General features: G+C 65.3%; 52 protein-coding genes (2 of these 52 only partly in view). 26 read left to right on the top strand and 26 right to left on the bottom strand.

Annotation, left to right across the window (positions count from 1 at the left end; translation table 11 throughout):
- Positions 1-483: the end of a substrate-binding domain-containing protein gene (locus tag AB0O58_RS03620; protein WP_032400466.1), read on the top strand. 594 nt of this gene lie to the left of the window's left edge; only the last 483 of its 1,077 coding nucleotides appear in the window; the start codon falls outside the window, past its left edge; its stop codon occupies positions 481-483.
- Here the strand turns inward: AB0O58_RS03620 and AB0O58_RS03625 are convergent.
- Positions 464-1,678, bottom strand: a complete 1,215-nt coding sequence (locus tag AB0O58_RS03625; protein ID WP_206498676.1) for a polysaccharide biosynthesis protein — start codon at positions 1,676-1,678, stop codon at positions 464-466. The genes AB0O58_RS03620 and AB0O58_RS03625 overlap by 20 nt on opposite strands.
- Positions 1,679-1,703: 25 nt before the next feature.
- On the opposite strand from AB0O58_RS03625, the gene AB0O58_RS03630 reads away from it, so the two are divergent.
- Positions 1,704-3,431, top strand: coding sequence for a hypothetical protein (locus AB0O58_RS03630; RefSeq protein WP_155288705.1), 1,728 nt, complete (start codon positions 1,704-1,706; stop codon positions 3,429-3,431).
- Here AB0O58_RS03630 and AB0O58_RS03635 read toward each other — a convergent pair.
- Complete coding sequence (locus AB0O58_RS03635) at positions 3,366-4,598, bottom strand: glycosyltransferase family 4 protein (protein ID WP_032375065.1); 1,233 nt, start codon at positions 4,596-4,598, stop codon at positions 3,366-3,368. The genes AB0O58_RS03630 and AB0O58_RS03635 overlap by 66 nt on opposite strands.
- 95 nt (positions 4,599-4,693) lie before the next feature.
- On the opposite strand from AB0O58_RS03635, the gene AB0O58_RS03640 reads away from it, so the two are divergent.
- Together AB0O58_RS03640 and AB0O58_RS03645 are read left to right on the top strand one after the other, a co-directional pair.
- Positions 4,694-5,488, top strand: a complete 795-nt coding sequence (locus AB0O58_RS03640) for a class I SAM-dependent methyltransferase (RefSeq protein ID WP_094716276.1) — start codon at positions 4,694-4,696, stop codon at positions 5,486-5,488.
- Positions 5,489-5,497: 9 nt separating this feature from the next.
- Positions 5,498-6,376 carry an ROK family protein gene (locus AB0O58_RS03645; RefSeq protein ID WP_366237904.1) on the top strand — a complete coding sequence of 293 codons (879 nt, stop codon included), beginning with the start codon at positions 5,498-5,500 and terminating at the stop codon, positions 6,374-6,376.
- A 65-nt stretch (positions 6,377-6,441) separates the two neighbouring features.
- Here AB0O58_RS03645 and AB0O58_RS03650 read toward each other — a convergent pair whose 3' ends face one another.
- The 4 genes from AB0O58_RS03650 to AB0O58_RS03665 all read right to left on the bottom strand — a co-directional run bounded on the left by AB0O58_RS03650 (position 6,442) and on the right by AB0O58_RS03665 (position 11,573).
- A complete protein-coding gene (locus AB0O58_RS03650) occupies positions 6,442-8,271 on the bottom strand; it encodes a phosphoenolpyruvate carboxykinase (GTP) (RefSeq protein WP_032392102.1) in 1,830 nt (609 codons plus the stop codon).
- Between the two features lie 308 nt (positions 8,272-8,579).
- Positions 8,580-8,882 (bottom strand): DUF6802 family protein, encoded by a 303-nt coding sequence (locus AB0O58_RS03655; RefSeq protein ID WP_052057394.1) that lies wholly within the window; start codon positions 8,880-8,882, stop codon positions 8,580-8,582.
- 58 nt (positions 8,883-8,940) lie between these two features.
- Positions 8,941-10,491: a hypothetical protein gene (locus AB0O58_RS03660; protein ID WP_366237906.1), complete on the bottom strand. Its 1,551-nt coding sequence runs from the start codon at positions 10,489-10,491 to the stop codon at positions 8,941-8,943.
- Positions 10,488-11,573 (bottom strand): hypothetical protein, encoded by a 1,086-nt coding sequence (locus tag AB0O58_RS03665; protein ID WP_366237907.1) that lies wholly within the window; start codon positions 11,571-11,573, stop codon positions 10,488-10,490. The genes AB0O58_RS03660 and AB0O58_RS03665 overlap by 4 nt, the downstream gene beginning before the upstream one ends.
- A 244-nt stretch (positions 11,574-11,817) precedes the next feature.
- Between AB0O58_RS03665 and trmB the strand changes: the two genes are divergently transcribed.
- The 3 genes from trmB to AB0O58_RS03680 are packed head-to-tail and all read left to right on the top strand — an operon-like array spanning position 11,818 to position 16,664.
- Complete coding sequence (gene trmB / locus AB0O58_RS03670; RefSeq protein WP_027495368.1) at positions 11,818-12,576, top strand: tRNA (guanosine(46)-N7)-methyltransferase TrmB; 759 nt, start codon at positions 11,818-11,820, stop codon at positions 12,574-12,576.
- 14 nt (positions 12,577-12,590) lie between these two features.
- Positions 12,591-13,277, top strand: a complete 687-nt coding sequence (locus AB0O58_RS03675) for an NYN domain-containing protein (RefSeq protein WP_228139387.1) — start codon at positions 12,591-12,593, stop codon at positions 13,275-13,277.
- The gene (locus AB0O58_RS03680) at positions 13,278-16,664 is read left to right on the top strand and encodes an MMPL family transporter (protein WP_366237908.1); all 3,387 of its coding nucleotides are present in this window, start codon (positions 13,278-13,280) and stop codon (positions 16,662-16,664) included.
- 116 nt (positions 16,665-16,780) lie between these two features.
- On the opposite strand, the gene AB0O58_RS03685 is transcribed toward AB0O58_RS03680, so the two are convergent.
- From AB0O58_RS03685 to AB0O58_RS03695, 3 genes are all read right to left on the bottom strand, one after another.
- Complete coding sequence (locus tag AB0O58_RS03685) at positions 16,781-18,694, bottom strand: DUF2339 domain-containing protein (RefSeq protein WP_366237909.1); 1,914 nt, start codon at positions 18,692-18,694, stop codon at positions 16,781-16,783.
- 75 nt (positions 18,695-18,769) lie between these two features.
- Positions 18,770-19,420: a DUF1707 domain-containing protein gene (locus tag AB0O58_RS03690; protein WP_032367103.1), complete on the bottom strand. Its 651-nt coding sequence runs from the start codon at positions 19,418-19,420 to the stop codon at positions 18,770-18,772.
- 21 nt (positions 19,421-19,441) lie between these two features.
- Complete coding sequence (locus AB0O58_RS03695) at positions 19,442-20,554, bottom strand: glycosyltransferase (RefSeq protein WP_045841188.1); 1,113 nt, start codon at positions 20,552-20,554, stop codon at positions 19,442-19,444.
- Positions 20,555-20,664: 110 nt separating this feature from the next.
- On the opposite strand from AB0O58_RS03695, the gene AB0O58_RS03700 reads away from it, so the two are divergent.
- Positions 20,665-21,054, top strand: a complete 390-nt coding sequence (locus AB0O58_RS03700; RefSeq protein ID WP_027495362.1) for a hypothetical protein — start codon at positions 20,665-20,667, stop codon at positions 21,052-21,054.
- A 3-nt stretch (positions 21,055-21,057) separates the two neighbouring features.
- Here the strand turns inward: AB0O58_RS03700 and AB0O58_RS03705 are convergent, their stop codons facing one another.
- Genes AB0O58_RS03705 through AB0O58_RS03720 form a run of 4 tightly spaced genes read right to left on the bottom strand, consistent with a single transcriptional unit; the run spans position 21,058 to position 24,364 of the window.
- A complete protein-coding gene (locus AB0O58_RS03705; protein WP_032367104.1) occupies positions 21,058-21,276 on the bottom strand; it encodes a hypothetical protein in 219 nt (72 codons plus the stop codon).
- Positions 21,277-21,313: 37 nt separating this feature from the next.
- Complete coding sequence (locus tag AB0O58_RS03710) at positions 21,314-21,940, bottom strand: response regulator transcription factor (protein ID WP_366237931.1); 627 nt, start codon at positions 21,938-21,940, stop codon at positions 21,314-21,316.
- Between the two features lie 35 nt (positions 21,941-21,975).
- Positions 21,976-23,145 carry a DUF5931 domain-containing protein gene (locus AB0O58_RS03715; protein ID WP_032367106.1) on the bottom strand — a complete coding sequence of 390 codons (1,170 nt, stop codon included), beginning with the start codon at positions 23,143-23,145 and terminating at the stop codon, positions 21,976-21,978.
- Positions 23,132-24,364 carry an AI-2E family transporter gene (locus tag AB0O58_RS03720; protein WP_045841186.1) on the bottom strand — a complete coding sequence of 411 codons (1,233 nt, stop codon included), beginning with the start codon at positions 24,362-24,364 and terminating at the stop codon, positions 23,132-23,134. The genes AB0O58_RS03715 and AB0O58_RS03720 overlap by 14 nt, the downstream gene beginning before the upstream one ends.
- Before the next feature lie 88 nt (positions 24,365-24,452).
- Here AB0O58_RS03720 and AB0O58_RS03725 point away from each other — a divergent pair, with 88 nt between their 5' ends.
- The 12 genes from AB0O58_RS03725 (at position 24,453) to AB0O58_RS03780 (ending at position 35,777) form a co-directional block, all read left to right on the top strand.
- Entirely contained in the window at positions 24,453-25,928 is a 1,476-nt protein-coding gene (locus tag AB0O58_RS03725; protein WP_032367437.1) for an adenylate/guanylate cyclase domain-containing protein, read from the top strand.
- Between the two features lie 9 nt (positions 25,929-25,937).
- Entirely contained in the window at positions 25,938-27,071 is a 1,134-nt protein-coding gene (locus AB0O58_RS03730; protein WP_222073016.1) for a YbhN family protein, read from the top strand.
- 112 nt (positions 27,072-27,183) lie between these two features.
- Positions 27,184-27,735 carry a YceI family protein gene (locus tag AB0O58_RS03735; protein ID WP_032400476.1) on the top strand — a complete coding sequence of 184 codons (552 nt, stop codon included), beginning with the start codon at positions 27,184-27,186 and terminating at the stop codon, positions 27,733-27,735.
- Positions 27,736-27,927: 192 nt separating this feature from the next.
- Complete coding sequence (locus AB0O58_RS03740) at positions 27,928-28,302, top strand: DUF3054 domain-containing protein (RefSeq protein ID WP_032374801.1); 375 nt, start codon at positions 27,928-27,930, stop codon at positions 28,300-28,302.
- 74 nt (positions 28,303-28,376) lie between these two features.
- Positions 28,377-29,753 carry a Na+/H+ antiporter NhaA gene (gene nhaA, locus AB0O58_RS03745; protein ID WP_052061533.1) on the top strand — a complete coding sequence of 459 codons (1,377 nt, stop codon included), beginning with the start codon at positions 28,377-28,379 and terminating at the stop codon, positions 29,751-29,753.
- 79 nt (positions 29,754-29,832) lie between these two features.
- Positions 29,833-31,086 carry an APC family permease gene (locus AB0O58_RS03750; RefSeq protein ID WP_032374800.1) on the top strand — a complete coding sequence of 418 codons (1,254 nt, stop codon included), beginning with the start codon at positions 29,833-29,835 and terminating at the stop codon, positions 31,084-31,086.
- A 31-nt stretch (positions 31,087-31,117) separates the two neighbouring features.
- Positions 31,118-31,483: a metalloregulator ArsR/SmtB family transcription factor gene (locus AB0O58_RS03755; RefSeq protein ID WP_032374799.1), complete on the top strand. Its 366-nt coding sequence runs from the start codon at positions 31,118-31,120 to the stop codon at positions 31,481-31,483.
- Positions 31,480-32,568 carry an ACR3 family arsenite efflux transporter gene (gene arsB, locus AB0O58_RS03760; RefSeq protein ID WP_032374798.1) on the top strand — a complete coding sequence of 363 codons (1,089 nt, stop codon included), beginning with the start codon at positions 31,480-31,482 and terminating at the stop codon, positions 32,566-32,568. The genes AB0O58_RS03755 and arsB overlap by 4 nt, the downstream gene beginning before the upstream one ends.
- On the top strand, positions 32,568-32,990 hold the full coding sequence (locus AB0O58_RS03765) for an arsenate reductase ArsC (RefSeq protein ID WP_366237910.1): 423 nt from the start codon (positions 32,568-32,570) through the stop codon (positions 32,988-32,990). Before arsB ends, AB0O58_RS03765 begins: the two co-directional genes overlap by 1 nt.
- A complete protein-coding gene (locus AB0O58_RS03770; protein ID WP_032374796.1) occupies positions 32,987-33,403 on the top strand; it encodes a low molecular weight phosphatase family protein in 417 nt (138 codons plus the stop codon). The genes AB0O58_RS03765 and AB0O58_RS03770 overlap by 4 nt, the downstream gene beginning before the upstream one ends.
- 5 nt (positions 33,404-33,408) lie before the next feature.
- Positions 33,409-34,464 (top strand): ArsO family NAD(P)H-dependent flavin-containing monooxygenase, encoded by a 1,056-nt coding sequence (locus AB0O58_RS03775; RefSeq protein ID WP_283550059.1) that lies wholly within the window; start codon positions 33,409-33,411, stop codon positions 34,462-34,464.
- Positions 34,461-35,777 (top strand): FAD-dependent oxidoreductase, encoded by a 1,317-nt coding sequence (locus tag AB0O58_RS03780; RefSeq protein WP_032400477.1) that lies wholly within the window; start codon positions 34,461-34,463, stop codon positions 35,775-35,777. Before AB0O58_RS03775 ends, AB0O58_RS03780 begins: the two co-directional genes overlap by 4 nt.
- Before the next feature lie 75 nt (positions 35,778-35,852).
- Here AB0O58_RS03780 and AB0O58_RS03785 read toward each other — a convergent pair whose 3' ends face one another.
- The 3 genes from AB0O58_RS03785 to AB0O58_RS03795 all read right to left on the bottom strand — a co-directional run bounded on the left by AB0O58_RS03785 (position 35,853) and on the right by AB0O58_RS03795 (position 40,231).
- Positions 35,853-36,599: a sulfite exporter TauE/SafE family protein gene (locus AB0O58_RS03785; RefSeq protein WP_027495346.1), complete on the bottom strand. Its 747-nt coding sequence runs from the start codon at positions 36,597-36,599 to the stop codon at positions 35,853-35,855.
- A 33-nt stretch (positions 36,600-36,632) separates the two neighbouring features.
- Entirely contained in the window at positions 36,633-38,294 is a 1,662-nt protein-coding gene (locus AB0O58_RS03790) for an NTF2-like N-terminal transpeptidase domain-containing protein (protein WP_027495345.1), read from the bottom strand.
- A gap of 107 nt (positions 38,295-38,401) precedes the next feature.
- Positions 38,402-40,231 (bottom strand): penicillin-binding transpeptidase domain-containing protein, encoded by a 1,830-nt coding sequence (locus tag AB0O58_RS03795; protein WP_366237911.1) that lies wholly within the window; start codon positions 40,229-40,231, stop codon positions 38,402-38,404.
- 90 nt (positions 40,232-40,321) lie between these two features.
- Here AB0O58_RS03795 and AB0O58_RS03800 point away from each other — a divergent pair, with 90 nt between their 5' ends.
- From AB0O58_RS03800 to AB0O58_RS03810, 3 genes are all read left to right on the top strand, one after another.
- Positions 40,322-40,867 carry a hypothetical protein gene (locus tag AB0O58_RS03800; RefSeq protein ID WP_032374791.1) on the top strand — a complete coding sequence of 182 codons (546 nt, stop codon included), beginning with the start codon at positions 40,322-40,324 and terminating at the stop codon, positions 40,865-40,867.
- A 133-nt stretch (positions 40,868-41,000) separates the two neighbouring features.
- Entirely contained in the window at positions 41,001-42,620 is a 1,620-nt protein-coding gene (locus AB0O58_RS03805) for an ATP-binding cassette domain-containing protein (RefSeq protein ID WP_366237912.1), read from the top strand.
- 64 nt (positions 42,621-42,684) lie between these two features.
- Complete coding sequence (locus tag AB0O58_RS03810; protein WP_366237913.1) at positions 42,685-43,470, top strand: alpha/beta hydrolase; 786 nt, start codon at positions 42,685-42,687, stop codon at positions 43,468-43,470.
- Between the two features lie 288 nt (positions 43,471-43,758).
- Here AB0O58_RS03810 and AB0O58_RS03815 read toward each other — a convergent pair whose 3' ends face one another.
- Positions 43,759-45,447 (bottom strand): AMP-binding protein, encoded by a 1,689-nt coding sequence (locus tag AB0O58_RS03815; protein WP_167326986.1) that lies wholly within the window; start codon positions 45,445-45,447, stop codon positions 43,759-43,761.
- Between the two features lie 104 nt (positions 45,448-45,551).
- On the opposite strand from AB0O58_RS03815, the gene AB0O58_RS03820 reads away from it, so the two are divergent.
- Entirely contained in the window at positions 45,552-46,025 is a 474-nt protein-coding gene (locus tag AB0O58_RS03820; RefSeq protein WP_219520481.1) for a DUF3995 domain-containing protein, read from the top strand.
- Here the strand turns inward: AB0O58_RS03820 and AB0O58_RS03825 are convergent.
- From AB0O58_RS03825 to AB0O58_RS03845, 5 genes are read right to left on the bottom strand one after another with little or no spacing between them, the layout of a single operon-like run.
- Positions 46,022-47,128: an ATP-binding cassette domain-containing protein gene (locus AB0O58_RS03825; protein ID WP_219520482.1), complete on the bottom strand. Its 1,107-nt coding sequence runs from the start codon at positions 47,126-47,128 to the stop codon at positions 46,022-46,024. The genes AB0O58_RS03820 and AB0O58_RS03825 overlap by 4 nt on opposite strands.
- An 11-nt stretch (positions 47,129-47,139) precedes the next feature.
- Positions 47,140-48,006, bottom strand: coding sequence for a carbohydrate ABC transporter permease (locus AB0O58_RS03830; protein WP_048317884.1), 867 nt, complete (start codon positions 48,004-48,006; stop codon positions 47,140-47,142).
- The gene (locus AB0O58_RS03835; RefSeq protein ID WP_032374787.1) at positions 48,006-48,956 is read right to left on the bottom strand and encodes a sugar ABC transporter permease; all 951 of its coding nucleotides are present in this window, start codon (positions 48,954-48,956) and stop codon (positions 48,006-48,008) included. The genes AB0O58_RS03830 and AB0O58_RS03835 overlap by 1 nt, the downstream gene beginning before the upstream one ends.
- Positions 48,953-50,287, bottom strand: a complete 1,335-nt coding sequence (locus AB0O58_RS03840; protein ID WP_032374786.1) for a sugar ABC transporter substrate-binding protein — start codon at positions 50,285-50,287, stop codon at positions 48,953-48,955. The genes AB0O58_RS03835 and AB0O58_RS03840 overlap by 4 nt, the downstream gene beginning before the upstream one ends.
- Positions 50,288-50,301: 14 nt before the next feature.
- Positions 50,302-51,327, bottom strand: coding sequence for a sugar-binding domain-containing protein (locus tag AB0O58_RS03845; RefSeq protein WP_032367122.1), 1,026 nt, complete (start codon positions 51,325-51,327; stop codon positions 50,302-50,304).
- 116 nt (positions 51,328-51,443) lie between these two features.
- On the opposite strand from AB0O58_RS03845, the gene AB0O58_RS03850 reads away from it, so the two are divergent.
- Positions 51,444-52,478, top strand: a complete 1,035-nt coding sequence (locus AB0O58_RS03850) for an NAD(P)-dependent alcohol dehydrogenase (protein ID WP_027495334.1) — start codon at positions 51,444-51,446, stop codon at positions 52,476-52,478.
- The gene (locus tag AB0O58_RS03855; protein WP_032374785.1) at positions 52,475-53,950 is read left to right on the top strand and encodes a mannitol dehydrogenase family protein; all 1,476 of its coding nucleotides are present in this window, start codon (positions 52,475-52,477) and stop codon (positions 53,948-53,950) included. Before AB0O58_RS03850 ends, AB0O58_RS03855 begins: the two co-directional genes overlap by 4 nt.
- Here AB0O58_RS03855 and AB0O58_RS03860 read toward each other — a convergent pair.
- The 4 genes from AB0O58_RS03860 to AB0O58_RS03875 form a co-directional block, all read right to left on the bottom strand.
- Positions 53,934-54,599 (bottom strand): TrkA family potassium uptake protein, encoded by a 666-nt coding sequence (locus AB0O58_RS03860; protein ID WP_027495332.1) that lies wholly within the window; start codon positions 54,597-54,599, stop codon positions 53,934-53,936. The genes AB0O58_RS03855 and AB0O58_RS03860 overlap by 17 nt on opposite strands.
- Entirely contained in the window at positions 54,592-55,905 is a 1,314-nt protein-coding gene (locus AB0O58_RS03865; RefSeq protein ID WP_366237932.1) for a potassium transporter TrkG, read from the bottom strand. The genes AB0O58_RS03860 and AB0O58_RS03865 overlap by 8 nt, the downstream gene beginning before the upstream one ends.
- Positions 55,906-56,075: 170 nt before the next feature.
- Positions 56,076-57,275 (bottom strand): mandelate racemase/muconate lactonizing enzyme family protein, encoded by a 1,200-nt coding sequence (locus AB0O58_RS03870; RefSeq protein ID WP_032374782.1) that lies wholly within the window; start codon positions 57,273-57,275, stop codon positions 56,076-56,078.
- 73 nt (positions 57,276-57,348) lie between these two features.
- Positions 57,349-57,671, bottom strand: partial view of a 2-hydroxyacid dehydrogenase gene (locus AB0O58_RS03875; RefSeq protein ID WP_032374781.1) — the end only. It continues 631 nt past the right edge of the window; the window shows 323 of its 954 coding nt (coding positions 632-954); its start codon lies beyond the right edge, outside the window — the gene reads right to left on this strand; it ends in the stop codon at positions 57,349-57,351.

Below are 57,671 nucleotides of genomic sequence, written 5' to 3' on the forward strand. Positions count from 1 at the left end.
GCGACCGTGGTCCTCCTCATCGGCGACGACGCAGTCCATTTCCATCAGCAATTCGCCGGTGCCGGGCTGGACGCGCACTGCATCCGCCTCAGTCCACTGATGGACGAGAACATGTTGCTGGCGGCCGGCGGCGAGAACACCCACGGGCTGTACGTCGCGTCCGGCTATTTCGAAACCCTCGCCACCGAAGCAAGTTTGGGATTCTCCGCTCGTTTCGCTCGTTCATTCGGGGTCGATGCGCCGATCGTCGGCGCACTGGGACAGTCGTGCTACGAGGGCATCAAACTGCTGGGCGCGCTGGTGAACAGGGCAGGCACAGCAGATGTTCGCATCATCGAATCCGTATCCGATTCGGTGTCGTTCACCGGTGCCCGTGGGCACCTGTTTCTGTCCGACGGCCACGTTTCGCAACCGATCTATCTGGCGTTGGCGGGTGCTGTCGACTTCGAGATCATCGGCGAGATCAGACCTGCCGGCGACTGATCCTGTCTCCGAACAGAACGACTGCGCACACGACGACCATCGTGACTGCGGCGGTAACGGCTGCGACGGTGACGAACTGGGCCAGGGTGGACGCCACGAACAGCAACAGCAGCACCTCGACCGCGAGGGCGAACCAGGCGACGAGGGCCAGGCGGGTGCGCTCCCCCGCGATTGCCCACAGCAGCGCGCTCTGCAGTACCGCCAGGCACGCCCCCTGCAGCACGAAGAGCCACACGTATTGCTGCACACCGGAATACGTGTCACCGACAACCAAAGGAAGTAGCGGCGACGCCAGCGCGCCCCCCAATACCAGTACCGTGCCGAGTCCGGCGACGACGGTCAGCGCCGAGCGCACTGCGGCAGCCGAGTGCAACGGGTTCGCCATGCGCGGATACAACACCACCCCGACCGCCTGCGGCAGCCAGAACGCTGCTTTGGACGCGACAGCACCGACCGCGTACAGCCCGGCCTCGGTACTGCTGAGCAACGAACGAGCCAGCACCAGATCCAACGCGGACATCGCGATCAGCACCAACTGCACCTGCGAGGCCTGCAACACCGTCAGAACGGTCACCCTGGTTTCCGACACCGCGTTCACCGGCACTCCGGCGGCCGACCGCGCGCCGACGGCCACCACGCCGATACCGGCCGCCGTGGCCAGCAGCACCGAACCCGGGCCGCCGCCGAGCAGCAACACGACCACCGCCGGCGCCACCTTGCCGAAACCGGCCGCCGCCAACACCACGCTCAGTGCACCGAACCGGCCGCGTCCTTGCAGCAGCCCCTGCTCCGCGGCCAACAACACCAGCACCGGCGCAGCGATCACGGCCGACACCGTCGCCGCTGCCGAGACGTCCATGGCCGCCGACAACGCCGGGGACACAGCGAGAGCCAGCACACCCACGACCGCCGCACAGCGGTAGCCGACGCCACGCAGCTCGCGCGAACTGCGGCCGCGCACCACCTCGCGCGCGACGACGGACTGCAACGCCAACGCCGGGACCGCCAGAACCAATTGCACCGCAAGAAGACTCGCGAACTCGCCGTAACCCTCGACGCCGAGCATGCGACTCGCGAGCACCTGTAGCAGATACGCCACGACATTGGCGAACATCGAGCCGGCCGTCACCATCCCCATCCCGGCGACGGACGCACCCGCCGGGTGGTCTGCCTCGGACGAGGCGCGAAACGACATGCGTCCACGGTATAGGGTGCCGATCATGGCGTGGTCGAGGTCGAGGTGGACGCCGCCGCTCTACAGCCTGCTGCTCTCGCTCGTCGTTCTCGGGCCACTGCTCGGCCCTGGGTATCTCCTGCTTCGCGACGCCGTCAGCACCCCCCGTTCCTACTTCACCGACTCCGCCTGGGGAATCGCCGACGCGGCCGCGCGGGCAGTGCCGCAGGATGCCACGATCGCGGCCCTGACCACGGTGTTCGACGGTGGCCTTGTGGTCAAGGCCGTTCTGCTGCTGGCGTTGTGGACGGCCGGCTGGGGCGCGGCGGTGATGGCGCAGAGGATGCTGCCCACCGCACCACTGCCTGCGCTGCTCGTCGCGTCGACGGTGGCCGTGTGGAACCCCTACGTCGCCGAACGCCTGCTGCAGGGACATTGGAGTCTGCTCGTCGGCTACGCCGCCCTCCCGTGGACGGTGGTCGCCGCACTCGCGGTCAGGTCCGGTCGCTCCTGGTGGGCCCTCGCCGTCTGCCTGGCCGCGGCCGGGCTCACCCCCACCGGCGCGCTGCTGGCGGCAACCGTCGCGCTACTCGTCGTCGCCCTCCCCGGGGGTGCCCGACGCGGCCTGCGCGTGGTCGCCACCCTCGCGATCGCAGCCGTCGCGTCGGCGCCGTGGCTGGCGGCGACGATGGTGTCGGGCGGTGGCGTCGAACCGGCGGATCCGGCGGGTTGGGCCGCGTTCGCAGCACGCGCCGAACCGGGTCTGGGCACGGTGGGTAGTCTGGCCGGACTCGGCGGCATCTGGAACTCAGACGCCGTACCCGGTTCTCGGACAGGACTTTTCGCTGTCGTGGGGACGGTCCTGTTGCTGACCGTCGTCGCTCTCGGGATACGGCCGCTGTATCGCCGTCGACGCAATCCGGTGATCGTGGGCCTGGGTGTCGTTGCACTCGCTGCCATCGTGCTTCCTGCGCTGGCAGCAACCGGACCGGGGTTGGCGGCGGCTCGCGTACTGGGCGACACCGTCCCCGGGGCCGGTCTGCTCCGCGATTCGCAGAAGTGGGTCGCGCTGGCCATGCCGATGTACGCCCTCGCCGCTGCGGCCGATATCAGCTGGTTGGCGTCCCGGCGCACCCGATTCGGCAATGCATGGCTGCCGGGGGGCGTTGCCGTGCTGGCGTTGCTCATTGCGCTCCCCGACCTCGGCTGGGGCGTCGGCAACGCACTGAAGCCGGTGACGTACCCGAAGTCGTGGCAAGCGGTGTCGGCGGAACTCGCCGACCAGGACGGCGACGTGGCCGTCCTTCCCGCCGGAATGTTTCGCCGCTTTCCCTACAGCGGCTCAGCACCCGTTCTCGATCCTGCACCCCGCATGCTGCCGCTCGACGTCCTGCAGACCGGTGAACTCCTCGTCGCAGGCGGCACGGTCCGCGGGGAAGGCAAACGGGCGACGGACGTGCAGAACGCTCTGCTCGCAGGCGACTCCGCGGACACTCTGGCGGCCCTGGGTGTCGGCTGGGTACTGGTGGAGAACACGACTCCGGGCGAGCTCGGCAATGCGCAGCGGACGTTGGACCGACTCGACGCCGTGTACTCCGACGAGGAACTGAGCCTCTATCGGGTGCCGGATCCGGCGATGCTCGAAAGTCGTTCGGCGACAGCCGTAGTGCTCGCACATCTGGCGTGGGCACTGCTGTTGCTCGGCGGACTAGCGGTAGGACTCCTGAGCCGATTCGGCAGGCGTGTGCGCGTCGGCCGCCCCCACCAGGCCTGACGACCAGGTGCCGCGCGTCGTCCCGTCGAGCACCGAGAACACGCCGTCGGCGCACTGGCCCCAGGAGAACTCACCCGCGCGGACTCGTGCCTTCTCACCGAGGCGGGTGCGGGCCTCTGCGTCCTGCAGCAGTTCGGCAACGGCACCGGTCAGCGCGGACACATCGCGGTCCTCGGCTCCGGATGTCGAACCACCCACGAGAACACCGGTGACGCCGTCGATGATCGAATCGGTCAGCCCCTTGGAGCTGCGATAGCCCACCGTGGGAACACCGTGCTGGGCAGCTTCGACGACGGCGAGGCCCCAGCCCTCCTTTCGGGAGGGCATCACATGCACCCACGACCGACCGAGCAGTGCATGCTTGCGCTCCTCGTCGACGTGACCGTGGAAGGTGACGTATCGATCGACGCCCAGGCTCGTGACGTACTCGCGAAGATTCCGTTCCCACCACCCGCCGCCGATGACGTCGAGATGGATGTCGGGAATGCTGCCGCGCAGTGCAGCCACGACGTCGATCGCGTCCTCGATCTGCTTGTGTGGAACCAGCCTCGACAGCACGGACAAGGACGGGTGCGGCGTCCGGGTGTCCTCGCCGCCTTCCGGTACAGACAGTGGGATGTCGTCGGCACCGTTGCGGACCACGGCGATGCGCTCCCGGTCGACACCGAGAGCGATCAGCTCGTCTGCAGAAGGCAACGACACCGTCAGGTACTGATTGCGGCGGTGCACCCTCGGCGAGATCGTCGACTCGAGCCACCAGCCCAGCTTGGCCATCATCGGGCCCGCCACCGGCCACTGCTCGCGGTGACAGTGATGCACCAGCAGCGTGACCGGCACACCGAGTACTGCGCGGGAGAAGAACGGAATGCCGTTCTGGGTGTCGATCACGGCATCCGGGGAGATCCCCTTGAGCGGCCCGAAACCGAGCCGACCGGCGGCGATGGCGGCCAGAGCGCGGGGATACACCGACAGGCGACCACCACCGCGACTGATCCGGATGCCGTCGACGATCTCCTCGGCCGGAGCACCGGGATAGGAGGCCGTCCGCAGCGTGACACGGACACCGCGTCGAGCCAGGCCCGCGCCTACTTGCTCGAGGTACCGCTCGCTGCCGCCGCCCTGCGGATGCCCGGTATCGCGCCAGCACAGCAACAGAACCTCGCGCACCGCTCGCTTCACCCCATCCACCGTGCTCGCTTCTCGACCGTCGTCGAATACCGCTGCCACACTAACCGCTAGGGTTCGTTTTCGTGACTTCCGCCGTGACACGACTGTTCGCCTCTCGCGCGACACTGCGTCGCTCGGTGAAGCTCCTGAAGGACTTCGGGCACGAGCAGAGTTCTCCGGACATCTTCTACGGCGCCCTGGCCCGTGATTCCGTCGAGCTCATCGGCGACCTGTACCGCGGCCTGACCGGCACCGACATGTCCGCGGCGACGGTACTCGACGTCGGCGGCGGACCCGGATACTTCGCCGAGGTCTTCGGCGCGAGTTGCGCGCGCTATCTGCCCGTCGAACCCGACGCCTCGGAAATGCACGCCGCCGGACTGCAGATCCCCGGTTCGGTGCGCGGCTCCGGCATGGCGTTGCCCTTCCGCGACGACAGCGTCGACATCTGCTTCTCGTCGAACGTCGCCGAGCACGTCCGCGAGCCGTGGACCATGGCCGAGGAAATGTTGCGTGTCACCAAACCCGGCGGCCTCACGGTGCTCTCGTACACCATCTGGTTCGGCCCGTTCGGCGGCCACGAGACCCGGCCGTGGCACTATCTCGGCGGCGAATACGCGGCCCGACGCTACGCCCGCACCACCGGACACGAACCCAAGAACCGATTCGGCGAATCCCTGTTCGACATCAGCGCGGCAGACGGATTACGTTGGGCGCGAAGCACTCCCAACGCAACGCTACTGGCCGCGTTTCCGCGCTATCACCCGCGCTGGGCGTGGTGGATGATGCGCGTACCGATACTCCGCGAGTTCCTCGGCAGCAACCTCGTCCTGGTCCTGAAACCGAACGCATACCCAATGGGTCATTCCGCAGGCTCCACTCCCGCATAACCTGGATCGATGACGGCACTCGCGCTCGACATCGGCGGCACCAAGATGACAGCGGCACTCGTCGGCGACGACGGACGTCCGCAGCACCCGGAGACAGTTCCGACACCGGCCACCGGCGTGTGGGAGGCCTGTGCCGAACTGCTGCACGGGGTCGTCGGAGGCGTCGACGTGACGCGGGTCGGGGTCGCGTGCTCCGGTCCGGTCGACCTCGTCACCGGGTCGGTCGCGCCGATCAATGTCGACGAGTGGAAGAACGGATTCGGCCTGCGCGAGCACATCGCCGCCGCACTGCCCGACGCCGAGGTACTTCTGGCCATGGACGGTAGCGCGGCGGCGTTGGGTGAGCATCGATTCGGTGCCGCTGTCGGGGTGCCGGACGTGCTGAGCCTCGTGGTGTCCACCGGGATCGGCGGAGGTCTGGTGCTGGGCGGGAAGATCGTCGCCGGAGCCAGTGGCAATGCCGGGCACATCGGCCACATCGTCGTCCCCGGTTCGACGACGCCCTGCGCGTGCGGCGGAATCGGATGCGTCGAGACCGTCTCCAGCGGCCCCTCGGCGGTGCGGTGGGCTCGGGAGCAGGGCTGGCCGGGGAACACCGGTGTCGAACTGGCTACGGATGCCGCCGCGGGCGAACCGCTCGCCGTCACCGCATTGCAACGCGCCGGAGTGGCTCTCGGTCAGGCCATCGCATCGGCGGTCGCACTGGTGGACGTCCGGATGGTGGTGATCGGCGGCGGCTTCGCTCAGGCCGGCCCGCCGCTGTGGGATCCGATCCGGGAGTCGATCGCCTTGCACGCGCGCCTGAAGTTCCTCGACGGCCTACAGGTGGTGCCTGCTGCGCTGGGTGGCCTCGGCACACTGGCAGGAGCGGCCGCGCTCACTGCCTGACCGCCATACCCACACAGCCAGAACGGGGCCCACCCCTCGGTGAGCCCCGTTCTGTCTCGTGAATACTACGCGCCCAGTCGCTGCTTGAGGGCGTCGAATTCGTCCTGAATTCCGGTGGGCAGTTTCTCGCCGACGAAGTCGAACCACTCCTGGATCAGCGGGATCTCGGCCTTCCACTCGTCGGTGTTCACCGCGAGTGCCTCGGCGACGTCGTCGACGGTGGTGTCGAGGCCGTCGATATCGAGTGCCTCGGCCGTGGGGACGACACCGATCGGGGTCTCGACGCCCGCGGCCTTGTGCTCGATGCGCTCGACGATCCACTTGAGCACGCGCGAGTTCTCGCCGAATCCGGGCCACAGGAAGCGCTTGTCGTCGCCGCGACGGAACCAGTTGACGTAGAACACCTTCGGCAGCTTGGACTCGTCGGCGTTCTTGCCGAGGTCGATCCAGTGCTGGAAGTAATCGCCCACGTTGTAGCCGAGGAACGGCAGCATGGCCATCGGGTCGCGTCGGACGGTACCGACGGTGCCCTCGGCGGCGGCGGTCTGCTCGGAGCCGACGGTGGCTCCCATGAACACGCCGTGCTGCCAGTCGCGGGCCTCGGTCACCAACGGAACGGTGGTCTTGCGTCGTCCGCCGAACAGGATCGCCGAGATCGGCACACCCTGCGGGTCATCCCACTCGGGAGCCATCGACGGGCACTGAGCCATCGGCACGCAGTACCGCGAGTTCGGATGTGCGGCATCGGTTCCGGACTCGGGCGTCCAGTCGTTGCCCTTCCAGTCGATCAGGTGATCGGGCTTGCCTTCGAGGCCTTCCCACCACACGTCGCCGTCGTCGGTCAGGCCGACGTTGGTGAACACCGAGTTGCCCTGATCGATGGTCTTCATCGCGTTCGGGTTCGAGTCCCAGTTGGTGCCCGGAGCGACACCGAAGAAACCGAACTCCGGGTTGACGGCGTAGAGACGACCGTCCTCACCGAAGCGCATCCACGCGATGTCGTCACCGATGGTCTCGGCACGCCAGCCCGGAATGGTCGGCTGAATCATCGCGAGGTTGGTCTTACCGCACGCGGACGGGAACGCCGCGGCGATGTAGTACGCCTTGTCCTCGGGGGAGATCAGCTTGAGGATCAGCATGTGCTCGGCGAGCCAGCCCTCGTCGTGGGCCATGGCCGACGCGATACGCAGCGAGTAGCACTTCTTGCCCAGCAAAGCGTTGCCGCCGTAGCCGGATCCGTAGCTCCAGATCTCGCGATCCTCGGGGAAGTGCGTGATGTATTTGGTGTCGTTGCACGGCCACGGCACATCGGCCTGGCCCTCGGCCAGCGGAGCACCGAGCGAGTGCAGCGCCTTCACGTAGAACCCGTCGTCGCCGATCTTGTCCAGAGCGGCCTGACCCATGCGGGTCATCACACGCATGGAGATGACGACGTACTCCGAATCGGTGAGCTCGACGCCCAACTTGGGATCGGCAGCGTCCAACGGTCCCATGCAGAACGGAACGACGTACATGGTCCGTCCGCGCATGCAACCGCGGTACAGCTCGGTCATCAACGACCGCATCTCCGACGGGTCCATCCAGTTGTTGGTGGGACCGGCGTCGATCTCTTCCTTGGAACAGATGTACGTGCGCGACTCGACGCGGGCCACGTCCGACGGATCGGAGTTGCCGAGGAACGAGTTGGGCTTCTTCTCGTCGTTGAGACGGGTGAAGGTTCCTGCCTCGACCAGCTTGTCGGTCAGGCGCTCCCATTCGGCGTCGGATCCGTCAGCGAACACCACGGAGTCCGGTTCGGTCAGTTCGGCTACCTGAGCAACCCAGGCAAGCAGTTCTTTGTGTCGAGTCGGCACGCTGTCGGTGCCGCTCAAACCGGGAATGGTCGCTGAGGTCATCTAACTCTCCTGGGGTTAGCCGGAACCGGGAAGAATTCGCACGATCGCTGTGGGCAAGCACGCACGAGTAGATCTCGGTTTTCCCCTCTCGGCGGGGCGCTGCTCGGCCGTTCGAGCTGCAGTACACCATGTTACTGGATACAGCAAGCCGAGGACCGAGCGCCGGATGTCCTGTTGATCAGGTTAACGCCGAGCGACGTGATTCCAGAAACAGGGTGTTGTCCGATTGGTCACAAGACCGATTCAGATAGGGAAAGACCGACGCAAGAAGCCATCCACCAGCGCCGATGCAAATCAGACCGAATGGCCTACAGTCGGCCGGATTCGGACGATCTGCCCTGCCCGAAACCGTTCGCTTCCCGAAAAATCTCCCAGGATTCGTAGTGCCCGTCACGGTCGAAGGCGGTGAACTTGTCTGTCACACCGTCTCCATCGACATCCGTTCCCACCGTCGTTCCGGCCTCCGTCGTCCGAACGGAAGTCTCGTGACGACCGTCGCCGTCGAGATCGAACCAGTCCGTCGAGACGTATCCGCCACCATCGCCCGACGCGTCCTCGGCCGGCTCGTTCGTCTCGAAACCGCCCACTGCGAAGCCATCCACCGCGATCATCGACGCTCCTCACTGTCGGGTCCCTGTTCGCCGCCTGCGAACCTGTTCGGACGTGCACCTACCCGCTTCGACGCATCGGCGCGCCGATCGGTTCCGGATCGCCGGGAGAGAATTCGACGGGCTTCGACGGCACGACCGAGTCGCGCCCGGACCCGCGAAATCGCTCCAGCCCGCGCTCGAGTGCAGCCAGATCCCGATCGCAGGCCGAGAGCAGCGCCGATCTGTGATCGGCGAGCGTGCGAAGCTCGGCATCGATTTCGGCCAGCGACAGATCGATACGTGCCGCCGCCTCCCGGTCCGCCGAGGTCAACGCCGACGCGAGTGCGGACTCGGCATCGAGAATGCGAGAGAGCAGCCGCTGTTCCACGTCCGATTTCACGCGAGCCAGACTTTCCTGGGTCCAGCCGCGAAGGTGCGCACGGTCGGCGACGAGTGCGCGTGAGCGGGTCAACCACCACGCGATCGCGGCACCGATGGCCAGTGAGACGATCGTGTTGGCGACGGCCAAGGTAGGAATCAGAGCCAGGGGCGAAACGACGAGCCGACCCAGTCCCACCCCCGCCGAGGCCCCCAGTGCAACCATCAGGACGTCCTCGATCCCGCGGCGCCTGGTCGGTTCGCCGATGTCGATCTCACCGCCTGCAGTACCGGATTCGGGCACCGTGTCGGCGAGCCCGAGTTCGACTTCCACGACGCGGAGACCGGTGGACAATGCAGCGTCGGCGCGTGCTCGAACTGCCTGTACGGATTCGGCGAGGTGCCCGGGCAGATGGCCGAGTTCGGCCCGCCGCGATCCCTCTATCGTCTGCCGTACCTGCGCGCCGAGCATCCGAACGTCCTCGGCCGCAGCGTGAACACAGTCGACCCGAAGCCGTTGAATACGGTTGTGCAGCAATGCTCGTCGGTCACCACCGAGATGTTCGCGTGCACCGAGCAACCGCGCCCGCCGGGCACGCAGAGGGGCGGTGTCACCACCTCCGGTCACTGCGCGAGCTTCGGCAACGATGGCGGTCTTCGCCTCTGCGGCAGATTCCTGCACTGCAGCAACGTATTTGCGCTGTGCCCCTACCGCCGCGGCCTGCATCAGCAACGCGTCGATTCTGTCGGCGACCGCCCCGAAACCCGACTCCGCGAACACGGCAGCATCGCCAATCTCCCTACCGGCTCGTGCCAACCGTGCCGAGACCGGATGAACGGAGTGTTCCACCGCACGCGGAACACGCTCGGCGACGATCTCGATATCGGCGTCGACCACTTCGCGCCACCGGCGATGCACATCGATCTTGTTGACCACCAACACAACCGGTGTCGACTCGAAGGCAGGACGCCAGCGCTCGACATCGGCACGGCCGACCGGAGCCGACGCGTCGACGACGATCACGACCACCGCGGCCTCCTCGACCGAGTCGGCGAACCCGATCTCCGCGCCGTCGCGCCGGGTGAGCAGATGGCATATCTCGGTCTTGCCGGATGCTGCGGTGCCGGTGACGTGAATGCCTGCAGGTCGGCTGCTGCGTGCACGGTCGATGCGTACGAGGGATTCCGAGTTCCGGCGACGCAGAACGCCTTTCAGATCGTCCGGCAGCGGGAACCGGTTCGGATCGGTCACGGTCCGAGCATCCGCACATAACCGCGGCACAGGGCCAGGGCGGAGCGCCGAACGTCGTCGTCCTCCGAAGTGGCGGCACACCGCTTCCACACCAATGCCTGCGCCAGCAGGGCCTGCTCCGAGCCCGTCTCGATCGGCACCGCCAATCGCGCTGCAGCACAGCGCATATCGGCAGCCACCGCCTCGTCCGAAGCCAGATAGGACTCGACGGCCCCTCGAACGTCACGGTGACGGGCGGATATCTGCAGCAGTTGTTCGTGCAGGTCGTCGTCGCGGGCCGTCGCAGCAGCCGAGACAGCGTCGGACACCACCGTCGTCACGGCGTCGACGCCGGTGGCCTCCCACAGCTCACGCAGTACATCTGCGTCGGACACCCCGCTGCGCCGCCGGAGCGCCTCGACCAGCAGGGCGAGACCGCGTAATTCCACACGGTCCAGCAGTGCCTCTCGGCGGGGCGTCGAGAGCGGAATATCAGCACTTCGAAACCGATCGACCGTCATCAGATCCCCAGTACGCAGCGCACCGGCCGCGACGGCCCGCACATCGGCCATGTCCACAGCGGAGCCTCGGGCCGCGCCGCCCAGGCCCGCTGCAACAGATCCCATCACCGGCAGCACTGTTCGCCCCAGTTGCTCGGATGCCGCTGCGGCCGTCGCCGCGGGTTCGTCGAGAGTGTCGGCCTTGTTCAGCAGGATCACGGTGTGTGCCGGCGGTCCGCCGGGTCGAGCGGACAGGAAGGTGATGTCGTCCGGGGACACGGCACCGGCCAGCACGTGGACGAGAACGTCGATATCGGATGCGGTGCGGCTCTGCTGCACCTCCGCTGCACGCGGGATATCGGCCCATCCGCTCTCGTGCAACCGGACCTCGAACCCGTCGGTATGCAGTCGCGCGGCATCGAGCACCGAGACGATCACCGACTTCCCGACTCCGACGCGGCCGGAAACGTGCACCTCCAGCGGCCGCAGACGCCGCTCGACAGCATTCTCGACAGCCTTCCGGCCTGCGCCGGCCCCGGCCGCGTCCACCTCTTCCGAGCGCACACGCAATCGACCCAGACCTGCCTCGGCACCGTCCATCATCGATCCCCCCGGAAACGACCCACCGAACGGCCACATCGAGATGTGCGATCGGCTCGTCGAGCACGATCGGCCACGTGGCCCGCAGCCCCCTGCTGCGGCACCGATTCTGGCACACGACGGCCGTTCCGGACGGGCCGTCGAGAATTACACCGTTGTAGTTATAGGACGCGGTCCTACCGCTGATCAGCGATGGAACGGTAAGTCTCAACTTCAACTCGAGACCCACCTGTCACACACTCCGCCGATGCGCGACAATGGACCGGTGAACGAGCCACAGGACACCTCTGCCGACACCGGAGACAACTCGGTGCAGACCCAGGAACGAGGCTCGCGGCTGTACCCCAGAGTGACCAGTTTCCGCTCCCGCCGCGGAGCGCTGACCGACGCTCAGCAGAGCACCTGGGACAACCTGTGGCCGCGCATCGGCCGCGATGTCGCCGACGAGCAGATCGACATCGACGCCTGGTTCGGGCGCAGCGGTCCGGCGATTCTCGAGATCGGGTCGGGCACGGGCACGGCCACCACGGCGATGGCGATGGCCGAGCCGCACGTCAACCTCATGGCCGTCGAGGTCTACCGACCCGGGCTCGCGCAGACTCTGCAGCAGATCGAGCGCGAGAACATCGAGAACGTCAGGTTGTTCCGCGGCGACGCGATGGACGTCCTCGAGAACATGCTGACCTCGGAGTCCTTGACCGGCGTTCGCGTCTTCTTCCCGGACCCGTGGCCCAAGGTGCGCCACCACAAGCGTCGTCTCCTGCAGGGCCCCACGTTCGCGATGATCGCGGATCGCCTGAAGCCGGGCGGCGTTCTGCACGTGGCCACCGATCACGCCGAATACGCTGAGTGGATTGCCGAGGCCGGGAACGCCGAGCCCGGCCTGACCGTTCTCGATTGGGAGTCGCCCATGACGCACGAGCGGCCGGTGACCAAGTTCGAGGGCAAGGCCCAGCAGGTGGGCAGCTCGGTGACGGAATTGATCTGGGGAAAGAAGACAGCATGAGCGTCAGTACGGACATGCCCGACACCGTGATCGATCCCGCCGAGCTCGGGGCGATCGGTGAGTCCCGCCACAGCAAGCGAGTCCTGCTCGTGTGGGATGCACCCAACCTGGACATGGGTCTCGGCGCGATCCTGGGTGGCCGGCCCACCGCTGCCTACCGCCCACGATTCGATGCGCTGGGCCGATGGCTCCTCAGCCGCACCGCCGAACTGTCCACCTCGGGCACCGCGACGCTCGAGCCCGAGGCAACGGTGTTCACCAACATTGCACCCGGCAGCGCCGACGTCGTCCGCCCCTGGGTCGAAGCATTGCGTAACGTGGGCTTCGCGGTGTTCGCCAAGCCCAAGGTCGACGAAGACAGTGATGTCGACGCCGACATGCTCGACCACATCGACTTCCGCAACCGTGACGGCGGCCTCGCCGGTGTCATGGTGGCGTCCGCCGACGGTCAGGCGTTCAAAGGGCCGTTGGAGGCCATCGCAGCAACCGGAGTACCCGTTCAGGTACTGGGATTCCGGGAGCACGCAAGCTGGGCTGTCACGTCGGACATCCTGGAATTCCTCGACCTCGAGGACATTCCCGGCGTCTTCCGTGAGCCACTGCCTCGGGTGAGTCTCGATTCGCTCCCCGACGAGGGCGCGTGGCTGCAGCCCTTCCGACCGCTGTCCGCCCTGCTCGTCGGGCGCCAAGGAGTTTCTTAAGTGTTCGCCAGATGGGGAGACATCGTCTACCGCCTGCGGTACACCGTTATCGGTGTCATGGTGGCCGGGCTGTTGGGCTTCGCTGCCTACGGTCTCGATCTCAACAGCCATCTCAGTCAGAGCGGTTGGGACGATCCGACCTCGGAATCGGCCCAGGCTGCCCGTCTGGCGGACACGACGTTCGGACGCGACAAGCAGGGTGACGTCATCGTCCTCTACACCGCGCCCGAAGGGTCGTCGATCGACGATCCGGAATTCCAGTCGAAGGTCGTCTCGAGCCTCGAATCGCTCCCCGTCGACCATCCCGACCAGATCGAGAAGGTCAACGGCACCTACTTCAAGGTGCCCGGCGCACCCAACCTCGCGGCTCTCGGTACCAACGACAAGCAACATGCCATCGCCAGCATCGCGATGAAGGGTGCCGACGACACCGAACTGACCAACAACTTCCAGGCCGTCAAGGACGCCTTCTACATCGACGGCGTCGACGTGCAGGTGACCGGTCTTCAGGCCGTGGCCGGCGCACTGCAGTCGACGATGGCCGGCGACATTCACCGCATGGAACTGCTGGCGATTCCCGCCGTCGCGGTCCTGCTGTTCTTCATCTTCGGCGGCGTCGTCGCCGCGGCACTCCCGCTGATCATCGGCGGTCTGACGGTCGTCGGAGCCAACGGCATCGTCAAGGTGTTCACCAACTTCACCGAGGTCAACTCGTTCGTCGCGCCCGTGGTCTCGCTCGTCGGACTCGGGTTGGCCATCGACTACGGACTCTTCATCGTCTCGAGATTCCGCGAGGAACTCGGTGACGGACATACGACGCCACAGGCCGTGCGCCGTACCGTCATGACGGCGGGTCGCACCGTGGTGTTCTCCGCGACGATGATCGTCGCTTCTCTCGGTGGCCTGCTGCTGTTTCCGCAGGGCTTCCTGAAATCGGTCGCATACGGATCCATCGCCACCGTCGCGCTCGCAGCGCTGACGGCCATCACGATCCTGCCCGCGATGCTCGCCATCCTCGGCCCACGCGTCGACGCCCTCGGTCTGAAGTTCATGCGCAAGACCAAGTCGAGCGAAGAGATCGAGAACGGCATGTGGGGCAAGCTCACCCGCTGGGTGATGCGCAACCCCGTCAAGGTCACCGTGCCCATCGTGCTCGGATTGGTCCTTCTGACGCTGCCCGTCGGCAACATCAAATTCGGTGGCATCAACGAGACCTACCTACCGCCGGACAACGTCACCCGCGTCGCGCAGGGAGAGTTCGACAGCCTGTTCCCCGGCCAGCGCACCGAACCCATCAAGATGGTCATCGAGGGCGCGCAGGGCCCGACGCTCGGCGCGATCACCACGCAGGCGAACAACGCTCCCGGATTGATCGAGAAGTTCACCCCCGTCGGTGCCAGCAAGGACGGCGTCATCGTCTTCAAGGCCGGGTTGACCGATCGCAACGACTCGAAACCGGCCATCGACTTCCTCCGCAGCATCGACGTGCCGGACGGCGCGACGGTCATGATCGGAGGTACCCCGGCAATCGAGCAGGACTCGATCAGCGCACTCATCGACAAGCTGCCACTGATGGCCGTGCTGGTGGTGTTCATCGTGACGATGCTGATGTTCCTGACGTTCGGATCGCTGGTGCTGCCGATCAAGGCGGTGCTCATGACCGTTCTCGGCCTCGGTGCCACCATGGGCATCCTGACGTGGATCTTCATCGAAGGTCACGGGGCGGGGCTGATGAACTTCACCCCGGGGCCGATCATGGCTCCGGTGCTGGTGCTGATCATCTCGATTGTGTTCGGCCTGTCCACGGACTACGAGGTGTTCCTACTCTCCAGAATGGTCGAGGCACGCGAAAAGGGTGCCAGCACAAGCGAAGCCATCCGCATCGGAACCTCGCATACCGGACGCATCATCACCGCGGCGGCACTGATCCTCATCGTCGTCACCGGCGCGTTCGCGTTCTCCGATCTGGTGATGATGAAGTACATCGCCTACGGCATGATCGCCGCCCTCATCATCGACGCGACGCTGATTCGCATGTTCCTCGTGCCCGCCACGATGAAGCTGCTCGGCGACGACTGCTGGTGGGCTCCGCAGTGGATGAAGCGCATTCAGCGCAAGCTCGGCCTCGGCGAGACCATCCTCGAAGACGAGCTGCTGCCCACCGGAGACGTGCCCGAACTCGCCCTCGCGGGCGGCGCACCCTCGTCGACCGTCGCACCCCCGATGCGTCCGACACCGCGCCGCGGTGAGCCCCTCACCGAACCCATCCCGGTGGTGGCACCGCACGGAGGCGGACCGATCCGTGCCACGCACGCCGCGAAGGAAGAGTCGCGTCGAAGCGTGACCGGCCGGCCGGCGACGCCACCCGAGCCGACCCGCGCGGCACCGACCACTCCCCCGAAGCAGGCCGAGCCCCAGCCCGATTCGGTGCAGCCGTACTCGTCGCAGGCCTACTCGCCCCAGGCTCGCCCGTCGCAGGCTTACTCGCCGCAGGCACCCGCGGCGCGTCCCACTCCGCCGCGTCCTGCCGAACCGCGCCCACCTGTATCCGGGCCGACTCGGGCTCAGCAGGTTCCGCCGCGTCCGCACGTCGAACCAGAACCGACTCAGGCAGCGGACGTCGTTCGACCCGCTCCCCCGAGTGCCGCACCCACACCGGCACCAGCACAATCGCCTCAACCGCCGAGTGCACCCCCGAGCCGCACCCGAAGCACGCGAGCGGGACGGGCCGAGGAGCCGGATTCGCGATCCATCGAAAGTTGGCTGGCCGATCTGCGAGCCCCGAGCGCATCGCAGGCACCACGGCCGAGCACTCCGCGAAGCGAGTCGCCCACCAACGGCTCCCACGGCTCTGACAGCCACATCTCGAATGGTCACGGCTCGAACGGTCACGGCACCGGTGCCAACGGCTCGTCGTCCCACGGCTCGACCACCAACGGGGCTGCTACCAACGGCGCTGCTACCAACGGGGCTGCCACGAACGGGGCCGACAAGCACGGCACCAACGGCTCGAGCACCGGCACCCACGGCGGCACAGCTGCCGGACGCAACGGTTCCGGGCGAAACGGCAACGCCGACAACGGGTCCGAACGCCGTGGCTCGAACGGAAACGGCATCGACCGCAACGGTTCGGACAGCAGTGGTTCCAACAGCAGTGGCTCCAACAGCAGTGGTTCCGACCACCGCACCTCGGAACGACATGACACCAAAAGCAACGGCAACGGTGTCGGGGCCAGTTCGGAATCGGATCGCGAGGAGAAGCCGTCCGGTCGTCGTGCTGCTCCGTCCACCGAAGGCGGGGACAGTGGCCGCCATCGTGGCGGCGACAACGGCCAGGTGCTCAGTGTCAGCGAACTGTTGGCTCGGGAGCGCAACCGCTCACGCTGACGCGAGTCGTCACAGCCGGGAGGCACCCCTCCCCCGCAACGCGTGAACGGACCACTGCACCGTCGAGACGTGTGCAGTGGTCCATTCACGCAGCGGGGGTCAGGAGGCAGCGGTGGTCAGGAGGTGACCGCTCCCTCTCGGTCCGCGAATACCTTGGCGTATCGGGTCCCCGCGATCAGCAGCAACAAGCCGACTGCGATGAAGGCGATGACGCGGAAGAGGCCGTCCAGGGCGACGAGGTCGAACAGGAACAGTTTGGCGATGGAGGCTGCGGTCAGAGACAGTCCGGCCAGCAGTGCCAGGTGAGCGTGGGCAATACTCCGTAAGCCGAAGGCCAGCAGGGCGAATGCTGCGATCATCCACTCGATCGTGGCGGCGGTGTGCCCGGCGGTGAATCCGGTGGTGTTACCGCCGATCGAGGTTCCCAGGCTCACGGTGGCCGAGGTGAGGCCGTACAAGGCGAGCATTCCGGAGACGATGGCGAGGGTCTGCAATCCGTCGTCGATGAGTTTCAGTTCGGTCAGGACATAGGCGAACGCGAATGCTGTTGCAGCGAGCAGTATTCCGCCGATGATGATGCCCGCGTTCCCGGCAGCGTGATCGGAGTCCAGGAGAGCCTCCGGCGGGGAGATCGAGACGAAGGTCAACGCGCCGATCACACCGAACGCGCTTCCGATCAGGTACGCCAACGACGAGCGAGTGCGGTGGGCCGCGGCGAACAGCGCCAGGGCAACCGCGAACAGCACGACCGGACGCACGTCGACCGTCGTCGATTCGACTGCGGCCTGCAGCATTGCCACAGCACCGATGATCGAAACCGTGATGCGGGCATGCGCCGGCAGCCAGTGCACCAGCAGCACGATCGCCAGTGCCGCGGCCACCAGAACCAACTGCACGGTCACGGTGGTCCACCGATCGAACACGCTCGCCGAGATCAGCAGCGGTAGCGCAGCCAGAACGGTCATGACGGTGGCTACCACGTCGGAGACGTTGCGGCGCAGCAGTTCCAGAGACATACCCATACCGGACGCGGCCACCAGTACGACGACGAGAAGCAGTCGGTAGTCGGTCGGTTCGGACAGGTCGGTGCCGACCAGCGCTATCAGGACCGTGCCGACGAGGGGAAGGGTTCGGACGATCTGCAGCAGCGGCCAATCACGGCCGATCTGAGCCGGGAAGCTCGCAATGTAGGTGGCGACGAAGAACGCGATCAGGGCCAGGGTCGGACCGTCGGTCAGGATGGGGCCACACGCCGCGACTCCGGCGAGGATCAACACCGCCATCGGCTGCGACTTCCACTGCACTGCGAGAGCTGTTCCCGCAGCGGCAATTCCGAATGCAGCAATCAACCCGATCACCGGATCGAGCCAGCCGTACAGGACGGACGTCGCCAGAACGTCGAGGTACAGACCCGCAATACCCGTAGCGGCCAGAGCAATTCCGCCGACGCGTCCTCCGGAGCGACCGAACACTCGCACGCCGGCACCGATCAGTGCGAGGGAGAACACCCCGCCTGCGGCGACGCGCAGAGGCGGCCCGAACCAGCCGGCCTGTGCGGCCAGAACCAGCAGCATCACGACGCCGACGAGCGTGACACCTGCGCCCGCGACGGCGAGCAGACGACTGATGACGCCGTCTCGTTGCCACCACGGCTCACGGGGCGGAGCGGGTGGCCGCGGCGCGACCACCCGCTCTCGCAACGGCGGGGCTGCCATGGACCGGCCGACCGCAGGAGGCAGCGTGACCGGAGGTGCCGACACCGGGCCGCGCGCGGCATAGGGCTGCTGCGGTGCAGGCATCTGGGGCGGCGAGAACGTCTGCGGAGGGACGGTCGGCGCAGACGACCGCGGCACCGGCTGTGGCCTGGCGGGAGCCGAAACGGGCATGGAAGTGGGTGCGGTACCGAGCTGCGACTGCAATGTATGCAGGTCGACGGCCACCTGACGCATGTGGTCGCCCAGGGAATCGAAGCGGCTGGACAGGCGCGCGACGAGTTGCGGGTCCAGCCCGGAGTTCTGGGAAGAAGTCATGGGATAGATCCTGCGGGCCGCGCGGCTCGATAGCCTGAGTAGTGCTACTCGGATCCCTCGAGTAGTCCAGCCCGACTATCCGAAAATTTTACGGAACGAGCTGCCGAAGGGGTGCTTGACGGTGAGGGAACCGAAGCGGACTTTCCCGGTGAGCACCACGTGCAGCGGTCCGTACGGCGGGCCGGTGCGCACCTTGTTGGTGACGGTACCTGCGACGGCCTCGGCACCGTTGACGTCGGCGGTGGCCTCCGTCGGGAGGATCACGGTGACCGAGCTGCAGTAGTCGTCGACGTGGATGTCGACGACCTGGCTGACCATGACGGCCTGCGTGAAGTCGAGTGTCACCGACGACAGCCGCGTCACCACGTTCAACCGGCGCGGTACGTTCCACGGGCCTTTGCGGGTGATGGTGGACATGCTGCCGCGCACCGTGTCCGGGGTACCGCCGCCGTGTCCCCAGTGCTCCTGCACGACGCGTCGCGGCGTCGGTTGTGGGGTGGGATCGGCGAAGGGTTTCGGCGACGGGAGGTGCTCGCCGGCGATCTGCATGCCCGGTAGATCGGCGAGTACCGAGTTCAGCTCGCCCCGGGTCTTCGACGCCAGAGCGGTGTCCATTCTTTCGGTGAACTCACCGAGCGACAACATGCCTTGGCCGACTGCCCGTTGCAGCAGCTGCCCGACGTGCTCGCGTTCGGCATCGGACACTCGCAGATCCCTTGCCTCCATGGGCCCAGGGTAGCGAAGTTCTCAGGCGGCGTGCCCGCGGAGAACCGACAACATTCCGTGTACCGATGCGGGCCAGCCGAACTCTTCGGCGCGAACCCTCGCCGCGATCCGGCGTCCGTCGGCCGGAAGCCGAAGCAGCCGTTGAATTTCCGCTGCGAAGCCGTCGGCGGTGTTGATCGAGGATCCACCGCATTGCGGGGTGACGATCTGGGCCAGTGCCGAGGTTTCGGAGACGACGACGGGCGTGCCCGCGGCGAGCGATTCCAATGCCGCGAGGCCGAATGTCTCGTGCGGTCCCGGCGCGAGGGCGATGTCTGCCGAGGCGAGCAGCTCGGCGACGGCCGACCTGCCGTCGACGAAGCCGAGGAAGTCGACGGGCAGCCCTCGGGCGCGTCGTTCGAGGCCCGCTCGTCGGGGGCCGTCGCCGGCGATGACCAACCGAGCCCGCACACCCGAATCGCAGAGCGCGGCAAGCGAATCGATACTGGTCTCGACATGCTTTTCCACCGACAGCCGGCCACAGTGGACCAGCAGCCGGTCGGCACTACCCAACCATGCCGAGCGCGCGCCGGCTCGGCGACGTCGGGGATGGAACAGCTCGAGATCGACGCCGAGCGGGACTCGATGGACGTTGGGTGTTCCGATTCGATCGAATTCCTGCTGTGCGAACTCGGTGGTGCAGACGACGGCGTCGTACGACTCGGCAGTGCGTCGGTTGGCCGCGTCGGCGAGGGGCCGGGCGTACCGCATCGGCATCGTCTGAGCCAGCAGCCGGTCGAGGCGCTCGTGAGAGATCATCACGCTGCGGATGTCGCGACGCGACGCCCACCTGCCCATTCCGCGCAGGGTCAGCCGGTCCGACACTTCGATCACGTCCGGACGTAGACCCGACGCGATCGAGGCCACTCGCCGCGGGTCGGCCACACGGTAGCCGCCGGTGAACGGAACTTTCGGTGCCGGCACCTCGACGCGCGTCACTCCCGACTGCAGCGTCGTCTCACTCCACCGGGCACCCGGCACGATCAACGTGACGTCGTGACCAGCGGCCACGTAGCCCGATCCCAGCTGATCGACGGCCGTCCGCAAACCGCCGGACCGCGGCCCGTAGAAGTTCGCCAGTTGAACGATGCGCACCTGCTCAGTCTCTCCAGCCGGACGTCCACCCGATGCCACGGTGGTGGATGGTGACCGAACGTTCGGCGAATATCCGTGTGGAGACGGCTACCAGCGGGTAGGTGAGAGCTATGCGAGTGACACTGCAATCCACCGGCGACGCCCCGGCACCCGAGGTCTGGGAGCGTTACATGGACCCGACGGTCTGGAAGACCTGGGCTCCGCAGATCATGGGCGTCGAATACCGCGGTGAACGCCTCGACTCCGATACCTCCGGCCGAGTGCTGGGGCCGTTGGGGGTGCCGATCGACTTCGAGGTGCACTCGGTGGACGAACACTCGTGGACGTGGGCGTGGTCGGCGTGGTTCCAGAACAGGGCCATCGGCGTGGATCTGACACACGGAGTCGTCTCACGACCCAGTGGAACCAGGGCGTGGATCACCATCGACGGCCCGCTGCCGCTGGTGCTGCCCTACCTGCCGATCGCCAAGTTCGCGCTCGGCAGGCTGTGTGCCCAGTAGGGGCTACTCGGACCGGGTGACGGTCTTCTCGTCGCTCTTGTCGGCCACTTCGGTCGGCTCGGGCGTCGGAAGCTCGGACTCCTCGCCCGACCCGTCCAGATGGCCGTCGAATTCGTCGATGGCCTCGGCGCGCTCGTCACCGGTCTGATCCTGGTCGGCGTCGACGCCCTTCGTGTGCTCGGCCGGATCGACTGTCGTGTCCACTGCTTCGTTGTCGGTCATGGGGTCAAGAGTGCCCGTCGGGCCGGGTCGCAAACCCCTACAGACCCTTTTCGATGGCGTACCGGGTCAATTCGACGCGGTTGGCCAGCTGCAGTTTTCGCAGTGTCGCCTGCACGTGGTTCTCGACCGTCCGGTGGCTGAGCGTCAAACGGGTCGCAATCTGCTTGGCGCTGAGCCCTTTTGCGACCAGTCTGAGCACCTCGGTCTCGCGCTCGGTCAACGTGGGGCGGGTATCGGACTCCGGCTCCGGTGACGACGACATCCGCCGGAATTCGCCGAGAACCAAACCGGCCAGACCCGGGGTGAACACCGCTTGTCCGGCTGCGGTGGCGCGGACGGCGTCGAACAGCTCCTCCGCCGATGCGCTCTTGACCAGGTAACCCGTCGCACCAGCCTTGATCGCTTCGAGCACGTCGCTGCGTTCCGCCGATGCCGAGAGCACCAGAATCGTGGATTTCGGGGACGCGTCCAGCACTGCGACGGTGGCATCGGCACCGTTCCCGTCGGGCAGATGCATGTCCATGAGGACGACGTCGGGAGTGGTCGCTCGGGCGCGGCGTCCGGCCGCGGCTACTCCGTCCGCGGTGGCGACCACCCGAAATCCGGCGGCCTCGAGATCCCGGGCGACACCGTCTCGCCACATGGGGTGATCGTCGACGACCATCACCGCGATCTCGGCGTTCGGGTTCTCGTCGCCGGTCATCTCGCTCCTCTCGTTCGCGGAACCCGAATTTCCCATTCGGTGCCCTCGCCCTCTCCGGTGTCGAGTATCGCAGTACCGCCGAGAGATTCGACCCGGCCGAGGATGGACTTCGAGACGCCCATCCGGCCTTCGGCCTCGGCGGCGGCGAGCCGTCCGGCGGGTATTCCGCGACCGTCGTCACGAATGCTCAGGATCAGCTCTCCGTCGACGTCTTCGAGCAGTACGTAGGCCTTCGCATCGGCACCTGCGTGAAGCTCGACGTTGGACAGGGCAGTGGTCACGACGGCAGCGAGTTCCTCGGCGACGTCGGATTCGACGAGCACCGGGTCGGCGGGAGTCGACACCGAGATCGACGTGCCGGCCTGGGTGCGCAGCAGGGCGCGCACGTCGACGATCGATCCGGTGTGATCGTCGCGCGGAGCCGACTGTTCGGAGATCAGCACGCGCAGAGCGACTTCCTGCTCACCGGCGAGCTCGGCGAGTTCGGCTGCCGGCCCGCCTATTTCGAGACCTCGACGGCGGACGAGGGCCAGCACCTGCAGAACCCCGTCGTGCACCTGTCGGGCCAGTCGCTCACGCTCCTCGGTGATCGCGGCCAACCGTGCCGCACTGCGCAATTCCTCGTGGGCGCGCCGGGCTGTGTTCGACGCCAATCCCAACGCGAGCCCGGCCGACAGCAGCACCGGGGCGGTGGCGTCCGACCACAGGTCGGTGTCGAACCGGTCTCGTACCAGGGCACTGACCAACGACATCACCACACCCGAGGCGATACCGCCCTTGGGCCCCAACAGAATTGCGGCGGAGATGACGGCGTTGGTGGCCCACAGGGTGGTGGGCAGGGTTTGGCGGGTGCTGTACCAGTCGTAGTCGGCCACCAACCGCGTCGACGCCATCAGGGCGATCACGATGATCTGATCTGCGAGCACCACCTGCCAGCGCGGCAGGGTGGCCCGCGAGAGCAGGAGTGCCGAAGCCCCGGACCATACGGCCATCAGGGCGACCAACGCCCAACTCAGCCGCGGGTTGGTGTAGTTGTCGACGGTCGCGGCCTGATAACTGACGGCGTACACGAGAGTGACCAGACGGAAGGCCTGCGAGGCCCGCCACAGCGGGCTGTCGGGATCGGCCGAATTCAGCGTCGGCCGCACTCGGTCAGTCGTCCGCATCGGTCTTCGGGTCTGCAGTGTTCAGCTCCCCCTTGGCAAGTCGATCGGGCTCGGACGAACCGGGAGGGGTGTCCGGGTCGCTGGGTTCGGCCGAGTACAGCGTGTCGCTGACATCGAGTTCCTCGTACACCTCGTCGGGGTCGTCGGCGAGCAGCGACCGGACGGCGGTGTTGAGCACCGCGACGATCGGGACCGCCAGCAAGCCGCCCACGATGCCCGCGAGCAGAATGCCGACGGTGATGGACAGCACGACGGCCAGTGGGTGCAGCCGAACGGCGCGGCCGAGCAGAAGTGGCTGCAACACATGGCCTTCGAGCTGCATGACCGCTATCACGATGCCCAGGGTGATGACGGCGGTGATGAGCCCCTTCGTCACCAGGGCGATGAACACTGCGACGAATCCGGTCAGCACGGCACCGATGATCGGAATGAATGCGCCGATGAACACCAGCGAGGCCAACGGAAGTGCCAGCGGTACACCGAGAATGGCTAGTCCGGCTCCGATGCCCACCGCGTCGGCTGCGGCGACGGCCACCGTCGCGCGGACGTATCCCACGAGCGACCCGAAACCTTGGATGCCGGCTGTGCGAATCTTCTTGCGCGCCTTCGTCGGTGCGAGGCGGGTGACGAACTGCCAGATCTGATCACCGCCGTACAGGAAGAAGATCAGCGTGAACAGCGTCAGCAGCGCCCCGGTCAGAATTTCGCCGATGACCGTCGCCGTGGTCAACGCCCCACTGGTGACGGCCTCCTGGTTGTCCTGGATGACCTTGACCAGATTGTCGGTCGCTTGCCGAATCTGGTCTTCGCTGATGTGCAGCGGCCCGTTGCTGAGCCACTCCTCGACGCTGTTGATCGATTGGGTGAACTGATCGCCCACCTGCGGCAGCCCCTCGATGAACTGCTCGACGATGAACGTCATGATTCCGGCGACGACGCCGATGCTGGCGATGATCACGATGATCACCGCGGCGACACGCGGCACTCCTCGGCGCTGCATCCAGTCGACGATCGGCACCAGCAGAGCGGCCGCCAGCAGCGCCAGACCCAGCGGGATGACCACCGTGCTCAATTTCGCAATCACATAGGCAAAAGTGATGAATCCGGCAAACAGGACAAGCAGTCGCCACGTCCATTCCGCCCCAACCCGTACCAGCGGGTGTACCGAATCTGCGGCCGAAGTGAGGCGCGGGGACGCCCCCGTACCTTGCGCCCGCAACTCGTCGGTGCTCACCCGCTAAATTTAACCTGTGCTGGCATCTTTCCGAGCGGTCTCGCTCACCCTGAAGAGTCGCTGGCCGCTCTATATGCTCTCGATGCTCATCGCCAACGTCTTCGGCGCAGTTCTGGTCTTCGCCTTCGTTCGCTACGGTCTGCCCATTCCGGAGTCGCAATCGATCGTCGCCGACCGCGTCCGCAACGTGTACATCTTCGGTGCGTATCTGGGCGTTGCCCTGGTGGTCAGCCTGATCTACGCGTACACACTGCTGCGCTCGGTCATCAGGTGGCAGCTCCGCGGCGGCCCGCCCACCCGCAAGGAACAGATGACGACGCTGCACGCGCCGCTGCGTCAGGCCATCGTGCACCTGATTCTGTGGATCATCGGCGGCATCATCTTCGTGCTGCTGACCATCGCGGAGATGCCGTCGCTGTCCATCGCCGTCATCGTCACCGTCGGCATGGCCGCCACCGTCACCTTCGGTTTCACCTACATGCTCGGCGAACGCATCCTGCGCCCGGTCGCAGCACTGGCACTGAGCGAAGGCCGGTTCGACCGCACGATGACGCCCGGCGTCGGTACCCGCATGGCCATGACGTGGGGACTGGGCACGTTGATGCCCGTCATCGGCATCATCTTGCTGTGTGCCACCCAGCTGACGACCGACCTGGTGTTCTCGCCGAACGCACTGGCCGTGGCCATCATCCTGCTCAGCGTGCTGGCCATCGTGCAGGCCTTCGTCCTGTCGATGCTCACGGCGAGCCAGATCTCCGACCCGATCAGCCAACTGCACAACGCCATCGAACGCGTGCAACGCGGCGAGACCGACGTCGAGGTCGACGTGTTCGACGGCAGCGAGATCGGTCGCCTCCAGGTCGGCTTCAACCGCATGATGGAGGAATCCGCCGAGCGACGCGTGCTGCGTCAGCTGTTCGGCCAGCACGTCGGCGAGGACGTGGCGCGTCGAGCACTGCAGTTCGGTACCGAGCTGGGCGGCGAGACACGATTCGTCGCCGTGCTGTTCGTCGACATGGTCGGATCCACCGCCACCGCGTCGGAACGCCCGCCGAGTGAGGTCGTGGTGTTGCTCAACGAGTTCTTCCGGGTGGTCGTCGACGTCGTCGGACGCCACCACGGCTTCGTCAACAAATTCATGGGCGACGCGGCGCTGGCGATCTTCGGGGCGCCGCTCGACCGTCCCGACGCTCCCACCGCGGCCTTGGCCGCGGCGCGTGAACTGCGTTTCGCTCTGGACGAGATCACCGGACTCGACATCGGCATCGGGGTGTCCGCGGGCCTGGCCGTCGCCGGCAACATCGGCGCGTCCGAGCGCTTCGAGTACACGGTCATCGGAGACCCGGTCAACGAGGCGTCGCGGCTCACCGAACTGGCGAAACTGCGGCCCGGACGCGTTCTGGCATCCACCTCGGCCCTGTACTTCGCCGACGACGAGGAGCAGGAACAGTGGGAGTTGGGCGACCAGGTGCAACTGCGTGGCCGACGACGGGCAACCCACCTGGCCTGGCCGGTGGAGTATCCCGACTCCTCCTCGAGTGACGGTTAGTCTGACAGAATGCCCGACCCCAGCTCGACCAGCGGACCCGCAGCGCGGCGCCCGCGAAACCGGCTGAGATGGGTCAAGTGGATCGCCGCCATTGCCCTGGTCGCTCTGCTGGTGGGCGAGGCGATCTACCTGTGGCCACGGCTGCACGAATCCTGGACAGCAGTACGAGAAATCCATTGGGGCTGGCTGGCTGCGTGCGTATTCGCCCAAGCCGTGTCGCTCAGCGCGTTCGGCCGAGTCCAGAAGCAGCTGCTCGACGCGGGCGGCGTACAAGTGCGGCAACGCAAGTCCGTGGCCGTCATCTACGGCAGCACCGCAATGTCGCTCACTCTGCCCGCCGGCCAGGTGTTCTCGACGGCCTTCACCTACCGCGAGACCCGACGCTGGGGTGCGAGTCCGGTTGTCGCCTCGTGGCAGCTCGCCATCTCCGGCGTCATCGCCGCAGCCGGGTTGGCAGTGCTCGGCGTTGCCGGCGGACTGGTGGTCGGTAGTTCGTTCAACACTTTCACCGTGGTGCTCCCGATCATCGGCGTCATCGCGATCGTGGCCGCTGTCCGATACATCTCGAACCACCCGGAGTCCATCAAACAGTTCGCCCGCTGGGGTCTGCGCAAGTACAACACGTTCCGCAACCACGATCTCGACGCCGGAGCCGAGGCCATCGACAAGGTCATCGGCCAGATCCAATCCGTACAGCTCGGCAAGCGGGACGGCGCGCTCACACTGTCCTGGTCGGCCGTGCACCGGCTCGCGGACGTCGCGTGCCTGGCGTTCGCGTGCTTCGCCGTCGGCGCAGATCCACGACTGTCCGGGCTGTTCATCGCATTCGCGGCGGGTAAGGCCGTCGGATCCGTTCCGCTCGCACCCGGTGGCCTCGTGGTCGTCGACGCCACCCTCATCGCGTTCCTGACCAGCGCCGCGTCCATCACCGCATCTCAGGCAGTGGCGTCGGCCTTGGTCTATCGCGGGGTCAGCTTCATCTTGGTCGCCATCGTCGGGTGGATCGTGTTCCTCGTCCTGTTCCGTAAGCACCAGCACGCCGATCTCGAATTCGACATCGCCCTCGAGCGGCAGGAGACCTCCGATCTCGGCCGAGCCGCCGAGCACGATCGCGACTCCAAAGGCGATCCGGAGACCGCCTAGCCCCGTGCTGTTCGGTATGGCATCCGTCACTGTCCGTTCACCCGGAATATATACGGACCCCGGTCCGCTTGTGTACTATGAGTTTGAAACTTCAACCCAACAAGGAGTCCTCATGACCACCGCCATCGCGCTTCCCGAGCTCACCGCAGGCACCTGGGCCATCGATCCCACCCACTCCACCGTCGGATTCACCGTCCGCCACCTGGTGGTCAGCAAGGTCCGCGGCCGTTTCCAGAACTTCAGCGGCACTGTCACCGTCGCCGCCGACGGCACCCCGTCCGTCGACGCCAAGATCGACGTCACCTCGATCACCACCGACAACGAGCAGCGCGACGGCCACCTCAAGACTGCCGACTTCTTCGAGGTCGAGAAGTTCCCGACCGCGACGTTCAAGTCCACCTCGGTCAAGGCCGACGGCGGAGACTTCGTCGTCACCGGAGACTTCACCCTCCACGGCGTCACCAAGTCCATCGACCTCAAGCTCGAGTTCAACGGCGTCAACGCCGGCATGGGCAACGGACCGGTCGCAGGCTTCGAAGCCAGCACCACCATCAACCGCAAGGACTTCGGCATCAGCATCGACATGCCCCTCGAAGGCGGCGGCGCAGTCGTCGGCGACAAGATTGTCCTGAACCTCGACATCGAGGCCGGCCTCCAGGCGTAAGGTTCACCCCCGCCTCCCGCTCCCGCCTTCCGGATTCACCCCCCTCCTTCCGGATCAATGCGCCTTTGTTGCAGTCCAACCGACTGAAACCCACATTGATCCGGTCCTGGGGCCGGGATCCAGTGGCATCGAACGGCCCGCACCTGCACTCGTAGGCGCGGGCCGTTCGCGTCGGTGTCCTACAGTGGGCCCGTGAAGTTTCGTTCCCCGGCCGTCGCTGCCGTCCTCGATCTCGTCATGATCGTGCTGTTCGCCGCGATCGGCCGTCGCAGTCACGACGAAGCCACCGCGCTGTCCGGCCTCTTCCACACCGCGTGGCCGTTCGTCGTCGGTGCCGCTGTCGGCTGGATCGCGACGTTCGCTCTGTACCGCAACAAGTTCGACGCGTTCCTCGTTCTTCCGACGGGCATTCTGGTGTGGGTGACCACGGTCGTCGGAGGCATGATCCTGCGCACGGCGACAGGTCAGGGAACCGCTACCGCGTTCATCATCGTTGCGACGATTTCGACCGCGGTTCTGCTGCTCGGTTGGCGCGCGATCGCCAGATTCATTCCCTCGGTTCGGTGACAGGGACCTTTTCGCGATAGGATCATCCACGGTGCGCCGGGAAGTCTGGTCGGCAATTGTTCTGTGCTGCGCACATGTCCGTCGACTCGGCGGACGCGCTCAGCACGACGTTGCTACCGAAAGGCGTTGTTCCCGTGTCTGATTCACCGATTCCCAAAGAGAGATTGCCGCTGTTCTCTCGCGGTTCCTGGTCCGAGGCCGACCGCATCGCACAGGTCTTGCGCAAAGAGACCGTCGGCGGCGCATTGCTTCTCGTTGCCACCGTGGTCGCGCTCGTGTGGGCCAACTCACCGTGGTCCGCCGCCTACGACACATTGATGAGCACTCGCGTCGGGCCGTCGGCCCTGCATCTCGATCTGACTCTGTCGACGTGGGCCGCCGACGGGCTGTTGGCCATCTTCTTCTTCGTCGTCGGACTCGAACTCAAACGCGAGTTCGTTGCCGGTGATCTGCGCGATCCGGCACGCGCCGCATTGCCGGTGGCCGCGGCCGTCGGCGGAATGGTCGTTCCCGCAGTCATTTTCGTGCTGTTCAACCTCGGTACCGGGGATGGCGCTCTGCTCGGCTGGGCCATTCCCACCGCGACCGATATCGCGTTCGCCGTGGCCGTTCTCGCTGTGATCAGCACGCATCTGCCGACAGCGCTGCGAACCTTCCTGCTGACTCTGGCCGTGGTCGACGACCTTTTGGCCGTCAGCGTCATCGCGATCTTCTACACCGACGACATCAACTTCATTGCGCTCGGCCTGACGCTGATCCCGCTCGCGCTGTTCGCGGTCGCCGTGCAGATGCGCGTCCGCTCGTGGTGGGTGCTCATCCCGCTGGCCGTGGTGACGTGGGTGCTCATGCACGAGTCGGGTGTCCACGCCACCGTCGCAGGCGTTCTGCTCGGCTTCGCCGTCCCCGTCATCCGGAGCAAGGCCAACGGCGGCCCCGACGCCGGCCCCGGTCTCGCCGAGCATTTCGAGCACAAGATCCGACCCATCTCCGCGGGTATCGCGGTGCCGCTGTTCGCCTTCTGTGCAGCCGGTGTGACCGTCGGCGGCTTCTCCGGCCTGGCCAGCGCACTCACCGACCCGATTGCCATCGGCATCATTGCCGGCCTCGTCATCGGCAAGGCCATCGGCATCTTCGGCACCACCTACCTGGTCTCGCGCTTCACCCGGGCGACGTTGGACGCCGGCTTGAAATGGCTCGACGTCTTCGGCGTCGCGATGCTCGCCGGTATCGGTTTCACGGTGTCGCTGCTGATCGGCGATCTGGCATTCGGTGAAGGAACAGAGCGCGACGATCACGTGAAGGTCGGTGTGCTGACCGGTTCGATCGTTGCCGCAACCATCGCGTCGATCATTCTGCGTACCCGCAACAAGGCGTACCGCGACTTCTACATCGAAGAGACGCGGGACGACGACCACGACGGAATTCCGGACGTGTATCAGCAGAAGAAGTAGACCGCGGCCGACATCTAATCTGTTGCCACTGGTGTAGGGCCTCTACAGTTGTCGCCGTGATCGACATCCGGGTCCAGGCATGACCGACCCACAGCCGCTGGCCCGTCGACTGGGCCTTGTCGATGCAGTCGTCATCGGTGTCGGCTCGATGGTCGGGGCGGGAGTGTTCGCGTCGTTCGCTCCCGCGTCGGCCGCAGCGGGTGCCGGCTTGCTGATCGGCCTCGCCATCGCGGCAGTCGTCGCGTTCTGCAACGCGACGTCCTCCGCGCAACTCGCCGCCCAGTATCCGACGTCGGGCGGGACGTACATCTACGGTCGTGAACAACTCGGTGAGTGGCCCGGCTTCCTCGCCGGCTGGACCTTCGTCATCGGCAAGACCGCAAGCTCGGCGGCCATGGCGATGGTGTTCGCGGCCTACGTCGCCCCTTCCGGCTATACGAAAGTCGTTGCGATTCTTGCCATTGTCGCGTTGACGGTGGTGAACTACTTCGGCATCACTCGCACGGCGCTCCTGACGAAGATCCTCGTCGCCGCGGTGCTCGCCATCCTCGTCGTCGGGGTGGTTCTGGGCTTCGCCGGCTCGCCGGGCAACGGCATCGGCGCTTCGGGATCCCTCACCGGGGACGGCTGGTACGGAATTCTGCAGTCCGCGGGATTGCTGTTCTTCGCCTTCGCCGGCTACGCGCGTATCGCCACCCTCGGCGAGGAAGTGGTGCGGCCCGAGCGCACCATTCCACGGGCCATCGTCTCTGCACTCGGCATCGCGTTGCTGATCTATGCAGCGGTTGCCGTGACGTTGTTGACGGTATTGGGCCCGGACCTGCTGGCCTCGTCGTCGGCTCCGCTGGTCGATCTCGTTGTGACGTCCGGGTATTCGTGGGCATCACCCGTCATGCGCATCGGTGCCGGACTGGCCGCGCTCGGAGCGTTACTGGCCTTGATCGCCGGTATCGGACGCACGTCGTTGGCGATGGCCCGCCACCATGATCTGCCGTCGTATCTGACCGCGGTCCACCCTCGCTACTCGGTGCCGCACCGGGCCGAGATCACTCTGGCGGCGATCGTCGGTGCCGCAATTCTCGTCGTGGATCTTCGTGACGCCATCGGCTTCTCGTCCTTCGGAGTGCTGCTGTACTACCTCGTCGCCAACGTCAGCGCATACACCCAGGGCAGCGAACACCGACGCTATCCGCGCCCCCTGCAGGCGCTCGGAGCGCTCGGGTGCGTGGTTCTCATTGCCACGCTGCCCTTGTCGTCGATCGCGATCGGCACCGTTGTCGTACTGCTCGGCGTCCTCTACCGTCTGGTCCGGGTTCGGCGACTGTTCACTTGACGGCTGATTCGACAGGGGTCAATATAGACCAATGTCGAATCAAGACCGGACTTCCTCGGCCGGCGCATGCTGTTCGCCGCTCGTCCACGAACCGCTGACAGTGGACTGGGCCGGGGATCTGGCCCGCATGTTCAAGGCTCTGGGCGATCCTGTGCGCCTGCGGTTGCTCAGCCTCGTCGCCAGCCATGCCGGCGGCGAAGCGTGCGTGTGTGACATATCCCCTGCTTTCGACCTGTCGCAACCGACGATCTCCCACCACCTCAAGGTGCTCCGCGAAGCCGGGCTGCTCGACTGTGAGCGACGCGGAACCTGGGTGTACTACTGGGTCGTTCCAGCTGCCTTGCAACAACTATCGTCGGTACTCACCGCAGCGGACCCCACGGTGGTCACGGTATGAGCACCACCACGGACACCGCCGTCGTCGGCAAACTCTCCACGCTCGATCGGTTCCTCCCGGTGTGGATCGGTGTCGCCATGGTCGTCGGCCTGATCCTGGGACGCATGATCCCCGAGCTGAACGACGCGCTGTCCTCCATCTCCGTCGACGGGGTGTCGCTCCCGATCGCCGTCGGCCTGCTCGTCATGATGTATCCGGTACTGGCCAAGGTCCGTTACGACCGCCTCGACACCGTCACCGGAGACAGGCGGCTGCTGATCGGATCGCTCGTTCTCAACTGGATCCTCGGACCGGCGCTGATGTTCGCTCTCGCATGGCTTTTCCTGCCGGACCTGCCCGAGTACCGGACCGGCCTGATCATCGTCGGCCTCGCTCGATGCATCGCGATGGTCATCATCTGGAACGACCTCGCCTGCGGAGACCGTGAGGCCGCGGCCGTGCTCGTGGCGATCAACTCCGTGTTCCAGGTCTTCATGTTCGCCGTCCTCGGATGGTTCTACCTCTCGGTACTGCCCGGCTGGCTCGGCCTGGAGCAGACCACGATCGAAGCGTCGCCGTGGCAGATCGCGAAATCGGTGCTGATCTTCCTCGGAATCCCGCTGATAGCCGGATTTGCATCGCGCTTCTTCGGTGAACGCGCCAAGGGCCGCACATGGTACGAGGAGAAGTTCATCCCGAGGATCGCCCCGTGGGCTCTCTACGGGCTGTTGTTCACCATCGTCGTTCTCTTTGCGCTACAGGGTGATCGGATCACGTCACAGCCCTGGGACGTGGTGCGCATCGCGCTGCCCCTGCTGGTCTACTTCGCGGTGATGTGGGGCGGCGGTTACGCACTCGGGGCCGCCATGGGCCTGGGCTACGAACGCACTACCACCCTCGCATTCACCGCTGCGGGCAACAACTTCGAGCTCGCCATCGCCGTCGCCATCGCCACCTACGGCGCAACGTCCGGGCAGGCGCTCGCCGGAGTCGTCGGTCCGCTCATCGAGGTGCCGGTCCTGGTCGGCCTCGTCTATGTCTCCCTCGCCTTGCGGAAGCGGTTCTCCCCCAGCCTTTCCACGACCACGTCATCGAAGGATTCCTGATGTCCGAGACACCCAGCGTGCTGTTCGTCTGCGTCCACAACGCCGGCCGCTCTCAGATGGCCGCCGGATTTCTGACTCATCTTGCCGGCGATACCGTCGAGGTACGTTCTGCCGGTAGCGCTCCCGCGGACACCATCAACTCGGCAGAGGTGGAGGCCATGGCCGAGGTCGGTATCGACATCTCGTCGCAGTCGCCGAAGATCCTGACCACCGAGGCCGTCGAGACGTCCGACGTCGTCATCACCATGGGCTGTGGCGACGCGTGCCCGGTGTTCCCTGGCGTGAGCTACCGCGACTGGGCACTGGCCGATCCGGCAGGAAAAGGCGTCGAGGCAGTGCGCCCGATTCGCGACGAGATCAAGCGTCGGATCGAAGACCTGATCGCCGAACTGGTTCCAGCGAAGCAGAGTTCGGCATCATGACGACACCCAGCGTGCTGTTCGTCTGCGTCAAGAACGGCGGCAAATCACAGATGGCGGCCGGCCTGATGCGCAAGACGGTCGGCAATTCGGTCGAAGTGCACTCTGCCGGAACCGAACCCGGTAGCGCAGTCAACGCACTGTCCGCCGAGGCACTCCTCGAAGTCGGCGTCGATCTGTCGGGTGAAGTACCGAAACCGATCGACCCCGCTCTGCTCGCCCGGATGGACTACGTCGTCACCCTCGGCGGTGAGGCCAAGGTAGACGTGGTCGACGGCCCCAGATTCGAGAACTGGGACACCGACGAACCGTCCGAACGCGGTATCGACGGCATCGAGCGGATGCGTCTGGTGCGTGACGACATCGCAGGCCGCGTCGGAGAACTGACATCCCGATTGCGCAGCGCGGAAACCTGATTCGAATGAACACCGAGGTGGTGGTGATCGGCGGCGGTCAGGCAGGACTGGCCGCCGGCTACTACCTGCGACGAGCCGGTCTGGACTTCGTCATCCTCGACAACCAGACGCACGCCGGCGGGTCCTGGCAGGACTACTGGCCGTCCCTGCATCTGTTCTCGCCGGCCGAGTACTCGCGACTACCCGGTTGGCCGATGCCGGAGTGGCACAGTGGTTTTCCGCCGGCATCGCATGTGGTGGACTACCTGCGGGCGTACGAGAAGAAGTACGACTTGCCGGTGCAGAGGCCCGTCGACGTGAAGTCCGTGCATCGTACGACCGAGGGCTATCGAGTCGACACCGACGGCGAGTCGTACGGTGCCGCAGCAGTCGTCAGTGCGACGGGAACGTGGTCTCGGCCGTTCTGGCCGAGCTACCCGGGCATGCGTGAGTTCGGTGGGACCCAGCTGCATGCCGCTGACTACCGAACGCCGGATCAGTTCGTGGGCAAGCGAGTGGGCATCGTCGGCGGCGGAAACTCGGCGGCGCAGATACTCGCCGAGATATCCACGGTCGCGCAGACCCTGTGGTTCACCAACCGCGAGCCGAGGTTTCTGCCCGATGACGTCGACGGTCGGGTGCTGTTCGATGTCGCCAGCGATCGGTCCCGCACTCTGGCGGCAGGCGGGCCCGATACCGGAGGGGTCGCCGGTCTGGGCGACATCGTCATGGTCCCGCCGGTGCGGGAGGCCAGGGATCGCGGAGTGCTGCACGCCCGGCCGATGTTCACCGCGATCACCACCGACGGCGTCACCGACGGACATACGACGGAGAAGCTGGATGTAATCCTCTGGTGCACCGGATTCCGACCCGCACTGCGGCATCTGCAGCCGCTGCACCTGCACACCGAAGGATCGGGAATAGTGTTAAACGGCAATCACGTTCGCGGTGAACCGACGCTGGTGTTCCTGGGTTACGGCGACTGGACCGGCCCGGCCTCGGCGACGCTCATCGGCGTCGGCCGGACCGCACGCGCAGCAGTGGACACTCTCGTTCGACGAGGAAAGGTAGATCAGTCATGAACGAATACCCCGTAGTGGTGGTCGGCGCAGGCCCCATCGGTCTCGCTGCCGCGGCGCACCTGACCGAAACCGGTTCTGCCGTCATCCTTCTCGAACGTGGACCGTCGGCCGGATCGGCGGTGTCCGAATGGAATCACGTGCGGCTGTTCTCTCCGTGGTCCGAGGTCGTCGACCCGGCTGCCGCCCGACTGCTCGAACCCACCGGTTGGACTCCACCGGACGGCGACACCTACGCCACCGGACGCGAATGGGTGGAGCACTATCTCGCGCCCCTCGCTGCTGTGCTCGGCGATACCGTCCGAGTCGACTGCGAAGTGGTCGGCGTCGCCCGCCGTGGACGCGACCGCGTCGTCGACGCCGGACGCGACACCGAACCACTGTCGGTGCATGTTCGCCACTCCGACGGCAGCGAGGAACGCATCCTCGCTCGCGCCGTGGTCGACGCGTCGGGCACCTGGGGATCGCCGAATCCGTTGGGAAGCGAGGGACTTCCGGCCATCGGCGAGAAGGCCGCCGCCGACCGCATCGACTACCGAGTCCTCGATTTGACCGATCCGGCGATTCGCTCCCAGTTCGCGGGCAAGCACACCGTCATCGCCGGTAGCGGCCACTCCGCGCTGACCGCCATCATCACCTTCGCAGAGCTCGCCGCCGACGAGCCCGGCACGACGCTCACCTGGGCCGTGCGCCGAGGCGTCACCGCGGAGGTCTTCGGCGGCGGCGCGGCCGACGAACTCGCGGCGCGCGGCGCACTCGGCCAACGCGCGAAGAAGGCCGTCGACGACGGTTACCTCACCGTGGTCTCCGGATTTCGCACCGAAGCCGTTGCGGTGCAGGGTGATCGGCTCACCCTCGTGGGCGACGGCGGCACCCGTATCGAGAACGTCGACCGCGTCGTCGCACTGACCGGGTTCCGTCCGGATCTTTCGTGGTTGTCCGAAGTGCGCCTCGATCTCGATCCCACTCTGCAGGCACCGAAGTTCGTCGCCGAACTGGTGGATCCGAACATCCACTCCTGCGGCTCGGTGTCACCACACGGAGTCGAGGAGCTCACTCAGCCCGAGCCCGGCCTGTACCTGGTCGGCATGAAGAGCTACGGACGTGCGCCGACGTTTCTGTCGATGACCGGATACGAGCAGGTGCGCAGCATCGCCGCCGAACTGGCAGGCGATCACGAGGGCGCGCGAAAGGTGGAGCTGACGTTGCCCGACACGGGCGTCTGCGGTGGGGCCGGCCTGTTCGACGAGCCCGACGCCCCCACGACCGGTGGATGCTGCGGTGTCTCCCCAGAAGCTGAGGCACAACTGATCTGAGTGTCCACTATTTCGTTCCAGAAGCGGGATCGCGCCTCCCGGCTGAAATGGTGGACAGTCAGATCACCTACGACGTCAGCCGAATGCCTGGTACCCCAACCAGCCGGCGAGGCCGAGTCCCAGAATGCCGACGCCGACGCGGAGCACGATCGGTGAGATCACCTTGACGGTCGGTGGCCCGCAGGCACCGCCGACGAAGCAGCCGATTGCGAGAGCCAGAGCGGCCCACCAGTTCACGTGGCCGGAGAACGAGAAGATGATCGCCGCAATGAGATTGGCGATGCCGAGGAAGAAGCTCTTCAAAATGCTTGCGCGCCAGAACGTATCGGACGTACAGATCAGCGCCAGAGCCAGGAAGATGACCCCGGCTCCGGCTCCGAAGTAGCCTCCGTAGATGGCGACGGCGAACAGCGCCAGCGGGTACAGCGTCGGAAATTGCCTGCCGCCGGACAGCGTTCGGATTTTGGGCTGCAGCAGCAGTGCAATCGCAGCCATCGCGACCAGGAACGGCACGATGACCTCGAACGATCCCTCCGGAGTGACGAGCAACAGGATGGCTCCGGTGGTCCCGCCGAGCGCCGAGTAGACGGCGTAGCGAATCAGCTGTTTGCCGTCCTTGGCGAGTTCGGCCGACGAGCTCGTAGTGGCACCCACTCCGGCAGCAACCAGCGCGACGGTGTTGGTGACGTTCGCCGAGACCGCGGGAAGCCCTACCGCCAACAGCGCCGGATAGGACACGAGGGATGCGAGCCCGGTGACGAACCCGATGAGGCCGGCGAAGAACCCGGCCACCACCAGTAGTCCGAAATCGAGCACAGTCACCGAACAAAACTACCGTGCCTAACGATCGAGCCCCTATTCGACGGGGTTCGCCATCTCCTGCAGCAAGCGGCTCGTCATCCGCACTGCTTGATCCCCTCCGTCGGCGTCCTCGATGTAGACGGCGAAGGCAACATCGCCGCTGGTCGCGAGCACGAAGCGGTCATCGCCGCTCTCCCCGGCAAATCCCTGCACGCCGTCGAACGTATCGAGACCACTGCTGTTCGACGATGCGGCCACGATCTCACGCAAGCGGGCTGCAGCGTCAGGGCCCATGGGCTCGGCTGCGCGGTCTGCCACTGCAGTCTGCCCGGCAACGATGGCCGGCGTGGGCGCGCTGCCGCGGGAGATCGCTGCTGCCATCTGGGCCAGTCCGAACGGTGTCACCGTCGCCTCGGCTCCGGATGCGGTGGAGACGTTCCGAATACCGTCGATCGCGCTCCGGCTGTCGGCGGGGGTGCCGGTGTAGGCGTCGAGACCGGGCATTGCATAGTGAATTCCCAGACCCAATCGTGCTGCCGCGTCTTCGGCACTGTCGTCGCCGCGATCGGCCTGTACGGCTTTGATCAACTCCGACGCGGTGCCGGCCGGATAGGAGCCGGCGAACACCACGTCGCCCTGCTCGTTGGCGTAACTGTTCTGTGCCGCACCGAGAATCGCACCGGTCGACGTGGACACCGCCACGATCGACGCGGATGTACCCGCCATCACCACAGCGTTCTCGGCCGCGAGTTGGACGCGCGGATCGAGTGTTGCGTGCAAGTCCGGTCCGCCCGGTCCCTGGAATCCCACGCGTCGTTCACCGGTTCCGTCGACGGTGTAGGTGTCGACGGCCCAGCCTGCGGTGGCGTCGCGGCCGGATTGCCACGCGGCGCGCAGGGAGTCGAGCACCGGGGAGGTGATTCGACGGTCGTCGACGATGAGCTTCGGCTGCGGGGCGACCACCACTCCCGGCACCGCTCGCAGATCGTCTTCGAGAACGGCGAAGTCGTCGTCGCGCAGTGTCACTGCGGTGATCGGAGCTCCGTGGGCCGAATCGAGTTCCTTCAGTAGCGATTCGGAGGTGATCAGCGGCGCGACGACGTCGATGACATCGGCGAGTTGCTGAGTCGACGCCGCCGGATCACTCATCTGGGCGGGGTCGAGAGAAATGGCGTTGATGGTCCGCTCACTCATCAGCACGTTGTTCGCGGAATCGAAGATCAACGGCGGAGCGGCGTCGGTGCGGGTGTAGCGAACCGACCCACCCGAGGTCAGATCCGGAACGAGCGTGGCCGGATCCCACGCGATACGCCAGCCGACACTGAGCTTCTTGGTTGCGCCCTGAGCGCTGTACTTCCAGTCCTTGCCTTCACCGAAGTTCCAGGCGGACGCGAGCGTGAAGAACCCGCTCTCGTCGGAGAGATCCATGTACTGCGTCAGGTCGAAGTCGCCCGTCGATCTACCGTCGGCCGACAAACCGTCGAACATCTGATTCAGAGCTGCCGTCGCGGCGTTCGGGTACGTCGTCAGTGCGGCCGCCGCCGCGACATCGCGGTTGTCCAGCGCGTCGACGAATTTGGAGACCAATACCTCGGCCTCGCTCGGTGGGCGGTCGACCATCCAGAACACGGCCGAGACCGACAGCGTCGCCGATGCTGCAACTGCGACGAGGTAGCGACCGCGGACCTTGCGCGGGCCACGACGGACACGACTCATAGAACTCATGAGTCACAATATTCACTGTAGTCACACGAGTGACAAGCACGGGATTCATACGAGCCGGTCACGATTGAGATACGGAGTGGTCCGTTTACCTCGGGCTGTTACCTCAGAAAGCGTCCTGCAGCCTCGATGGCGGGCGCCGAACTTCCCGCGTTGTTCACGAAGACCGCGAACGCGAGATCACCGGAGATCCCGACGAACCAGCCGTGCGCTCCTTCGTTGTTCGGCCCGAATTCGGCGGTTCCGGTCTTGCCGAGCAGCCCCGGAATGTCGTTCAGTGCCGTGGCCGTACCACCGGTGATGGTCTCGCGCATCATGGCCTTGATCTGCTCGGTGACCTGTGGGTTCACCGCTGCCGGCTGCATGTTTCCCACGCCGGGCTTACCCGAGACGACCGTCGGCGGGAGCAATCCGTTGTTCGCGATCGACGACGCGACCAGCGCCATACCGAACGGTGACGCAGTCACCTGCCCTTGGCCGATGGCGGATTCGACGCGCTGCGCCGGGGTGTCGGCCGACGGCACGGAACCGGTGACGGTCGTCAGGCCCGGGGTCACGTAGTCGACGCCGAGGCCGTACTGCGCGGCCGCGTCGGTCAGACCGTTCGGCGGCAGGGCGACGCCGAGTCGGCCCATCGTCGTGTTGCACGATTTCGCGAAGGCAGTGTGCAACGGAACGTCGCCGAGCGCGAAGTTGTCGTCGTTGGGAATCTGACGTCCCTCGATGTTTTCCGTCGCCGGGCACGGCAACACCGTGTCGGGGGTGACGGCACCGGATTGCAGAGCAGCCGAGGTGGTCACCGTCTTGAAGGTCGACCCGGGCGGGTAGAGACCGGTCAGAGCAATCGGGCCCTCCGCATCCGCTGCGGCGTTCTGCGCGACGGCGAGAACCTCTCCGGTAGACGGCCGAAGCGCGACGATCGCAGCCTGCTGCGGCACCGACGCCAGGGCGTTCTCGGCCTTGATCTGCAACGCCGAGTCGACGGTGGTCGCGATGTCGTCACCGGTGGAGGCGTCGCGACCGGCAAGCTGGGTGACGGTGTTGTCGGCAGCGACCGATTGGATCGCCCAGCCCCGATTGGCCGCCTGCTCCTGTTCCCACAGCGTCGTCAGGTCGCTGAGAACCGGCGAGACAAGATTGCGATCGGTGGCCAGCAGCCGAGTCTGTGGTGCCAGGGTGACTCCCGGAACGGCCGCGAGCTGCGCTCCGATGGGATCGATATCCGCCTGACGGAGCGAGACTATGGTCGCCGAATCACCTTGTGCAGCAGCAACAGACGACGCAACAGACTGGGCCGTGATCCCGGGAACGACGGATCCGACGAGAGCTGCGACGGCCACCGGATCGGCCGTCGCATCGACGTTGACGAGGGTGACGACCTGCTGCGACATGAGCTCGCTGCCGTTGGCATCGAACACCCTGGGCGCGACCAGCGCGTCGGTCGGGGTGAATCGGACCGAGGAATCGGCCGTCAGTCCGGGGACCAAGATGGCCGGGTCCCAGGTGATCTTCCACCCTTGCGGAGTCTCTGCTGCGGTCGCAGACGTCGTGTAGTTCCACTCCTTCGGCTGGCCGTCCGGTTCCGCCGTGCCGTCGGTGGTGGTCGAGAAGCGCCAATCGGCGTTCAGCGTGAACGTGCCCGCATCCTCGTTCGCGTCGACAGCCTCGAAATCGGGAGTGGCCGTCACCGTTCCGCCGCCGGACAGCCCGTCGTACAGCTGGGTTAGAGCGGCGCTCGCGCCCGCGGGATCGGTCGTCAGCGCGGCTGCCTGATCGATGTTCGAGCTGCTGACGGCGGCCGCGAACTGCTCGGCGACCGTCTGCGGCTGATCGGGCCCGCTGTTTCCGCAGGCAGCGACCACCAGCGCCAGTACGGACACGATTGCGGCCAGAGTCGTCGGTCTTCTCGTTGTGCGCACGGAGTCGATCATGCCCCAGGCCTCCGACGAATCGGCGGTGGCGCGAACACGAGATGGGGTGTAATCATGTAATCAGTATTACGAACCTACAGAGGAGTCACCATGAAACCCAATGGACGCTCGTTCGGTCGCCCCGGCGGCTGGCAGCACGCAGATGTTCCCGACGCCACCGATGCCGGCGACTGGTTCGGCGGCAGATTGCCCGACAGCTGGTTCGAGGGCACCGCGTCGGTCGAGGTGGATCGCGAAGAGATCGTTGTGGTCGGGACGTTGGCCACCGAGGAGGGCAGTTCACCTGCCGCCACCGAAGGCCGCATCGCCCGATTCCGAGAAGGCACCCGGGCCGAGCGCATGCAGATTGCCGACGAGGCCGAGAAGCGCTACGGACGCAAGGTCGCCTGGGGCGTTCGGACCGATTCCGAGGTAGTCCTATTCACCCATCTGGCCGTCCCGGTCATGACCCGCCTGCGTCAGCCCGAACGACGCGTCCTCGACACCCTCGTCGATGCCGGAGTCGCGCGGTCTCGTGCAGACGCTCTGTCGTGGGCCGTGAAGTTGGTCGGCGAGCACACGCAGGACTGGTTGGACGAACTGCGCGGAGCCATGTCGACAGTGGACGAACTACGCAAGAAGGGACCCTCGGTCTAAATCGCTTGCGAATTGCCCACGTTCGGCATTAGCGTGGAGATCGCCTTGTTGCCCACAGATTCGGAGAGGCCATTGCTCTTCCAAAGGTTCTAGACGCCTGCAGTTCGACCGCACGCACACCTTTGGAGCATCCATGCCTCATTCATCTTCCCTCTCTGTCTCCGATCTGACGTTCTCCTGGCCCGACGGCGACCCCGTGTTCGACGCGTTGTCGGCCATCTTCCCCAGCGGCACAACAGGTCTCGTCGGATCGAACGGTGCCGGAAAGTCGACCCTTCTGAGATTGCTCGCCGCAGAACTGACGCCGCAGCGCGGTTCGATCTCGATGCCCGGCGTCCTGGGTTATCTCCGTCAGGACATCGCACTCGACCCCGAGCTCCCGGTGGATCGCGTGCTGGCCATCGATTCGGTCCGAAAGGCATTGCATCGCATCGAATCCGGCACATCCTCCGAGGACGATTTCGCCATCGTCGGATCGGCCTGGGACGTCGAGGAGCGCGCGCTGGCGTTGCTGAACAAGCTCGGGCTGGGCGGCATCGTCGGCACCCTCGACGACCTGGATCGACCGGTCGGCACGCTGTCCGGTGGCGAAGCGATGCTGCTGGCTCTCACCGCGCAGTTGCTCGCCGAACCAGACGTACTGCTGTTGGACGAGCCGACCAACAACCTGGATCTCGTTGCACGAGAACGACTGTATGCGGCCGTGGATGGATACTCGGGGGTGCTCGTCGTCTGCAGCCACGATCTCGAATTGCTCGAGCGTGTCGATACCGTCGCCGAGGTCCGCGCCGAACGCAGCGGCACCTCCCGAGTACGCATGTTCGGTGGAAACTACACGCACTACCGATCGGTGATCGACGCCGAGCAGGAAGCCGCGCGGGCGAGCGTCCGAGACGCCAAGAACGACGTGCGCAAGCAGGAACGCGAATTGGTCGACACACAAATCAAACTCGATCGCAGGTTGCGCTACGGCAAGAAGATGTCGGAGCAGAAGCGCGTACCTCCGATCCTTGCGGGCAGACGCAAGCGGGCCGCACAGGAATCGGCCGGCAAACTACGCGGTACCCACAGCGATCGCGTCGACGATGCCCGAACGTCACTGTCTGCCGCCGAGGATCTCCTGCGCGACGACCGCGAGATACGCGTCGACCTACCTGCAACGAAAGTTCATCCGGGACAGATAGTTCTGACTCATGACGACGTTCACATCGTCGGTCCCGAACGCATCGCGCTCGTCGGGCCGAACGGAAGCGGCAAAACCACCCTGCTGCGCAGTCTCGACGCCGCCGACGCCGAAGTGCCGTGGAAATACCTCCCGCAACGCCTCGACATCTTCGACGAATCACGCACCGTTGCCGAGAACATCGCCGACGTGGCACCGCACGCCACCGCCGAGCAGATCCGTGGCCAACTGGCCCGATTCCTCTTCCGCGGATCCGACGCCGATGCCGTCGTCGCCACCCTCTCCGGAGGCGAACGACTGCGAGCCGCACTGGCACGAATCCTGTTGGCCGAGCCTGCACCGAAACTACTGATGCTCGACGAGCCCACCAACAACCTCGACATCACCAGCCGCCAACACCTCATCGACGCACTGAACACATTCGAGGGTGCACTGATCATCGCCAGCCACGATCGCCCGTTCCTCGACGCGATCGCCCCTACCCGCACCATCGACCTGACGCCGATCGCCCAGCCCACCGACTCGGCCGACTCGGCCGAGGAAACACCCACCCGGGAGGAGTCAATGTGACGTTCGGTGGCCTTTTCGGGGGTCAATGTCACGTTGAGTGGACTTCCAGGGTCAGAATCGGAAGGTGGAATACGCCTCGAATGCAGATGATGGGACGCAGATCGCATACACGGTGGTGGGGTCCGGGCCGCCGTTGTTGATGGTGCACGGCAGTTTCCTGACGCACACGATTTGGCGGACGTTCGGATATGTGAAGGCGTTGCGCGGGACTCGGCAGCTCATACTGGTCGACAGTCGCGGTCATGGCCGCAGCGAGAAGCCCCATACTCCCGACGCCTATGCCATGGCCAATATCGTCGGAGATCTGACGGCGGTTCTCGACGCGGTCGGCGCTCCGACCGTCGACTATCTCGGCTATTCGTTCGGTGCGCGGGCCGGTCTCGCGTTGACGGCGGCGAGGCCCGAACGCGTGCGTTCACTCGCGGTGGGGGGCGGTAGTCACGGCGCTCAGGCGGGAGCGTTCGACAGGCTGTTCTTCCCGGGCTGCGCGGACGTGTTGGAGCGCAGCGGCATGGATGGGTTCCTCAAGGCGTGGAACGAGCACCGCATGTTCCCCATCGACCCGGGAACACGAGCGGTGTTCTCCACCAACGACGCTCAGGCCTTGGCCGCGTACATCCGCGCATGCGACGCCGATCCCGGCCTACCCGACGACGTCCTGCAGCACTTCACGCAACCGTCGCTGTTCTACGTCGGCAGCGAGGATCGAACCCGGCTGGGCGACACCCGTGCCGCCGCCGCGCTGGTGCCCGACTCCGAACTGCACATCGTTCGCGGGTTCGACCATGCGACGACGATGGCCGCATCGGCCGAGGTGCTCGAATTCCTCGAGCGGTTCTGGAGCAACTGATCTGAACGCCCACAATTCGCCTCCAGAATCGGGATCCCGCCTCCAGCAGCCAATAATGGGCGCTCACCTCACCTACGACAACCGACCCTGCCGGCCCCACCCACAACTGATCTGAGTGTCCACAATTCGCCTCGAGAATCGGGTCTCCGCCTCCAGCAGCCAATAGTGGGCGCTCACGTCACCCAAGACAACCGACCCTGCCGGCCCCACCCACAACTGATCTGAGTGTCCACAATTCGCCTCGAGAATCGGGATCCCGCCTCCAGCAGCGAATAGTGGGCGCTCACGTCACCTCTTCAGCGCGGGGAACTGGTCGTCACGCCACTCGCTGTCCAGTGGTCCGACGGCCGCGTCCTCACGGGCGCGCAACTCCACGCGGCGGATCTTGCCCGAAATAGTTTTGGGTAGCTCGAAGAACTCGATACGCCGAACTCGCAGGAACGGGGCCAGGTGCTCGCGGGCGTACTTCAGGATCTCGAATGCCGTGTCTTCGTTGGGTTCCCATCCAGCTGCGAGCGCAACATACGCCTTGGGGACGGCCAACCGCGTCTCGTCGGGAGCCGGAACGACGGCCGCCTCGGCCACCGCGGGGTGTTCGATCAGCACGCTTTCGAGCTCGAACGGGGAGATCTTGTAGTCCGAGGCCTTGAATACGTCGTCGGTGCGGCCGACGTAGGTGATGTAGCCCTCGGAGTCCCGCGATGCGACGTCACCGGTGTGGTAGTAGCCGTCGGCCATTACGGCAGCGTTGCGTTCGGGGTCGCCGAGATAGCCGGTCATCAGGTTGAACGGCTGCTGGGCCAGGTCGAGGCAGATCTCGCCCTCGTCGGCCAGTTCGCCGGTGGTGGGGTCGACGATCACCACGGGGACGCCGGGCAGAGGCCGACCCATCGATCCGGACTTCAGCACCGCACCCGGTGTATTGGCAACCAGCGCAGTGGTTTCGGTCTGGCCGAAGCCGTCCCTGATGTTCAGGCCCCAGTCCTGCTGCACCCGCGAGATCACCTCTGGGTTGAGCGGCTCACCGGCACCGATTGCCTCACGCAGTGAACCACCCCCGCCAGCGAGGTCTGCCTGAATCAGCATGCGCCACACGGTCGGTGGCGCGCAGAACGTCGTCACCTCGGCCCGGCGGATCTGCTCGAGCAATGCCTTCGCGTCGAACTTGCCGTAGTTGTAGATGAAGATGGTCGCCTCGGCGATCCACGGTGCGAAGAAGCAGCTCCACGCATGCTTGGCCCAGCCCGGCGAGCTGATGTTCAGGTGCACGTCGCCCGGGCGTAGCCCGAGGAAGTACATCGTGCTCAGATGCCCAGCGGGATAGGAGATCTGAGTGTGTTCGACGAGTTTCGGCTTGCTGGTGGTACCGGAGGTGAAGTACATCAGCAGGCGGTCGGTGGGTGCGGTGACGGACTCGAACGGCCTGGCCTCGACGGACCGGGCATCCGAATAGTCGATCCAACCATCGTGGGCGGTAGTGGCGATTCGCAGATAGTCTCCGGGCACGTCGTCGAATTTGCCGGTGTCCGAGGGGTTCACGATCACGGCGCGAGCATTGCCGCGCACCACTCGGTCGGTCAGGTCGGCGGGCCCGATGGCCGTGGTCGTCGGCATCAAGACCGCTCCGAGCTTCATCACCGCGAGCATCGACTCCCAGAGTTCCACCTGGTTGCCCAGCATCAGGATCACCGAGTCGCCGCGGCCGATTCCCTGCAGTTCGAGCCAACGAGCCACCTGATCGGAGCGACGCGCCATGTCGTCGAAACTGTATTTGGCCTCGCTGCCGTCCTCTTCGACGATCCACAGCGCGGTGCCGTCGTTGCCACGGGCAATCGCGTCGAACCAGTCGATGGCCCAGTTGAACGTCTCGCCGAACGACGGCCATTCGAAAGTCGCTACCGCACGGTCGTAGTCGCCGTAGGTGTCGAGCAGAAGATCGCGTGCGTTTCTGAAAGCCGTATATGCCGAGTCGACCATGTTTCCTCCTGCGCCTGTGATGCCCATCACCGCCACGGTAGGGGAGATGAACAATTCCTCGCTACCCCTGAACGGGGGTGGCAACTCGGCTAACCTCGATCACCGTGGCCATCCGATTCTTTGCGATCGCGTGCGTACTGGGGATCATTCACGCCGCGTTCTCCGCCTATTGGGCTGCAGGCGGTCGATGGATGCTCGACACCGTCGGTGCCTTCGCCACGGAGTGGGCCGACTCCGAACCGGCAACGGCACGAACGGCACTGCTGGTGCTTGCCCTCGTCAAACTCGCCGCAGCAATTCTTCCGGCCCTCGCCTATCTGAACCTGCCGCGCCTGGCAGCACAGAACCGGACGAGGGTGCCGTCGTTGATCTTCGGCATATCCTGGCCCGGCTCTGTACTGCTAATTGTCTGGGGCGGTGCGTCGTTCATCGGAGCGGTGATCGGGTTGGTCGTCTCGGACGAGAACCGATCAGTCAAGTACGGTCACCTGTTCTTCGACGGCATCTTCCTGCTTTGGGGCGCAGCGCTTCTGACGGCACTGATCCTGTCGAGAAAAGCCCCGTACCAACCGCGTTAGATGCGCTCCCCCGTCTCCGGGTGGAAGAGGTGGATCGCACCGTCGAGTCGCGTCAGCCCGATGCTCTCGCCGATCTTGGCCGGAGCTCGGACGGCCGAGCGGGCGACGAGTGAGACCGGCCCGCCGTCGAGCCCCTTGACCTTCGGGTCGTCGAGGTGTGCGTAGAGGTAGGACTCGCTGCCGAGTTCCTCGATCAGATCGACCTTGCCCTCGAAACCTTCACCACCACCGTGCACGATGCCGAGCTGCTCCGGGCGTAGCCCGACGGTGACGTTGTCGAGACCCAGGCTCGCAAGCTTGGTCAGCTCGTCGCGTTCGAGCGGAAGCAGGAAGCTACCGATCTGCACGCCACCCGAGCCGATGGGAACCGTCATCAGGTTCATCGCAGGCGAACCGATGAAGCCGGCGACGAACGCGTTGACCGGGTTGTCGTACAGATCTGTGGGAGAGGCGAACTGCTGCAGTTTGCCACCGCGCAACACCGCAACACGATCACCCATCGTCATGGCCTCGACCTGGTCGTGGGTGACGTAGACCGTCGTGGTGCCGAGCCTGCGCTGCAACGCCGCGATCTGCGTACGCGTCTGGACTCGCAGTTTCGCGTCGAGGTTGGACAGGGGCTCGTCCATGCAGAACACCTGCGGCTCACGAACGATGGCACGCCCCATGGCAACTCGCTGACGCTGACCACCCGAGAGCTTGCCGGGCTTGCGGTCGAGGTACTCGGTGAGGTCGAGAATCTTCGCGGCCTCGGCCACCTTCTTCGTGCGCTCCTCGAGGGACACACCACGCATCTTCAGGGCGAAACCCATGTTCTCCCCGACGGTCTTGTTGGGGTACAGAGCGTAGTTCTGGAACACCATCGCGATGTCGCGGTCCTTCGACGGCACCCCCACCATGTTCTTGCCACCGATCTCGATGGCCCCACCGTCGATCTCCTCGAGGCCGGCGAGCATCCGCAGAGCGGTGGACTTGCCGGAGCCGGAAGGCCCGACCAGCACGACCAATTCGCCGTCCTGGATGTCGAGGTCGAGTGAATCGACGGCGAGCTTGTCGGCACCTTCGTAGACGCAGGATGCCTTCTTGTACGTGATTGCAGCCATGGGACTTTCTCCTACTTGATTGCGCCGAAGGACAGGCCGCGCACGAGCTTGTTCTGCGCGAACCATCCGGCAAGGACGACGGGAAGTGCTGCGAACGTCGCAGCTGCGGAAAGCTGGGCCCAGTACAGGCCCTGACCGGTGATGAATCCGACGAGGTACACCGGAATCGTCTGGGCCTGAACGGCAGTGAGGTTGACCGCGAAGAAGAACTCGTTCCACGAGAAGATGACGCAGATCAACGACGTGGCCGCGATGCCGGGCGAGACCAGCGGCAGGATCACCTCACGTACCGAGGTCCACAGTGACGCGCCGTCCATACTCGCGGCTTCGAGCAGTTCGCTCGGTACCTCGAGGAAGAACGATCGCATCATCCACACGGCGATCGGAAGATTCATCGCGGTGTACAGCACGACCAAAGTCCAGATGTTGTCGAGCATTCCGATGTCACCGACGATGACGTACAGCGGGACGATCGCGGCGACGACGGGCAGCATCTTGGTGGAGATGAAGAAGAACAGCACGTCCTTCGTCTTCTTGACCGGACGCAGCGACAGCGCGAAAGCAGCCGGAACACCCAGCAGCAGAACGAAGATCGTCGAGACGACGGTCGCGAACGCCGAGTTCAGCAACGTCGTGCCGATGCCGCTCTCCAGGACCCCTCGATACTGATCGAGGGTCGGTGTGAAGAACAGCTTGGGCGGGTCGGAGTAGGCGTCGGCCTCCTGCTTGAAACCGGTGAGGACCATCCACAGCACCGGGAAGAAGAACGCGATGCCTGCGACCCAGGCGACGAAGGACCAGATGGAACCCGGGCCCCACTTGCTCTTGCGCTTGATCGGCGCGGGAGTAGTTGTCTTGTCCACAGTTGCGGTACTCATCACGCAGCCTCCTCGGTTCCGCTGAAGCTCTTGAAGATCAGTCTCAGCGCCAGGGTGCTGACGATGATGGTGGCCACGACGGTGACGACGCCCATGGCCGCGGCCTGGCCGATGTCGAAGCCGAGGAACGCTCGCTGGTAGATGTAGAACGGCAGGTTCGCGCTCGCCACACCCGGTCCGCCGGAGGTCATCATGTAGACCGCGTCGAAGGTGTTGACCAGATAGATGGCCCCGAGCACCGCGCCGAGCTCGATGAATCGGCGCAGATGCGGGAGGGTCAGCTCACGGAAGAGCTTGACCGGCCCTGCCCCGTCGACCCGTGCCGCCTCGGCGATGTCCTTCGGCATCGACTGCAGGCCGGCCAGGATCAGCAGCATCATGAACGGAGTCCACTGCCAGATCAGGTTCGCCATGACGGCGGGCAATGGGTAGCGCGAGACCCAGTCGATCTGATCGACACCGAACGGGCTCAGCGCGAAGTTGATCAGGCCGAAGACGGGATCGAACATCGTGGTCTTCCAGATCAACGCGCCGGCTACCGGGGTGATGAGGAACGGGGTGATCAGTAGGGTGCGAATCAGGCTGCGGCCGATGAACTTCCGGTCCAACAGCAGAGCCAGGAACAACCCGAGAACCACCGAGATGATGACGGTTCCGACGATCATGATCACCGTGTTGAGGGCGACCTCACGGAACTGGCTGTCCTGGAAGACCGCGACGTAGTTGTTGAGCCAGTTGAACTTCTGCGAACCCGGTCGGACCAGGTTCCACGACTGCGTCGAGTAGTACAACGTGAACAGGAACGGAACCTGGGTGACGAGAATGGCGAACACCATGGCCGGTAGCAGCGGGCCGCGGCGACGCCACCCTTCGGCCTTGGAGATCGTCCTCGGTCTCGGTACGAACTCCTCGGAATCGGCCTTCGCCGATCGTGTTGCGGTGGTGGTCATCCCTGGTCCTCCTGGTACGTCTTACCGACCACTTCGGCGTATTGCTGCGCTTGTTCGAGCGCGTCGTGGACGCTGATTCGTCCTGCTACTGCGGCGCTGATCTGTTGACTGACACGGGTTCCGAGGTCCTGGAACTCGGGGATGGTCAGGAACTGCACTCCGGTGTACGGAACCGGATCCACAGTGGGATTGTTCGGATCCGCGCCGTTGATCGAATCGAGGGTGACCTGACCGTACGCAGCGGACGCCTCCTCGTATTCGGGAATCCGGTAGGTCGACAGACGACTGCCGGGAGGCACTCGCTCCCAACCCAATTCGTTGCCGACCTTGTTCAGGTATTCCTTGCTGGTCATCCACGAGACGAACTTCCAGGCGTCGTCCGGATTCTCGGACGTCTTCGGGATTCCGAGGGCCCAGGAGTACAGCCACCCGTTGTCGCCCTTGGCGGCCGACGGTGCCTTGGCGTATCCGATCTTGCCGACGACGTTCGAAGACGTCGGGTCTTCGAGGACCGACACTGCAGATGTGGCGTCGTACCACATTGCCGTATTTCCCTGCGACAGTTGCGTTCCGCATTCGCTGAAACCGCTCGTCGCTGCGCCTGCCTGACCGTGTTCACGGACCAGGTCGACGTAGAACTGAACGGCCTGTTCCACCTCTGGGCTGTTGAGCTGTGCGTTCCAGTTCTCGTCGAACCACCGACCACCGAATGCGTTGATGACGGTATCCAACGGGGCGAGTACTTCACCCCAACCGGGCTTGCCGCGCAAGCATATTCCCGATACGTCCGGGCTGTCGAGCTTCGCGGCGGCGTCGGCGACTTCCTGCCAGGTGGGCTCCTCCGGCATGGTGATGCCGGCAGCCTCCATCAGGTCCTTCCGGTACATCAGGAAGGAGGATTCGCCGTAGAACGGCACCGAGTACATGCTCCCCTCGTACGACAGCGACTCCTTCAGGGTGGGAATGAAGTCGTCCTCGTCGTAACCCGGTGTTGCGTCGGCATACTCGGACAGGTTGGTCAGCCAGCCGTTCTCGGCCCACTGCGGGGTCTCGAAGTTGCTGATCATCACCACGTCGAACTCGCCGCCGCCGGTGGCGACCGAGGCGGTGATCTTGGCCCGCGCCTCGTTCTCCGACAGCGACACGAACTTCAGATTGATGCCGGGGTGCTCCGCCTCGAACTCCGGAGCGAGCGAAATGGCGTCGGACATCTGTGAATTGGAGACGATCGCGACGGTGATCGTCTTGCCGTCACCGTCACCACCGAACGAGCCGGCTCCGGCGCAGCCGGACAGCACCAAAGTTGTCGCAAGCGAGGCCGCGACAGCCACTTTCGGTAAAACCCTCACTGAAATACCTTTCCATTGGAGGTCGCCGTTGCAGGAGCTTGCGCAACGAGCCAGCGTGCACTTTCGATGTCGGTCACCAGGATCGAGGCCAGTCCGCCGCGCAGAGCACCGAGGAGCGCCTCGTGTTTACGTTGCCCACCGGTGACGAGCACAGCCCGATCACACGCCCTGATGGCGTCGAGCCCCACCGACACGGTTCGGCCGGGGAGTGATCCTCCGGTATCGATGCCGTCGGCGTCGTAGAACCGTCCGCCGATCTCGCCGACTGCACCGAGGCGGCGCAATTCTTCGAGCACGTCGAGGTCGATGAAGCTGCCCTCGAACAAGGTGGTGGACGTGGAAACGGGACCGATGCCGTACATCATCACATCGGCATCGGTCCCGGCTTTGAGGGCGCGCGAGATCACGGAATCCTGCTCCAACGCAACGACTGTCGCCTGATCGGCGTACAGCGGCGCGTTGAGCCGGATGGGTGTCGCCTGCAGGTACGCAGCGCACCGTCCCAGTGTGTACTCGACACCGGTCTGATAGTCGGCCGAGGTGATGGAGCCGTCGAGTTGTACCACCGCAGCACATTTGGTGGATCGGGTCTTCAGCGAGCTCGCCACCGCCACCGTTTCGGGGCCCCAGGTGAACCCCAGGACGTCGCGATCCTTGAGTCGACGCGAGAGCAACGTCGCTGCCGCTCGGCCGAGGGATCCGTAGCCGGTGTCCGTGCCGTCGATGACGTCCGAGACGACCAACACCTCGGTGAGTCCGAACTTCGCTTCGAGCTCACGCTCGACGTCCGCGTGCACGGTGCCCTGCAGATCGTCGGGGACGTTGATCTCGATCGTCACGAGCCCCTGGGAACGAGCCCGCGCGACCAACCGTCCTGCAGTCGGGCGCGAGACGCCCAGTTTCACGGCGATCTCGGCCTGCGTCGCGCCTTCGAGGTGGTACATCGTGGCGGCGCGCAGAGCCAGCCGGAGATCTTCTCCCGACCGCGCGGACTTCGCCCCACCGGGCTCCGATCCGTCCATGACGCCTCCCTGACCAGTGAGCAAATGCTCAGCTCGTGTTCATCTGCTCACTAAGCTAACATTAAGGTGTGATCTACACAACACCCCCTCGCATCCAGCGGCCCGTGCCACAGTCCATGCAGGCCAGCGTGCTCACCGGCGTGCACGAGATACGAATGGAAGACCGGCCGGTGCCGACCCCAGCGCACGACGAGGTACTGGTCCAGGTCACCGCCGTCGGCGTGTGCGGGTCCGATGCGCATTACTACCGGGAGGGGCGCATCGGCGAGTACGTGGTCGACGGCCCGCTGGTCCTCGGTCACGAGGCGGCCGGTGTGATCGTCGCGGTCGGCTCCGATGTGTCCGACGCCCGCGTCGGGCAGCGGGTGTCCATCGAACCGCAGCGTCCCGATCCCACCAGCGCCCAGTCGCGCGCCGGCCGCTACAACCTGTGCCCGGCCATGGAATTCTTCGCCACGCCGCCGATCGACGGCGCGCTGGCAGAGTACGTACTGATCCAGTCGGTGTTCGCCCACGACGTCCCCGACTCGATCTCCGACGAAGCCGCAGCACTGTTCGAGCCGCTGTCGGTCGGTATCGCGTCGGCGCAGAAGGCCGGAATCACCGCCGGATCCAGCGTGCTCATCGCCGGTGCAGGCCCGGTCGGCATCGTCACCGCCCAGGTGGCCCGTGCTTTCGGTGCCACCGAGGTGATCGTCAGTGACATCGACGCACCGCGGCGTGACAATGCCGCGAAACTCGGTGCGACGCGGGTGCTCGATCCAGCAGTGGACGACGTGCGTGCGCTGGAAGTGGACGCGTTCATCGACGCATCGGGTGCCGCTCGGGCCGTCGTCGACGGCATTCATGCTGTGCGGCCGGCGGGTACCGTCGTACTAGTGGGCATGGGCGGTTCGGATTACCCGCTTCCCATCTCGCTGATTCAGAACCGAGAACTGGTTCTCACCGGCGTGTTTCGCTACGCCAACACGTGGCCGATCGCGCGCGAGCTCGTCCTGGCCGGTCGCGTCGACCTCGATGCTATGGTCACCGCGCGTTTCGGTCTCGATCGCGTCGAGGATGCCTTGAATGCAGACAAGCAACCCGGCAGCATCAAAGCCGTTGTGATTCCCGGTCTTTCCCAGAGCCCATCGAAGGAGACGAACGTATGAAGTTGAACTCGCGCAATCTCGACGACTTCATCGAGGACGTGGCCGTTCCCACCTACGACCGTTCCGACGTCACCGTGGGCATCGTGCATTTCGGTGTCGGCGGCTTCCATCGAGCACATCAGGCGATGTACATCGACCGGTTGTTGCAACAGGGGCAAGGGTCCGAGTGGGGCATCTGTGGAGTGGGCGTACTTCCCGGAGACCGCCGGATGAAGGACGTGATGGAGGCGCAGAACTGCCTGTACACGTTGGCGCTCAAGCATTCCGACGGCACGTGGGACACCCGCGTCGTCGGATCCATCGTCGAATATCTCTTCGCGCCCGACGACGCAGAAGCCGTCGTCGAGAAGATGGCCGCGGAGACCACGAGGATCGTCTCCCTCACGATCACCGAGGGCGGCTACAACTTCTCCGCGACGACGGGCGAGTTCGACGTCGAGAACCCCGCCATCGTCGCCGATCTCGTGGACGGGGCCGTTCCGGCAACCACATTCGGGCTCGTCGTGGAGGCATTGTCACGGCGCAAGGAACGCGGACTGAAGCCGTTCACGATCATGTCGTGCGACAACATCGAAGGCAACGGCCACATCGCACAATCGACATTCACCACCTTTGCCCGCCTGAAGGATCCAGCTCTCGCAGAATGGATCGCCGCAGAAGGGGCGTTCCCCAACTCCATGGTCGACCGCATCACTCCGGTCACGACACCGGAAGTGATCGAGGAACTCTCGGCTCGCTACGCCATCGACGATCAGTGGCCCGTAGCCGGTGAGCCGTTCACACAGTGGGTGCTCGAGGACAACTTCACGCTGGGACGACCGCCTCTCGAGGACGTCGGAGTTCAGGTTGTCGACGACGTCACGCCGTACGAGCTGATGAAGCTACGGCTGCTCAACGCCAGCCATCAGGCGCTCGCGTATTTCGGCTACCTCAGCGGTTTTCGACTGGTGCACGAAGTCTGTCAGGACCCGCAGTTCGCCGCGTTCCTGCTCGCGTACATGGACGAGGAAGCAACGCCCACATTGCAACCCGTTCCCGGCATCGACCTCGCCGAATACAAGCACACGCTCATCGAACGGTTCTCCAACCCGGAAATCCGCGACACCGTCGCCCGCCTGTGCGCCGAGTCCTCGGATCGAATTCCCAAGTGGCTGTTGCCCGTAATCCGCAAGAATCTCGAGAGCGGCGGTGAGATCACTCGCTCCACCGCAGTCGTTGCCAGTTGGGCACGCTACGCCGAGGCAGTCGACGAGGCCGGTGAGCCCATCGACATCGTCGATCAACTGAAGGATTCACTCGTTCCGATCGCGCAGGGTCAGCGAGAGAATCCGACGGCCTTCATCGCCAATCGAGCAGTGTTCGGCGATCTGATCGACAACGAACGTTTCGTCGCCGAGTACACGAAACAGTTGGCGTCACTGCAGAAGAACGGTGCGCGCGCGACCCTGGAGGCGCTCATGTCGACTCGCTGAATTTTTCGGTGTCTCGAACCTGGCCGGAGACGATGACGGTATCGCCTGCGCCGATCACCGTGTCTGCCGTGGCGTAGGTGAACCCTTCACCCGGACGCTTGACTGCAACGACGGTTACTCCGTGCTTGGTGCGAATTCCACTCTCGCCCAGAGTTTTTCCTAGCAGCGAGGCCGGGGGCGACGTCTTCGCCATGGCAAAGCCGTCGTCGAACTCGATGTAGTCCATCATCCGACCACGTACCAGGTGAGCTACTCGCTTACCCATGTCGTGCTCGGGCCGGACGACGTGGTGGACGCCGATCTGGCTGAGAATCTTGGCGTGCGCGTTGCTCAGAGCCTTGGCCCAGATGGTCGACATCGACAGATTCACCAGAGCCGATGCGGTGAGCAGGCTCGCTTCGAGATTGGAACCGATGCCCACGACGGCGCGGTCGTACTCGTGTACCGAAAGTTGTCGCAACGACTCCTCGTCGGTGGTATCGGCCACCACAGCATGCGTCAAACGGTCTGCCACGCGTTGCACTACGGCCTCGTCGCTGTCGACGCCGAGCACCTCGACTCCCTGGCTCATCAGTTCCAGCGCCAGCGACTTACCGAAGCGGCCGAGACCGAGAACGACGACGACGTCGGAGGACGGTTTCCTAGCCAATGAACGGCCTTTCCGTGGGAAGCATGTAGCGCCGACCGCGGTCGCGGGCGGCGAGAGCACTGACCAGAGTGATGGAACCGATGCGGCCCAGATACATCAGGACGATCAGAATCATCTGGCCCCAGCCCGGCAACTGCGCGGTGATTCCGGTGGACAGGCCCACCGTCGCGAATGCCGAGACGACCTCGAAGAGAAGCACGTCGAGGTCGAAGTTCGTGCGGGCCAACAGCGCCACCACCGGCAGCATGATGAGGGCCACCCCGATCAACGCGACGGTCAATGCCTGACGTTGCACCCGAGGATCTATTCGACGGTCGAACACCGTCACCTCGCGGTCACCGCGGATTTCGGCCACGATGACGAACAGCAGCAAGGCAAATGTGGTGACCTTGATGCCGCCTGCCGTACCGCCGCTGCCACCACCGATGAACATCAGGACATCGGTGATCAAGAGGGTCGCGTTGTCCACATCCGCGTAATCGACACTGTTGAAGCCTGCGGTGCGGGGCATGACGCCCTGGAACGTCGCGACGAGCATCTTGTCCCAGAACCCGAATCCGCCCAGGGTTCTCGACCACTCGAAAAGCAACACCACCGTCGGACCGAGAACCAACAGAACGGCGGTGACGGACAACGTCATCCGGGTGTGCAAGGTCCAGCGCTTGCGAGAACGAACGCCGCGGGCACGCGATCGGATACGACGGGCGATCTCGAACAGAACCGGAAACCCGATGCCGCCCAGCACGACCGCGATCAACAACGGCACACAGATCCACGGGTCGGTGGCGAACCCGATCATGTTGTCGCTGAAGAGCGCGAATCCGGCGTTGTTGAACGCCGACACGGAATGGAAGATCCCCAGCCAGATTGCGCGGCCGAGGGGCTCGTCGTATCCGAAGAAGAAGCGCGCCGACAGACAGAGCGCGACAACACCCTCGATGATCAGACTGGTGCGAAACACACCCACGACGACGCTACGAACGTCGCCCAGCCCGGATGTGCGTACCTCGGCTGCCGCATTCAACCTGCCCCGAAGACCGATCCGATCCGCCAGGAGCAACCCGACCAAGGACGCGATCGTCATGATCCCGAACCCGCCGATCTGAATCAGGCCGAGAATGACGCCCTGGCCGAGACCCGACCAGTACACCGGGGTGTCCACCACGATCAGACCCGTCAGGCTCACCGCCGAGGTCGACGTGAACAGCGCCTGCAGAATCCCGGTGTCGTTTCCAGGCACGGTGGCCGCCGGAACCATCAGGATGCCCGCACCGAGGAGTATGGCCACCGCGAAACCCGTTGCCATCACTCTGACCGGCGTCGGCCTGAAGAGCGCGAACCGTCGTGATGCCTGGTGAGCGTCTGTCACCCGGCAGACAGTACCGGTGGGACGAACCGCTTCGCGGCACGTGCGCGGAACTTCGTAGCAGGGGTCGAGTTTCCGCGCACGTCAGCGCTCCACGTCAGGGCTCCACGTCAGCGCACCACTGCCTTCGCCACCGTCCAGGCCCGGCCCTGCTCGCTCAATGTGAATCCCAGCCCCGGGCGAGCGGACAGGTGCATCCGGCCATCCCGCGTCTCGAGGTGCTCGTCGAACAATGGGTCCAACCAGTCGAAGTGCTCCACCCATGTCTGCAGTGGGTACACCGCTGCGAGGTGCAGATGAATCTCCATCGCAAAGTGCGGGGCGAGCTGCACGTTGTGATGTTCGGCCAGCCCGGCCAATTTCAGGAACTGGGTGATGCCGCCGATGCGGGGTGCGTCGGGCTGCAGGATGTCGACCGCGCCGGCCTCGAGGAGACGGACATGCTCGCCGACGCTGGCCAGCATCTCCCCCGTCGCGATGGAGGTGTCGAAATTTCTCGCCAGCATCGCATGACCCTCGGCGTCGTAGGCATCGAGCGGTTCTTCGATCCAGACGAGGTCGAACTGCTCGAGGATGCGGCACATGCGGTTCGCCGTCGGACGATCCCACTGTTGATTCGCGTCGACCATCAGCGGGACGTCGTCACCGAGGAACTCGCGTACCGCGGTGACGCGGGCGATGTCGGTGCGCCAATCAGGTTGGCCCACCTTCAGTTTGATACCGCCGATTCCGTTCGCGAGCGACCGGGCCGCGTTGTCCATGACCTCCTCGATCGGAGTATGCAGAAATCCACCGGAGGTGTTGTACGTCTGCACCGAATCGCGGGACGCGCCGATCAGCTTCGCCAGCGGTAACCCGGCACGCTTGGCTTTGAGATCCCACAGGGCAATATCGATCGCAGCGATGGCCTGTGTCGCAACGCCACTGCGGCCGACCGACGCTCCGGCCCACACCAACTTGGTCCAGACCTTGCCGATATCGTTCGGGTCCTCACCGATGAGCACCGGCGCGATCTCCTGGGCGTGCGCGAACTGGGCAGGCCCACCCGCCCGCTTCGAATAGCTGAAACCGATTCCCTCATGGCCCTGTTCGGTACGGATCTCGACGAACAGAAACACCACCTCGGTCATCGCCTTCTGTCGACCGGTGAGAACCTTGGCGTCGCTGATCGGATTGCGCAGCGGCAGCACGATCGAGGACAGCGTCACCTCGGAGATGCTGTCGACGGACGCGTCACCGGATGCGAGGGCCCGAATCGCCGCATCGGGCGCGGTGAGTCCGCTCGAGGGCTTGTCGATGTACGTTGTCATGTCACATCTCCTGTGTTTGCGAAGGGTGTTGCCTCACAGCCTAATTCAGGTTCCGATACGCGTCCAACACAATTCAGCGGGCCATCGATACGGCAAGTGCATTGATGTTCGACGCGATGTCGGCGACCCGGCCGACGAACGTGTGATGCGTGACGCCCGACGAGTGCGGCGTCATCAGCACGTTCTCCAGCTCGCGGAACGGCAGGGAACTGGGCTCACCACGCCCGTCCGGCCCCGGGTAGCTGTACCAGACATCGATGGCGGCCGCGGCAATCTCGTTGCGAGACAGAGCGTCGAACAGTGGTCGTTCCTGAATCAGCGGGCCTCGACCGACGTTGACGACGACCCCTCCGCTTCCCAGCCTGCGCAGTTCCTCGGCACCGATCATGCCGCGGG

Source organism: Rhodococcus sp. NPDC080181 (assembly GCF_040702225.1).
GTDB lineage: Bacteria > Actinomycetota > Actinomycetes > Mycobacteriales > Mycobacteriaceae > Rhodococcoides > Rhodococcoides fascians.

Bases quoted from the DNA above. Each gene is read 5' to 3' on its own strand.
- AB0O58_RS03850 (WP_027495334.1), top strand. From the start codon at position 51,444: ATGCAGGCCAGCGTGCTCACCGGCGTGCACGAGATACGAATGGAAGAC.
- AB0O58_RS03795 (WP_366237911.1), bottom strand. From the start codon at position 40,231: ATGATCGACTCCGTGCGCACAACGAGAAGACCGACGACTCTGGCCGCA.
- AB0O58_RS03700 (WP_027495362.1), top strand. From the start codon at position 20,665: ATGCGAGTGACACTGCAATCCACCGGCGACGCCCCGGCACCCGAGGTC.
- AB0O58_RS03775 (WP_283550059.1), top strand. From the start codon at position 33,409: ATGAACACCGAGGTGGTGGTGATCGGCGGCGGTCAGGCAGGACTGGCC.
- AB0O58_RS03685 (WP_366237909.1), bottom strand. From the start codon at position 18,694: ATGACTTCTTCCCAGAACTCCGGGCTGGACCCGCAACTCGTCGCGCGC.
- AB0O58_RS03800 (WP_032374791.1), top strand. From the start codon at position 40,322: ATGAAACCCAATGGACGCTCGTTCGGTCGCCCCGGCGGCTGGCAGCAC.
- arsB (WP_032374798.1), top strand. From the start codon at position 31,480: ATGAGCACCACCACGGACACCGCCGTCGTCGGCAAACTCTCCACGCTC.
- AB0O58_RS03780 (WP_032400477.1), top strand. From the start codon at position 34,461: ATGAACGAATACCCCGTAGTGGTGGTCGGCGCAGGCCCCATCGGTCTC.
- AB0O58_RS03625 (WP_206498676.1), bottom strand. From the start codon at position 1,678: ATGTCGTTTCGCGCCTCGTCCGAGGCAGACCACCCGGCGGGTGCGTCC.
- AB0O58_RS03655 (WP_052057394.1), bottom strand. From the start codon at position 8,882: ATGATCGCGGTGGATGGCTTCGCAGTGGGCGGTTTCGAGACGAACGAG.
- AB0O58_RS03805 (WP_366237912.1), top strand. From the start codon at position 41,001: ATGCCTCATTCATCTTCCCTCTCTGTCTCCGATCTGACGTTCTCCTGG.
- AB0O58_RS03705 (WP_032367104.1), bottom strand. From the start codon at position 21,276: ATGACCGACAACGAAGCAGTGGACACGACAGTCGATCCGGCCGAGCAC.
- AB0O58_RS03690 (WP_032367103.1), bottom strand. From the start codon at position 19,420: ATGGAGGCAAGGGATCTGCGAGTGTCCGATGCCGAACGCGAGCACGTC.
- AB0O58_RS03675 (WP_228139387.1), top strand. From the start codon at position 12,591: ATGCCCGACACCGTGATCGATCCCGCCGAGCTCGGGGCGATCGGTGAG.
- trmB (WP_027495368.1), top strand. From the start codon at position 11,818: ATGCGCGACAATGGACCGGTGAACGAGCCACAGGACACCTCTGCCGAC.
- AB0O58_RS03735 (WP_032400476.1), top strand. From the start codon at position 27,184: ATGACCACCGCCATCGCGCTTCCCGAGCTCACCGCAGGCACCTGGGCC.
- AB0O58_RS03830 (WP_048317884.1), bottom strand. From the start codon at position 48,006: ATGAGTACCGCAACTGTGGACAAGACAACTACTCCCGCGCCGATCAAG.
- AB0O58_RS03715 (WP_032367106.1), bottom strand. From the start codon at position 23,145: ATGCGGACGACTGACCGAGTGCGGCCGACGCTGAATTCGGCCGATCCC.
- AB0O58_RS03710 (WP_366237931.1), bottom strand. From the start codon at position 21,940: ATGGTCGTCGACGATCACCCCATGTGGCGAGACGGTGTCGCCCGGGAT.
- AB0O58_RS03650 (WP_032392102.1), bottom strand. From the start codon at position 8,271: ATGACCTCAGCGACCATTCCCGGTTTGAGCGGCACCGACAGCGTGCCG.
- AB0O58_RS03790 (WP_027495345.1), bottom strand. From the start codon at position 38,294: ATGAGTCGTGTCCGTCGTGGCCCGCGCAAGGTCCGCGGTCGCTACCTC.
- AB0O58_RS03665 (WP_366237907.1), bottom strand. From the start codon at position 11,573: ATGATGGACGGTGCCGAGGCAGGTCTGGGTCGATTGCGTGTGCGCTCG.
- AB0O58_RS03765 (WP_366237910.1), top strand. From the start codon at position 32,568: ATGTCCGAGACACCCAGCGTGCTGTTCGTCTGCGTCCACAACGCCGGC.
- AB0O58_RS03755 (WP_032374799.1), top strand. From the start codon at position 31,118: ATGTCGAATCAAGACCGGACTTCCTCGGCCGGCGCATGCTGTTCGCCG.
- AB0O58_RS03835 (WP_032374787.1), bottom strand. From the start codon at position 48,956: ATGACCACCACCGCAACACGATCGGCGAAGGCCGATTCCGAGGAGTTC.
- AB0O58_RS03730 (WP_222073016.1), top strand. From the start codon at position 25,938: ATGCCCGACCCCAGCTCGACCAGCGGACCCGCAGCGCGGCGCCCGCGA.
- AB0O58_RS03845 (WP_032367122.1), bottom strand. From the start codon at position 51,327: ATGGACGGATCGGAGCCCGGTGGGGCGAAGTCCGCGCGGTCGGGAGAA.
- AB0O58_RS03750 (WP_032374800.1), top strand. From the start codon at position 29,833: ATGACCGACCCACAGCCGCTGGCCCGTCGACTGGGCCTTGTCGATGCA.
- AB0O58_RS03855 (WP_032374785.1), top strand. From the start codon at position 52,475: ATGAAGTTGAACTCGCGCAATCTCGACGACTTCATCGAGGACGTGGCC.
- AB0O58_RS03870 (WP_032374782.1), bottom strand. From the start codon at position 57,275: ATGACAACGTACATCGACAAGCCCTCGAGCGGACTCACCGCGCCCGAT.
- AB0O58_RS03865 (WP_366237932.1), bottom strand. From the start codon at position 55,905: ATGGCAACGGGTTTCGCGGTGGCCATACTCCTCGGTGCGGGCATCCTG.
- AB0O58_RS03630 (WP_155288705.1), top strand. From the start codon at position 1,704: ATGGCGTGGTCGAGGTCGAGGTGGACGCCGCCGCTCTACAGCCTGCTG.
- AB0O58_RS03725 (WP_032367437.1), top strand. From the start codon at position 24,453: ATGCTCTCGATGCTCATCGCCAACGTCTTCGGCGCAGTTCTGGTCTTC.
- AB0O58_RS03815 (WP_167326986.1), bottom strand. From the start codon at position 45,447: ATGGTCGACTCGGCATATACGGCTTTCAGAAACGCACGCGATCTTCTG.
- nhaA (WP_052061533.1), top strand. From the start codon at position 28,377: ATGTCCGTCGACTCGGCGGACGCGCTCAGCACGACGTTGCTACCGAAA.
- AB0O58_RS03645 (WP_366237904.1), top strand. From the start codon at position 5,498: ATGACGGCACTCGCGCTCGACATCGGCGGCACCAAGATGACAGCGGCA.
- AB0O58_RS03770 (WP_032374796.1), top strand. From the start codon at position 32,987: ATGACGACACCCAGCGTGCTGTTCGTCTGCGTCAAGAACGGCGGCAAA.
- AB0O58_RS03825 (WP_219520482.1), bottom strand. From the start codon at position 47,128: ATGGCTGCAATCACGTACAAGAAGGCATCCTGCGTCTACGAAGGTGCC.